47 protein-coding genes (1 of these 47 running past the window's edge) are annotated in these 57,671 nt (G+C 68.6%); 17 read left to right on the top strand and 30 right to left on the bottom strand.

The window, feature by feature from the left end:
- Positions 1-995: the 3' portion of a Rieske 2Fe-2S domain-containing protein gene (locus ENSA7_RS19190; RefSeq protein ID WP_106090759.1), read on the top strand. It extends 4 nt beyond the left edge of the window; only the last 995 of its 999 coding nucleotides appear in the window; the start codon falls outside the window, past its left edge; the stop codon is at positions 993-995.
- 6 nt (positions 996-1,001) lie between these two features.
- Positions 1,002-1,748 carry a 4'-phosphopantetheinyl transferase family protein gene (locus tag ENSA7_RS19185; protein WP_106090758.1) on the top strand — a complete coding sequence of 249 codons (747 nt, stop codon included), beginning with the start codon at positions 1,002-1,004 and terminating at the stop codon, positions 1,746-1,748.
- Here ENSA7_RS19185 and ENSA7_RS19180 read toward each other — a convergent pair.
- The 3 genes from ENSA7_RS19180 to ENSA7_RS19170 form a co-directional block, all read right to left on the bottom strand.
- The gene (locus ENSA7_RS19180; protein ID WP_280524018.1) at positions 1,732-2,721 is read right to left on the bottom strand and encodes a Rieske 2Fe-2S domain-containing protein; all 990 of its coding nucleotides are present in this window, start codon (positions 2,719-2,721) and stop codon (positions 1,732-1,734) included. The genes ENSA7_RS19185 and ENSA7_RS19180 overlap by 17 nt on opposite strands.
- Positions 2,722-3,128: 407 nt before the next feature.
- Positions 3,129-3,374 (bottom strand): peptidase associated/transthyretin-like domain-containing protein, encoded by a 246-nt coding sequence (locus tag ENSA7_RS19175; RefSeq protein WP_106090756.1) that lies wholly within the window; start codon positions 3,372-3,374, stop codon positions 3,129-3,131.
- A 68-nt stretch (positions 3,375-3,442) separates the two neighbouring features.
- A complete protein-coding gene (locus ENSA7_RS19170; RefSeq protein WP_106090755.1) occupies positions 3,443-4,693 on the bottom strand; it encodes a DNA polymerase beta superfamily protein in 1,251 nt (416 codons plus the stop codon).
- Between the two features lie 235 nt (positions 4,694-4,928).
- On the opposite strand from ENSA7_RS19170, the gene ENSA7_RS19165 reads away from it, so the two are divergent.
- Entirely contained in the window at positions 4,929-7,244 is a 2,316-nt protein-coding gene (locus tag ENSA7_RS19165; RefSeq protein WP_181233898.1) for an aminotransferase class III-fold pyridoxal phosphate-dependent enzyme, read from the top strand.
- On the opposite strand, the gene ENSA7_RS19160 is transcribed toward ENSA7_RS19165, so the two are convergent.
- The 11 genes from ENSA7_RS19160 to ENSA7_RS19110 all read right to left on the bottom strand — a co-directional run bounded on the left by ENSA7_RS19160 (position 7,224) and on the right by ENSA7_RS19110 (position 18,208).
- On the bottom strand, positions 7,224-8,618 hold the full coding sequence (locus tag ENSA7_RS19160; RefSeq protein ID WP_106090753.1) for a serpin family protein: 1,395 nt from the start codon (positions 8,616-8,618) through the stop codon (positions 7,224-7,226). The genes ENSA7_RS19165 and ENSA7_RS19160 overlap by 21 nt on opposite strands.
- 77 nt (positions 8,619-8,695) lie before the next feature.
- A complete protein-coding gene (locus ENSA7_RS19155; protein ID WP_106090752.1) occupies positions 8,696-9,469 on the bottom strand; it encodes an alpha/beta hydrolase in 774 nt (257 codons plus the stop codon).
- 144 nt (positions 9,470-9,613) lie between these two features.
- On the bottom strand, positions 9,614-10,525 hold the full coding sequence (locus tag ENSA7_RS19150) for a hypothetical protein (RefSeq protein WP_146157869.1): 912 nt from the start codon (positions 10,523-10,525) through the stop codon (positions 9,614-9,616).
- Complete coding sequence (locus ENSA7_RS19145) at positions 10,525-11,361, bottom strand: tetratricopeptide repeat protein (RefSeq protein WP_181233897.1); 837 nt, start codon at positions 11,359-11,361, stop codon at positions 10,525-10,527. Before ENSA7_RS19145 ends, ENSA7_RS19150 begins: the two co-directional genes overlap by 1 nt.
- A gap of 51 nt (positions 11,362-11,412) precedes the next feature.
- Entirely contained in the window at positions 11,413-12,654 is a 1,242-nt protein-coding gene (locus tag ENSA7_RS19140; protein WP_146157867.1) for a tetratricopeptide repeat protein, read from the bottom strand.
- Between the two features lie 18 nt (positions 12,655-12,672).
- Positions 12,673-13,263: a DUF4331 family protein gene (locus tag ENSA7_RS45800; protein WP_146157866.1), complete on the bottom strand. Its 591-nt coding sequence runs from the start codon at positions 13,261-13,263 to the stop codon at positions 12,673-12,675.
- 2 nt (positions 13,264-13,265) lie between these two features.
- Positions 13,266-13,880, bottom strand: coding sequence for a DUF4331 family protein (locus ENSA7_RS45795; protein WP_181233896.1), 615 nt, complete (start codon positions 13,878-13,880; stop codon positions 13,266-13,268).
- 127 nt (positions 13,881-14,007) lie between these two features.
- Positions 14,008-14,610 (bottom strand): thioredoxin domain-containing protein, encoded by a 603-nt coding sequence (locus ENSA7_RS19125; RefSeq protein WP_146157865.1) that lies wholly within the window; start codon positions 14,608-14,610, stop codon positions 14,008-14,010.
- A gap of 8 nt (positions 14,611-14,618) precedes the next feature.
- Positions 14,619-16,892: an amidohydrolase family protein gene (locus tag ENSA7_RS19120; RefSeq protein ID WP_181233895.1), complete on the bottom strand. Its 2,274-nt coding sequence runs from the start codon at positions 16,890-16,892 to the stop codon at positions 14,619-14,621.
- Positions 16,893-17,023: 131 nt separating this feature from the next.
- Positions 17,024-17,302 (bottom strand): hypothetical protein, encoded by a 279-nt coding sequence (locus ENSA7_RS19115; protein ID WP_106090745.1) that lies wholly within the window; start codon positions 17,300-17,302, stop codon positions 17,024-17,026.
- Positions 17,303-17,353: 51 nt separating this feature from the next.
- Entirely contained in the window at positions 17,354-18,208 is an 855-nt protein-coding gene (locus ENSA7_RS19110; RefSeq protein WP_106090744.1) for a hypothetical protein, read from the bottom strand.
- Positions 18,209-18,372: 164 nt separating this feature from the next.
- Between ENSA7_RS19110 and ENSA7_RS19105 the strand changes: the two genes are divergently transcribed.
- The 4 genes from ENSA7_RS19105 to ENSA7_RS19090 all read left to right on the top strand — a co-directional run bounded on the left by ENSA7_RS19105 (position 18,373) and on the right by ENSA7_RS19090 (position 23,285).
- Entirely contained in the window at positions 18,373-19,569 is a 1,197-nt protein-coding gene (locus ENSA7_RS19105) for an AAA family ATPase (protein ID WP_106090743.1), read from the top strand.
- A gap of 10 nt (positions 19,570-19,579) precedes the next feature.
- Positions 19,580-20,155, top strand: coding sequence for a hypothetical protein (locus ENSA7_RS19100; protein ID WP_106090742.1), 576 nt, complete (start codon positions 19,580-19,582; stop codon positions 20,153-20,155).
- Positions 20,156-20,180: 25 nt separating this feature from the next.
- Positions 20,181-22,364 carry a tetratricopeptide repeat protein gene (locus ENSA7_RS19095; protein ID WP_146157863.1) on the top strand — a complete coding sequence of 728 codons (2,184 nt, stop codon included), beginning with the start codon at positions 20,181-20,183 and terminating at the stop codon, positions 22,362-22,364.
- 123 nt (positions 22,365-22,487) lie between these two features.
- Positions 22,488-23,285 carry a hypothetical protein gene (locus ENSA7_RS19090; protein ID WP_146157862.1) on the top strand — a complete coding sequence of 266 codons (798 nt, stop codon included), beginning with the start codon at positions 22,488-22,490 and terminating at the stop codon, positions 23,283-23,285.
- 10 nt (positions 23,286-23,295) lie between these two features.
- Here ENSA7_RS19090 and ENSA7_RS19085 read toward each other — a convergent pair whose 3' ends face one another.
- Positions 23,296-24,447, bottom strand: a complete 1,152-nt coding sequence (locus tag ENSA7_RS19085) for a Vps62-related protein (RefSeq protein ID WP_106090739.1) — start codon at positions 24,445-24,447, stop codon at positions 23,296-23,298.
- Positions 24,448-25,287: 840 nt separating this feature from the next.
- Between ENSA7_RS19085 and ENSA7_RS19080 the strand changes: the two genes are divergently transcribed.
- A complete protein-coding gene (locus tag ENSA7_RS19080; protein WP_106090738.1) occupies positions 25,288-25,785 on the top strand; it encodes an EXPERA domain-containing protein in 498 nt (165 codons plus the stop codon).
- Here the strand turns inward: ENSA7_RS19080 and ENSA7_RS43880 are convergent.
- The gene (locus tag ENSA7_RS43880) at positions 25,782-27,869 is read right to left on the bottom strand and encodes a hypothetical protein (protein ID WP_181233894.1); all 2,088 of its coding nucleotides are present in this window, start codon (positions 27,867-27,869) and stop codon (positions 25,782-25,784) included. The genes ENSA7_RS19080 and ENSA7_RS43880 overlap by 4 nt on opposite strands.
- Before the next feature lie 378 nt (positions 27,870-28,247).
- On the opposite strand from ENSA7_RS43880, the gene rpe reads away from it, so the two are divergent.
- From rpe to cdd, 5 genes are all read left to right on the top strand, one after another.
- Positions 28,248-28,970 carry a ribulose-phosphate 3-epimerase gene (rpe, locus tag ENSA7_RS19070; RefSeq protein ID WP_106090737.1) on the top strand — a complete coding sequence of 241 codons (723 nt, stop codon included), beginning with the start codon at positions 28,248-28,250 and terminating at the stop codon, positions 28,968-28,970.
- Between the two features lie 109 nt (positions 28,971-29,079).
- Positions 29,080-29,433: a hypothetical protein gene (locus tag ENSA7_RS19065; protein ID WP_146157861.1), complete on the top strand. Its 354-nt coding sequence runs from the start codon at positions 29,080-29,082 to the stop codon at positions 29,431-29,433.
- Between the two features lie 30 nt (positions 29,434-29,463).
- Positions 29,464-30,309, top strand: a complete 846-nt coding sequence (locus ENSA7_RS19060) for a hypothetical protein (protein ID WP_146157860.1) — start codon at positions 29,464-29,466, stop codon at positions 30,307-30,309.
- A 57-nt stretch (positions 30,310-30,366) separates the two neighbouring features.
- Positions 30,367-30,783, top strand: coding sequence for a hypothetical protein (locus ENSA7_RS42325; RefSeq protein ID WP_146157859.1), 417 nt, complete (start codon positions 30,367-30,369; stop codon positions 30,781-30,783).
- A 14-nt stretch (positions 30,784-30,797) separates the two neighbouring features.
- The gene (gene cdd / locus ENSA7_RS19055) at positions 30,798-31,751 is read left to right on the top strand and encodes a cytidine deaminase (protein ID WP_181233893.1); all 954 of its coding nucleotides are present in this window, start codon (positions 30,798-30,800) and stop codon (positions 31,749-31,751) included.
- 7 nt (positions 31,752-31,758) lie between these two features.
- Here the strand turns inward: cdd and ENSA7_RS19050 are convergent, their stop codons facing one another.
- Entirely contained in the window at positions 31,759-33,156 is a 1,398-nt protein-coding gene (locus ENSA7_RS19050; RefSeq protein ID WP_106090839.1) for a sodium-dependent transporter, read from the bottom strand.
- Between the two features lie 94 nt (positions 33,157-33,250).
- On the opposite strand from ENSA7_RS19050, the gene ENSA7_RS19045 reads away from it, so the two are divergent.
- Positions 33,251-35,146, top strand: a complete 1,896-nt coding sequence (locus ENSA7_RS19045) for a hypothetical protein (RefSeq protein WP_146157857.1) — start codon at positions 33,251-33,253, stop codon at positions 35,144-35,146.
- A gap of 4 nt (positions 35,147-35,150) precedes the next feature.
- On the opposite strand, the gene ENSA7_RS19040 is transcribed toward ENSA7_RS19045, so the two are convergent.
- Positions 35,151-37,166 carry a hypothetical protein gene (locus tag ENSA7_RS19040; protein ID WP_146157856.1) on the bottom strand — a complete coding sequence of 672 codons (2,016 nt, stop codon included), beginning with the start codon at positions 37,164-37,166 and terminating at the stop codon, positions 35,151-35,153.
- A 62-nt stretch (positions 37,167-37,228) separates the two neighbouring features.
- Between ENSA7_RS19040 and ENSA7_RS19035 the strand changes: the two genes are divergently transcribed.
- On the top strand, positions 37,229-39,397 hold the full coding sequence (locus ENSA7_RS19035; RefSeq protein WP_244923844.1) for a hypothetical protein: 2,169 nt from the start codon (positions 37,229-37,231) through the stop codon (positions 39,395-39,397).
- A gap of 6 nt (positions 39,398-39,403) precedes the next feature.
- On the opposite strand, the gene ENSA7_RS19030 is transcribed toward ENSA7_RS19035, so the two are convergent.
- Both ENSA7_RS19030 and ENSA7_RS19025 read right to left on the bottom strand, forming a co-directional pair.
- Positions 39,404-39,970, bottom strand: coding sequence for a hypothetical protein (locus tag ENSA7_RS19030; RefSeq protein WP_106090731.1), 567 nt, complete (start codon positions 39,968-39,970; stop codon positions 39,404-39,406).
- Entirely contained in the window at positions 39,967-41,448 is a 1,482-nt protein-coding gene (locus tag ENSA7_RS19025; protein WP_146157855.1) for an aryl-sulfate sulfotransferase, read from the bottom strand. The genes ENSA7_RS19030 and ENSA7_RS19025 overlap by 4 nt, the downstream gene beginning before the upstream one ends.
- 268 nt (positions 41,449-41,716) lie before the next feature.
- Between ENSA7_RS19025 and ENSA7_RS19020 the strand changes: the two genes are divergently transcribed.
- Entirely contained in the window at positions 41,717-42,703 is a 987-nt protein-coding gene (locus tag ENSA7_RS19020; RefSeq protein WP_106090729.1) for a hypothetical protein, read from the top strand.
- 42 nt (positions 42,704-42,745) lie between these two features.
- Here ENSA7_RS19020 and ENSA7_RS19015 read toward each other — a convergent pair whose 3' ends face one another.
- The 8 genes from ENSA7_RS19015 to ENSA7_RS18980 all read right to left on the bottom strand — a co-directional run bounded on the left by ENSA7_RS19015 (position 42,746) and on the right by ENSA7_RS18980 (position 54,226).
- Positions 42,746-43,909: a hypothetical protein gene (locus ENSA7_RS19015; RefSeq protein WP_146157854.1), complete on the bottom strand. Its 1,164-nt coding sequence runs from the start codon at positions 43,907-43,909 to the stop codon at positions 42,746-42,748.
- A 169-nt stretch (positions 43,910-44,078) separates the two neighbouring features.
- A complete protein-coding gene (locus ENSA7_RS19010) occupies positions 44,079-44,981 on the bottom strand; it encodes an ATP-grasp domain-containing protein (RefSeq protein ID WP_106090727.1) in 903 nt (300 codons plus the stop codon).
- An 85-nt stretch (positions 44,982-45,066) separates the two neighbouring features.
- Positions 45,067-45,375: a DUF222 domain-containing protein gene (locus ENSA7_RS19005; RefSeq protein ID WP_219908014.1), complete on the bottom strand. Its 309-nt coding sequence runs from the start codon at positions 45,373-45,375 to the stop codon at positions 45,067-45,069.
- Positions 45,376-45,555: 180 nt separating this feature from the next.
- The gene (locus ENSA7_RS19000) at positions 45,556-46,500 is read right to left on the bottom strand and encodes a sulfotransferase domain-containing protein (protein WP_146157853.1); all 945 of its coding nucleotides are present in this window, start codon (positions 46,498-46,500) and stop codon (positions 45,556-45,558) included.
- A gap of 47 nt (positions 46,501-46,547) precedes the next feature.
- Positions 46,548-48,827, bottom strand: coding sequence for a YfhO family protein (locus tag ENSA7_RS18995; protein WP_106090725.1), 2,280 nt, complete (start codon positions 48,825-48,827; stop codon positions 46,548-46,550).
- Positions 48,824-51,904 carry an efflux RND transporter permease subunit gene (locus tag ENSA7_RS18990; RefSeq protein WP_106090724.1) on the bottom strand — a complete coding sequence of 1,027 codons (3,081 nt, stop codon included), beginning with the start codon at positions 51,902-51,904 and terminating at the stop codon, positions 48,824-48,826. Before ENSA7_RS18990 ends, ENSA7_RS18995 begins: the two co-directional genes overlap by 4 nt.
- A gap of 12 nt (positions 51,905-51,916) precedes the next feature.
- Positions 51,917-53,104 carry an efflux RND transporter periplasmic adaptor subunit gene (locus tag ENSA7_RS18985; protein WP_106090723.1) on the bottom strand — a complete coding sequence of 396 codons (1,188 nt, stop codon included), beginning with the start codon at positions 53,102-53,104 and terminating at the stop codon, positions 51,917-51,919.
- A 66-nt stretch (positions 53,105-53,170) separates the two neighbouring features.
- Positions 53,171-54,226, bottom strand: a complete 1,056-nt coding sequence (locus ENSA7_RS18980) for an ATP-binding protein (RefSeq protein ID WP_106090722.1) — start codon at positions 54,224-54,226, stop codon at positions 53,171-53,173.
- A 163-nt stretch (positions 54,227-54,389) separates the two neighbouring features.
- On the opposite strand from ENSA7_RS18980, the gene ENSA7_RS18975 reads away from it, so the two are divergent.
- Positions 54,390-55,274, top strand: a complete 885-nt coding sequence (locus ENSA7_RS18975) for an SDR family oxidoreductase (RefSeq protein ID WP_106090721.1) — start codon at positions 54,390-54,392, stop codon at positions 55,272-55,274.
- 10 nt (positions 55,275-55,284) lie between these two features.
- Here ENSA7_RS18975 and ENSA7_RS43875 read toward each other — a convergent pair whose 3' ends face one another.
- Positions 55,285-56,103: a hypothetical protein gene (locus ENSA7_RS43875; RefSeq protein ID WP_181233892.1), complete on the bottom strand. Its 819-nt coding sequence runs from the start codon at positions 56,101-56,103 to the stop codon at positions 55,285-55,287.
- A 10-nt stretch (positions 56,104-56,113) separates the two neighbouring features.
- Positions 56,114-57,400: a DUF5777 family beta-barrel protein gene (locus tag ENSA7_RS18960; protein WP_106090718.1), complete on the bottom strand. Its 1,287-nt coding sequence runs from the start codon at positions 57,398-57,400 to the stop codon at positions 56,114-56,116.
- Between the last annotated feature and the right edge of the window lie 271 nt (positions 57,401-57,671).

The following is a 57,671-nucleotide window of genomic DNA, read 5'->3' as shown; positions in this document are numbered from 1 at the left end:
TCCCCAACGAATGGTACGCAGTATTCGAGGCCAACAAGCTCGGCCGCAAGCCGGTCGGCATCAAGCGCCTCGGTGAAGAGCTCGTGCTGTGGCGCGACGCGGCCGGCAACGCGGTCGGAATGGTCAATCGCTGTCCGCACCGCGGCGCCAAGCTCCACCTTGGCACCGTCTCACAAGGGTGCATTCAGTGCCCCTATCACGGGTTCTTGTTCGACTCGCGCGGCGCGTGCCGCTACGTCCCCGCCAATGGTGGGGAGCGGGCGATCCCCAAGGGCCTGCACGCCAAGGCCTGGCCGGTCCGCGAGAAGCACGGTCTGATCTGGCTGTTTTGGGGCGACGCGCGCGAGCACTACCCCGAGATCCCGTGGTTCCCGCAGGCCCCAGAAGACGACGCCAACTCGTCCCAGCAGTCGGCGCTCTACGACTTTCACTACGCCCGGGCGATCGAGAACGCCATGGACGCGCACCACTTCCCCTGCATCCACGGGGCGATCGCCCCCAACTGCGGGTTTGCTGTCGATCCAATGGAGGCCGAGTGGGACGGCGAAGAGATCCGCGTGACCGCGGGGCTCAAGCGCCACATGGACGAGCCCGACGAAGACGCCGTGATGTTTCGGATGAAATTCAAGTTTCCGAACATCTTCTATGTCGATCTCACCGACTCCGTGTGGCTGATCCAGGTCGCCACGCCTGTCGACGAACACACGACCTGGGGCTTCGTTCGCTACTATCAGCGCTTCGTCACGTTGCCCAAGATCGGCCCGCTGATCTCGGGTGCGCTGATGCGCTTCGACGCGGTCCTGGCCCAGAACGTCCAAGACGTGCCGGTGTTCAGCACCCAGACACCCCACAAGCCCGGCCTCGACGCCGGCTACAAGCTGATCAAGGCCGACCGCGGCATCTACTACTATCTCTCGGAGCGCGAGCGTCGGATCAAGGCCGCCAAGGAACAACAGCAAGCCAAGGCCGCGCTCGAGGCCGAGGCCGCGACCTGACCGCGCATGTCGACGCCCGGATCTCATCGGGTGGTCGTCCGCCACATCAACCTCGATCGCGTTGACATCGACGCCGTCCTCGCCCAGCCCGCGCTGAGCGAGGACGAGCGCGCGCGGGTCGATTGTTTCCGCCACCCAGATAGTCGCCGCGGCTACGTCGGGGTTCGATTGCTCGTCCGTTGGCTGCTCTCGCAGCTATCGGGCCAGCTCGGCGGGGTCGATGTCGCGCTGGGAGCGTGGCGCTACGCGCTCAACCCCTGGGGGAAGCCCGCGGTCGCGTGGCCCAAGCTCGAGGTGCCGCTGCACTTCAACCTCAGCAAGACCCGCGGTCGCGCCGTGATCGCCGCGTCGGCCGGCTTCGAGCTCGGCTGTGACATCGAGGCCCCGGATCCGCGCGGCGACGAGCTGGCCCTGGCCGGTCGCTACTTTCACCCCGAGGAGTTTCGCTGGCTCGCGGAGCAACCTGCGGCCGCCCGCGCGCACGCGTTCACCCGGCTGTGGACCCTCAAGGAGGCGTACGCCAAAGCCCGGGGTCGCGGGCTCTCGCTCGGCCTCGATCGCATTTGTGTGGGGGCCAGCGAGACCCCCGTGCGAGTGCGTGAAGCCGGATTCGACAGCTCGGGCTGGCGCTATTGCGAGCGCGAGCTCGCGGGCTGTCAATTCGCGCTCGCCTGCCCAGGCCCAGCGACCGTCGACTGGGCCGAGCTCGATCCCGGGACGCTCCTGGAGCTGAGCGCTAGCCCCTCACGCTGATGACCCGACGCCGCGGCAGCTCGGTGGGCGGCCACTGGCCAGAGGCCGCCTGCTCGACGATCTGACGAACCATGATCGTGCTCCAGTCGGCCTCGACGCTGCGCTCGAATTGGCCGCCGTCGCGATCGTACCAGGGCTGCCCACCCTCGAGCAGCGTGCGATCCTGGGCGAACAGCAGCGGCTCACGCGACTCCCAACGGATCCGGCGCCCGATCGGCAGCGAGCGGGTGCGGACATACTCCAGCCGGCACGAGCTGGGGCCAGTCGGGACAAAGTGCATCACCGCCCGCGTGTGATAGGGCCGGAAGAACTCGACCGAGACCCGGTCGGGTAGCTCGTACGTCAGCTTGATACCAGGCTCGGCCGGAACCGGCGCGTCGTCGGTCTTGGTGGGTGGCGCGAACAGGATCATCCCGCTGGAGGTCGCCCGGGTCTCGTAGCGGCCTTCGCTAAAGCCCTTGACGCGGATCCGGTACGACTGCGGGTGCGTCCAGCGATGCGCAAAGTACGGATGACACCAGTCCAGGTTGATCTCGACCGCACGAAGCGAGGCGCACTGAGCCTCGACCATGCCCTGAACCCAGTAGCGCGAGGAGAAGCCCGCAATGGCGGGGAGCGGCGCCGGTTCACCCTCACCGGTCCAGACCCACACGTAGCCGTCATTCTCGGCGCATGGGAATGAGGGCACGGTGCAGCTCTTGGGGATTCGGCGCTCTTTGGTCAGCGACGGAATGTGAATGCACTCGCCGCTGCGATCGTAGCGCCAGCCGTGATAGCTGCACTCGACCGCGCCCCGAACCACGCGGCCGATCGACAGCGGCGCGCCACGATGCGAGCAGCGATCCAGCAGCGCAGATGGCCGACCTCGGGCATCTCGAAACACGACCATGTCGTGGTCCAGCACCTTGACCTTGACCGGGCTGCCGCGAAGCTTCATTGACGCACACGCGATGTACCAGTAGTCCCTCAGCAAATTCGTAGCATCCCCTCAGAGCCAGGCTAAGCGTCGCACGCACAGACTGTCAACCGTGGCACTCGGGGTCTCATCTCCATTCTAGCGATCGACTGCACGGGTCAGCTCGGGGTGCGAGGGGGCTCCGAAGCCCCGCGCTGGTCGTGCCTGACCCACATCAGCAACAGCAGGCCGAGCGCCAGCGGGACCGCGAGTCGCAACATCACGACCAGGCCCGCGCGACGGTCCCCCAGGATTGCCCGTGTTCGTGGGCCGCGAGCCAATCCTCGCGCTTCGCTCGCGGATCGTCCGCATCACCCACCGTGGCGTAGCCGTCCCGCGACGCTCGAGTCTCGCTAAACTCTCGGTCCTGTGCCCCTGGGCATACCGCCCCGAGACCTCAGCCCCAAAACCTCAGCCCCAAAACCTCAGCGTGGTCGAGCGGAGACCTCGATCTCCCCCGCGTCCTTCGTAGCAGTGGACGACACCTCGAGGGTCACCTGGAGATCGCCGCAGCCACGCGCCCGTGCCCGCGCGGCCCACAAGTACAGCGTGATCTGACCGCTGGGGACCGAGCGCAGCTCGAAGCGCCCGTCGCTGTCGGTGTAGCGCGTGCCCTCGGGGTCGAGCGCCGCCGCGTGGCCGGTCGCGCTCCGGGCCGAGGCGCCACTCACCGTCCTCGGCGAACAGAAACTCCTCGGCGTAGGCGCGGCCGTCCACCGGTGCGACCGAGCACGTCGCGTCAGTGCCACTCGGCCAGCGGTAGCGGACACGCGTCGCGGCCGAACGGCCCGGCTTCACCCGCGTGCCAGCGCCGCGACGCCTCCTCCCGGATCCGCCGAAGCAACTGATCAATCCGACCCACATCGGGCGCGCGCGGCAGCTTGGTCGCCAACCGGGCGTCTTCGAGCTCGGCGGCCAGCTCCTGGGCCCGCTCGATCACCCGCGCCAGCTCGACCTCCTGCCGCTTGATCGCAAGCAGCTCTGTGCGCAGATCCCCGGTCACCTCGAACGTCGCCGTGCCGGTTTTCAGCCAGTTGGTGGCCGTCGCCAGCAGCCGCAGCAGGTTGTAGGCGTTCTTGGGCCGAAGCTCGCGCGGGAGCTCGAAGCGGTGCTGCTCCGACTTTGCAAACCCGACCAGCGCAGCATAGTCACGATCTGCCAGCAGCCCCTGATCGAACATCGAGCTGTAGAGCTGCTTGATATAGTCCTTGGCCCGCCGGACCTTGTCGGCCTCGGTCTGGCCCTCGATCTTGGCCCCGCTCGCGAGCTTCGCCGCCGCCTGGTCGAGCGAGAGCGAAGGATCGGCCGCGAGCCAGGCCAGCAGCAGCCGTCGATGTTCGGCCAGGCGCATCCCCTGCTCGAGCCGAGTCAGCTGCGACAGCGCGTAGCGACCAAATGTCCCGTAGATCTCCGACGACACGAACGCGTCGCGCACCTCGAGTATCCACTCGCCCATCGGATCGGTCGCCGTCGCGCCAGCCAAGAGCAGCATCTCGAGCGTGTTTGGATCCGCCCGAATCGCCTGGCGCAGGGCCTTGCCGACCTCCCACAAATTCTCGCTGCCGTCGGCGCTGACCAGGTCCGTGGGTGGGTCCACGAGCGCGGTCGTCCATGGAAACGGCAGCACGAACACGCCGCGGCGATCCGTGTCCGAGCCTTCCTCTGCCAGGCCCCACGCGCGCGAGCCGACCACGGTCTCCAGGATCACGTTGGGTCGGAGGGCTTGCCACGCGGCCTCGCGACGCACGGCGAACTCCAGCTGGCCGGCCTTGCGCGGGGTCAGCTCCTCGCGGGCGTACCGAACGTTGCCGACGCCGACGACGTGCACGGTGACGGCGGATCCCTCGATCGCCTTGACGCGACCGACCGCGCCCTGGCTCACGACCCGGCCCGCGACCTCGCGGTCGACCCGGGTCGTGACCTCGGTGCCGTGGGGAAGCGGGACCCGCAGCGGGTCGATGTCTTCGAGGCCTTTGATGCGAAGTTTCATGAGTTGCCGATCTTCCTAATTCAAGGGCTCGGTCGCCGCCTCGAACGGCGCCCGCACCGACGCGAGGAACGCCTCATCGTGCTCATCTTCACCACCACGGTGTCCAGCACCCGAGCCAGTCAGCGGCGTAGACATGAACGACAGTGAACGCTGGCGTCCGCCGCCGTGTCAACTCGCACGCCGGGTTCCCGCGCGCGGCAACGATCGTTCATACTCGCCGTCACCGATGCCAGCGGTGCCACCACGACCACAGCTCGACGCTTCACGCATCGCCGCGCTCGCCTACCAGCTCTGGGACCTGGCCGCGAGCGAGGGTGGACTGCAGGATCTTGGCAGCTACGACGACTGCAACTACTTGATCACCTCGCGCTCGCTCGCAGGCGAGCACCAGCACGTGATCAAGGTCAGCGTCGAGCCCCGCGAGATCATCGAGCTGCAGGTCGCGGTGCTCAGGCACCTCGCGGCCCGCCCGTCCGCTGATCTGGTCCCACGGGTGATCCCCAGCCGCAGCGGCGACGCGCTGGTTTCGATCACCGACGCGACCGGCCAGCCCTGCATCATGCGGGTGCTGAGCTTCATACCTGGGCAGCTGTGGTCGGCTTTGCCCGCGCCCACGCCCGCGCTGCGCCGGGCGCTCGGCCTCGCGCTCGCGCAGCTCGACCGTGACCTCGAGGACTTCGAGCACCCGGCCATGTACCGCTCGACGCCCTGGAATTTGACCGAGGCCGACTGGATCGCCGACGAGCTCGGCCCGATCGAGGCCGGGCCCCGGCGCGCGCTGATCGTCGACGCGCTCGCGCAGTTTCGGGCCCGGGTGATCCCCCGCGTGCCCGACCTGTCCTGCCAGCTGATCCACGGCGACGCCAACGACAACAACCTGGTCGTCGCGAGCGACGAGCTGCGGGGCATCTTCGATTTTGGCGACGTGTGCGTGGCCCCGACGATCTGCGATCTGGCGATCGCGCTGGCCTACGCGGGGATGGTCCCGGATCCGATCCAGGCCCTGGCCGAGGTCTGCGTGGGCTATCACGAGCGCCGCCCGCTGACCCCGCTCGAGCTCGACTTGTTGTTTGATCTGATCCGCGCGCGACTGGCCGTGAGCGTGACCAGCTCGACCCTCGCCCGCGCGCGCGAGCCCGACAACGAGCACAGCTTCAGCTCCGAGGCCCAGGCCTGGTCGCTGCTCGGCAAGCTGACCGAGTTCGGCCGCCGGGCGGTGACCAAGTACCTGGCCAGCGCGTGCGGGCTGCCAGCGCCCGTGCGGGTGCCCGGCGCCCGCTCGCGGCCGCGGCTGCTGGCCCAGCGGCGGGTACGACTCGGCGCCTCGCTGAGCCTCGCCTACGACAGCCCGCTGTACATCCGCCGCGGCGAGGGCACCTGGCTGTTCGACGAGCACGACAACGCCTACCTCGACTGCGTCAACAACATCAGCCACGTCGGCCACTGCCATCCGCGCGTGGTCGCGGCGGCGGCCCAGCAGCTCGCCACGCTCAACACCAACACCCGCTACCTGCACGAGGGCATCCTCAACTACGCCGAGTCGCTGTGCGCGACCTTGCCGGCCCCGCTCAGCGTCGTGTTCTTGGTCTGCTCGGGCACCGAGGCCAACGAGCTCGCGCTGCGGATCGCCCGGGCGCACACGGGGGCCAACGAGGTCGTGGTCGTCGGCGGGGCCTACCACGGCAACAGCTCGACGCTCGTCGACATCAGCCCCTACAAGTTCGACGGCCCGGGTGGGCGCGGCCGCCCGGCGTGGGTCCACGTGCTCGATACTCCGGATCCACGGCGTGGTCGCCACGCCGACGACGGCCCCGCCTACGCCCAGGGGATCGCCGTGGCGGACCAGCACGCCCGCGCTCGCGGCGAGCGGCTCGCGGCGTTCATCTGCGAGTCGGTGCTCGGCTGCGCCGGTCAGATCGTGCCCGCGACGGGCTTCTTGGCGGCCGCCTATGAGCAAGCCCGCGCGGCCGGGGCCGTGTGCATCGCCGACGAGGTCCAGGTTGGGTTCGGCCGGGTCGGCGACGCGATGTGGGCGTTCCAGGCCGAGGGCGTGGTCCCGGACATCCTCACGCTCGGCAAGCCGATCGCCAACGGGCACCCGGTCGGCGCGGTCGTGACCACGCCCGCGCTCGCGGCCAGCTTCGCGAGCGGCATGGAGTACTTCAACAGCTTTGGGGGCAACCCGGTGTCGTGCGCGGTCGCCCAGGCGGTGCTGGACGTGATTCGCGAAGAGGGGCTGATCGACAACGCACGCGAGACCGGCGCGTGGCTGCAGGCGGAGCTCGAGCAGCTTGGCGATCCCGGCGTCGCGCAGGTCCGCGGGCGCGGGCTGTTCCTCGGCATCGAGCTGGTGGAACCCGGCGCCGAGCGGCCCGACGCCGCGCGGGCCAAGGCCCTGGTCGAGCACGCGCACAACCGCGGCGTGCTCTTGAGCGTCGACGGGCCCGCGCACAACGTCGTGAAGATCAAGCCGCCGATGTGCTTTGAGCTGATCGAAGCGCAGATCCTGGTTGCGACCGTGGCCGCCGGCCTAGCCGCGACGCGACGCTGACCCCGGTCCGCGAGGATCCAGGACGCGCCCCAGGAACAGCACGCTGCGGGTCGGTCGGTCGTGGATCATCACAATGAAGGGTGCATCAACCCAAAACGCCTGGCTGGGATTGACCCCAGCCGTCGCAACCACACCAGCGCCCACGCCCACGGCAGCCTCGACGCCGTGCTCGTCGACCGTGATCACGCTGTCGTGAAACACATCTTCGAGCACACCAACTCCGTCACTGACGATCCCCGAGAACGCCGCCGGATCGCCGAACGGTGCGGGCATGCCCAGCTCGTCCGCGAGCACCGAGGTCAGCGGCAGGTCAGCGCGCAGCTCGAAGCGGGGCACGTGGGTGTCGACGTGCTCCCAGACCAGGTCGTCGAGCAACGTGGTCACGCGGGCGACGTCGAGCCCCGCCTCGAACTCGCCGAGCTGCCCCTCGGGCACGATCAACACCAGCTCGAGCGAGATCCCTCGCAGCGGGATCGCCAGCGCGGTGTAGTCGGCCCCCTGGCCAAACCGGGCCTCGAGCGCGGGGTGGGTCATCATGTCGACCATGATCTCGTCGCCGCCGCTCAGCTCGAACGGCTCGGTGGCCGTCATCGCGACGTCAAACGGCACCATCCAGGGCGCCTCGAGGTCGAGCGCGCTGGCCAGCACCACCGTGGTCTGGCGACTGAGCGCCTCGCTCGGAAACAGCTGATCGATCCGCGCATGGGTGCGCTCGGAGATCCACGCGTTGATCGCCTGACGCTCGGTGTCGGCCGACTGATCGGTTGAAAAGTCGGCGAGGAACAGACCCACGCCATAATTGACCGCGAGCCGATCCAGGTAGTCGGTCTCGACCGCGCCACCGAGCGCCTGCGCCAGCCAGATCGCGTTGACCGTGGTCAGGACCAGCGGACCCTTGTGTTGGCCGGGCTCGTCGAGCGCCTCGAGGTTGCGCTCTTGCAGCTCGAGCTCCTGCCAGTTCAGCGCAACGTGCTGACGATCATCGGCGAGCGAGAAGTGCAGCGCAGTCTGCATCTGCGCCTTCGCGACGCCAGCGCTGCCCGCATAGAGCATTCCCAGCCCGTGTTGCAGACCATAGGCCGAGACGCAGAAGCTCTGATTCTCGGGGTCCGCTCGCAGCGCATGGTACACGTCGAGCGCCAGGGCCAGCTGGTCACTGGCGAGCGCCGCCGTCTCCTCGCTGGTCGGCATCGGGTGAATGTCGCGTGGCAGCTCGGACTCGACCACGGTCCAGCCCGATGGATCCTCATTGTCGTCGTCGTCATCGACGTCACCGGACGTCTCGCCCGCGGCGTCATCCTCGCCGGTCACACCCGAACAGGCGCTGACGAAGCCGAGGCTCAGCAGCGCGCAGACACACCGAACTCTCCGCATTACCTTCACATGCCACGCAATCGTGGGGACGACCACAATCTCAAAACGGCAGACTCTGCGGGCTGGATGCCGCCCAATTACGCCCCACCCCCACAGCGGGTCACGTCATGCACGAAGCCAGCGACCCGCTCGATGATCTCGTCTGCATTGAACGCGTGGATCGTGTTGTGATTGCCACGCTCGAACAGGTGCAAGCGTGCCCGCGCCCCCGCCCACTTGGCCAGCTGCACGGCATGCTCGGGGCGCACCAGCACGTCGGCCCGCGCGTGCAACACCAACACCGGGCCCGCGAACGCCTGGAGCTTGGCCCGGTGATCCAGCACCGCGTCCACGGCCGCGCGCAGCTGGGCATCATCGACGCCGAGCTCCTCGGCGCGCAGGCGCCGGGCCAGACATTCACCGACGTCCGCGATCCCGCTCTCGATCACCAGCCCCGCGACCGCTCGATGGGCGGCCACGTGCAGCGCGTAGATCGATCCAACCGAGCGGCCATAGACCACCAACGCGCCTGGATCGACGCCCAGCGCGTCGGTGATCGCCAGCGCGTCATCGAGCATCGAGGCCAGCGCGGGGCTGCCGCTCGAGCCCCCATACCCGCGATACTCGCCAAGCACCACGTTGAGCCCCGCGTCGACCAGCCCCGGCGTGAACCCGGGCAGCCAGTCCAGCACGACCTCACCGTTGCCGTGAAAGTGCAGCAACCATGGCCCGCGCTCGTGGGTCGCGCTTCGATAGCAGTGCAGCGCCACGCCATTGTGCAAGACCACGAAGGGATCTGGCAGTCGCGCGCGCCGAGGAAAAAAGTAGCGGGCGGCGACGACCGGGTGATCCAGGATCTCCTTGGGGGTCACCCCTGCACTGTACCGGTCAGGTCAGTGGGGGTTGCGCAGCAAGTTTGCGCCGTCGCGCGGAGCCGTGGGCGTCGAGCGGTGGGCCGGATCGCGATCGCGTTGTCACGTCGTGCACTTCGCCGCGCCGACCGAGCCCCGCGACCGTTATTGGGCGTCGCTGCGCAGGATCATGATCGGCGCCGAGAACACCCGCTCACCCATGTCGTCTTCGTACGTCGTGTGGTCGAACTTCGCGACCACGGCCGTCAGCGAGACCATGCCCGCCGCCGACGCGGGCAACAGCACCGGTCCGAACGCGTCCTCGTCGGACGGCACGACGCCGTTGTAGCCGACCTCGCACATGGGATTCATGATGAGGCAGCCCGGAAACGGTGCGTCGTAGTAGACATGCACGTGCTCGCGCATGGTCTCGGGCGGCCCGATCTCGATCCCGCCCAGCGTGACGACCTCGGCCTCGATCACCTGCGACTCGAGCCCGAACACATCGCCCGGCCACGGCTTGCGCAGCGCGACGTGTTCGCGGCCGTCGTCGACCCACACGATCCGACGCGCGTGCGCGGTCTCGTTGTCGTAGTCGGTGCCGTCGTTGAGCCGGGCCTGCACGCGGATCCGGTGGGCCCCGGGCGTGTCGGGGATGTTGATATTGGCCTGAATCCCGGCGCTGATGTCACCCGTGTCGATTACGGCCACTTCCACCTCGTCGACGAACACGACCAGGTAGCCCTCGCCGGGCACCGGGTCGTTCGACGCCGACTGGCTGCGCAAGATCAGGTTGGCACCCGAGACATTCAGGATGTCCGTGTTCGCGCTGCCGAACGGATATTTTTCTTCGGACTCCGGGTTGAGGATCTGGAGGACCGGCAGCTCGACCGCCTCGCAGACCTTCTGCAGGCACGCCTGGGTCCCGGGGCAGTCGACGTCCTCGACGCAGGCATAGACGCCGCCGAGCTCGGGATCTGGGGTGTTGGTGAGGCAGCCCGCCAACGAGACGCAAGCGAGCAGCGACAAGCCAAGCTCGAGCCCAGCCCTGGAACGAGTATCGTGGTGCGCGCGCATTAGAAGTTTCCCTGCAAGGTGAGGCCGCCGCCCGTCCGCCCCCACATGGGCGAGACCGACAGCCGGGCCGCTGAACCGGCGGCCTTCTTGTTCTTCGACAGGCCGACCGCGAGCAGGGCCACGCCCGTGATCGCCAGCGCCCCGCCCGCGCCGATCATGATCCGCTCGATGGTCTGGTTGCGGCTGGCCCGGATCGCGATCTCGTCGGCCTCGGCGAAGGTCAGGCGGTCGGGGTTGCCGTCTCGCACGTCGCCCAAGCTGGCGTTGTCGCGGCTGACGGGGATCCCAAAGCCCAGTCCGCCACCGAGCCCCACGGCGACGCCGACCCCGAGCAGCGCACCACCCGTGATCACCAGCGCGCGACCAGGGTTCGTGACCGGCTCGGGCGCTTGCTCCGGCTCCGGCTCCGGCTCCGGATCCGGCCGGTTCTTCTCCGCTTCGATGCGGCGCTCGAGATCCTCGACCGTGGACTCCACGACCGCGCGATCCGAGCTGTCGTCGGCCGTGCGCAGGTAGGTCTGGTAGTGACGCACCGCCTCTTCGAGCTTGCCCAGGCGCTCGTAGCACTTGGCGATGTTGAACTGAAAATCGGGCGAGGCGTAGAGCGTGGCGGCCTCTTGGAACGCCTCGAGCGCCGCCTCGAAATTGGCCTCGTTGTAGAGCTCGGTGCCGCGGCGGTAGGCCTCGACGGCGCGCTCGGGCGGGCCGGCCTCGGGCGCTTCGCTCTCGGCGGGCGGCGACGACTTCGCCTTGGCTGGGGCCGCGAGAGCGATCGCGGGCGCCAGGGTGAGGAGTCCACACAAGACGGGGGAGATGATGCGAGCGAGCCTGGTCACGCGAAGCGCCGAGCATAACAGCAACGAGCGCGACTCGCCTAGCGGCTCGCTCTACGGCGGGGCCGACTCGACCGGCTCGTTGGCGAGCTGGGTCAGGCGTGCGAGCTCGGCACTCTCGGCCCCGTTCGCGCGCGCCTGCTCTAGCGCCGCGCGGGCGGCCTCGGGCTGGCCCACGGTCAACAGCAATTCGGCGAGCCGGCACAGGTTGTCTTCGTTAGGGGCGACCTGCGCGACTCGACGGGCCAGCTCGAGCGTGCGCGGCTCGTGAGGCGCGAATTGAATCAGGTGATCGAGCGCGTGGGCCCCCGCGCCCTCGGGCAGCGCCGCGAGTCGTCGCTCGTGCTCGCGACGGGCCGCCGCGATCCACGTCTGGGCCTCGTCGTCATGGCCCGAGCTCGCCAGGAGCTCGGCCAGCGCGTCCATGAACTCCGGGTGACCGGTCCGCTCGATCACGTCGCGGTACAGCAGCTCCGCCTCGGCGGTGCGACCAAGTGCCGCCAGCGCTTCAGCGCGGTGCTCCGCGACCAACCACCAGCCGGGGAACGCCTGCTCGGCCGCGGCGTAGTTGCGGAGCGCGGCCTCGGGTCGCTCCCGCGTCCACTCGACCAGGCCAGCTTGTAGCAGCAGCCACGCCGCCCCCTGCCCCTCGCTGGCCTCGACCCGGGCGGCCTCGAAGCTCGCCTCGAAGCTCGACAGCGCCGCGTCGTACTCACCCCGGCGTCGGGCCAGCAGCGCCATTCGGCCGGCCGTCACCCCTGGATCTGCGCCCAGCTCGCGCGCGCGCTCGAAGGCTCGCCGCGCGGCCTCGAGATCACCGCGCTGGGCCGCCAGCTCGCCGCGCGCCGTCTCGAGCTGGATCTTGGTGGCCCCGGTCTGAAGCGGCGCGGCCTCGACCTGGGCGATGCGGAGCTCGGCCTGAGCCAGGCGATGGAGCGACAGATCCAGCTCGAGCCGAGTGAGCACCGGCCCGCCGCCAGCGGGCGCGACCGCGAAGCCGGCGGTCAAGGCCTGGTCCGCCGCGACCCAGTCGTCGATCGATCCGGTCAGCCGCGCGCGGCGAACCAGCAGCTGGGCGACCAGCTCGTGGTCCGCCCAGCCGTCGCGCGCCGCCGCCAGCTCGCGGGCGTCGGCGAGCTGACGATCGATCGCGGCCAGGGCCCCGGCGTAGGTCCCCTGCTCCGCCGCGACCGCGACCGCTGGCTTCGCCTCGGCGCTCGGCGTTGGCTTGGCTCCGCGCTCACAGCCCGAGATCGCCAGCAGCACGACCCAAGCCCAACCCAGGCGACCCTGCATGCTTGCTTGTACCGCCGGTCACCCGCCCTGATACGGCGCGAGGTACGGGAACGAGGTTTCGAACGGCAGGTCGTTCGCCGTCGGGTTGAGCACGCCGACCAAGCTGGTCGCGTCCTGCCCGGTCGCCGTGAGATCCAGCAGCACCACCGCCAAGGTCACGTCGATCACCGGGTCGGTCAGCTTCCGCCCGTTGGGGAACCCCGCGCCCGTCGCAAAATCGATCTTGAGCGTGTCGGGGACGACCAGCGGCGCCGCCTGGCTCACGCAGTCGGCCGGCGCACACGCGACCAGGCCCGCGGTCATCAGGTCGTCGTCGAGCGCGGCGTGCAGCCCCTCGACCGACATCGTGATTTGATCGACGAACGCCCCGCTTGCGTCGGCGGCTGGATCGGCCTCGTTGTAGGCCTGCTTGTCCATGATCACCGCGGTCCCGATCGCCGGCATGCCGATCCGGTCGACCCGGGTGTAGTCGGCGGGCGCGTCCTCGGCGAACGCATATGGATCCGCGTCGTCGGGCGGCGCGTCGTCGCCCCCGCACGCGGGCGCGAGCATCACCAAGGTCACGAGCCCAGCGACGGGCAACCAGATGTTGTGGTTTGACATGGTCATGATCAGCGCCTCCCCGTCGTCGCCCACACGGCGACCGATTCACTGCTCAGCGCGGCCCGGTCGAACTCGACCACGATCGCCCCGGTGTTCTTGGCCGCCACGAAGTCGCGGGTCGGATCAAAGCCCAAGGTCCCCGTCATCAGGGTGTCTTTGAAGCCCTGCAGATCGAAGAAGAAGGGGTCGTCGCGGAACCCACCGAAGACCTGCACCGCGGCCTCGTCGTCACTCACGACCTCGTCGACCGGACCGACCAGCGCGCCCTCGAAGCCGGGGATCCCCTGGATCTGGACGCCCCACTCGCCCGCCGCGTTCTCGCCAAACCGGGCCCAGATCTCGTGATCGGCCACGTTGTCAGCGTTGGTGTCGATGTGAAAGCCGTACAGCACGTCGGGGTCGTAGCTCGGCGTCTCGGACTTCAGCTTGTAGCCGTCGAAGGTCAGGATCAGCGTGAGCCGCTCGCCTTCGTGAAACGCGTAGAGATCGCCAATGTCTGCCGCCGCGTCACTGAACGAGGCCGTGTCGGCCTCGTCGTGATCGGCCGCGACGACGACCGTCGACGCGACCGCGGCGCCCATTAGCGCGGCCGCCCAAATCATGTGCTTTGTCGTGACTGGCATATAGGTCTCGCTAAATAGCACATCTTCTGTCGGCGCAACCTGGGTTGGCGCAACCCGACCGACCGACTGGCGCGCCCCGGCGCCGAGTGACCGATGTTCCCGCTCAGCCCACATTGTCCCGACGCGATCAGAGGGGCGGAAGCGGGCATCCGACTGGCTCGGCGAAGGCCACCGAAGGGGGGCGCCCGGCGAGCACCGCCTCGATCGCGTCGAGCAGCTCGTCGGAGCTCGCCTGGACCCGCGCCTGGCCGTAATCGACGTACCAGTCGTCGATGCGCCCGTGGTAGCGACGGACCCCGCCCGCGTCGAACACCGCGACGCTGGGGGTGACCGTCGCGCCCGCGCGCGCGACCAGGCCACGCGCGGGATCACGCAGCGCCACGCCGGGCAGCGCGTAGGTCTGCATGTGCTCACGGATCACGCTGGGGGTCTCGTCGGGGTCGACGTAGATCAGCCAGACATCCAGCGGCGCGTCCGCGAACTGGGCGGCGATCCGACCGAGCTTGGGCGCATAGCGGTTGGAGATCGGGCAGTCGGTTCGCAGGAACACGAACACGTCGGCGCGATCGTCTGGCACCAGGGGATCTCGCGGGTGCCCGTCGAGGTCCAGCAGCTCGAGCGGCGCCTGCTCGCGCGGCGCCTGCTCGCGCGCGGCCTCGCGCTCGCACCCGCTCGTCAGCGCGAGCACCAACGCGGGCACGAGCCAGGACGCGCGCGCAGCCAACCGCATGCTCGACACTACCCGCCGAGCACGTCGCCGTTGAGGGCGGCCGCCCGCTGCTCGGACAGCTCCCACATGCGGATGTAGCCCTCGGCCGAGCGGAACAGCGGCTCGATGTCCGCCTCGGAGACCGCGTCGCGGCGGGCGTCCTCGATGAGCTCGGGCAGCAGGCCGATATGGACCAGCCCCTCGGTGTTGAAGTCGAGCTCGCGGTTGCCGATCACCGGCTGCGTGAACTGGATGTCGCCCGCGTACGAGCTGAACGGATAGGTGATCGGATCCATCTGCTCGGTCGGGCACACGCCGTCACCAAAGCGCGGGCCCCGGGCGCCCGCGAACCCGTTGAGATCAAAGCCGAAGCCCTCGGCCGGGTAGCCGCCGAGGTCGGTGATCTGCTGGATCTTGGAGATGAAGCCCTGGACGGTCGAGCCGGGGTTGTCCGCGTCGCGGCAGCGCCCGAACCCTGTCTTGGACACGCCGCCGAGCTGGTAGAGCCGACCGTTGAAGTTGCGCCCGTGGGTGCCGGCCGCCGGGTAGTTGGCGGCCTCGAGCAGCTCGAAGGTGCGCTTGTAGGCCTGCTGCGAGAAGTGGTCGACCTCGATGATCATGCCGCGCGACATCATCTCGGCGATCAGCGTCTCGCCGAGCGGGGTCAACGTCGCGTTCTGGCAGTACTCCCCCTCCAGCGGCGGCTCGAGGATCTCTTGCAGGTACAGCGACGTGACGTTCAGCGGCATGTCCGGGAACCCGCTGAGGTTGTTGGGCGCGGGTGAAGCGTACACGTCGCGCGGCTGGTTCAAGCCGCCAAAGTTGACGTCGCCCTTGTCGAAGCCGTCGGTGACCTCGGCCGGGCAGTCCAGCGTGAAGTTGGACCAGTGCCCGCTATTGAGGAAGTTGCCCAGCTCGATGAACGCCCGATCCCCGTCGCCGGGTGAGAACGCGTTGTCGTACTTGTGGACCGGGAACATCGCCCGAATCCCCAGGGCGTAGTAGTAGTCGAGCTGCTCTTTGATGTAGGCCTCGTCGCAGACCGGGTCGCCATCTTTGGGGGTCAGCGCGCAGTCGAACAGATCCGAGGTCTCGATGCCCAGGATCACCGCCATCTTGCCGCTGCCGATCACCTCGCGGGCCTGCGCGGGGGTCTGGACCACCCGAAACCAGCCCATGCCGGGGCCACCCGACTGCGCGTCGATGTAGCGCTCCATCGCGTAGGTCTCGTCAATGATGCGGTCGACACCGACCATGTCGTTGCACTCGTAGCGGGACTGCTGCAGGCCCTGGCCGATCGTGAAATTACAGATCACCGAATTCGTGGTCGCGTGCTGGACGACCAGCCGCAGGCCCGCGAGGTGGGCCCGCTCGAGCCACTTGAAGTACTGGGTCTGGTGGGTGGAGCGGGTCGGTGCATTCGGCCACCCCGTGAATTCGGGGTAGCCGGGGGTCATGTGATTGTCCTCGGCCAGCTCGCCCGCGACCAGGTCCGGGATCAGGCCGGTCAGGTCTGCGCTGTCTGCCCCCGCGGTGTCGAACGCGTAGCCAAAGATGTCCTTGCGCCCGTTCTCGCCGTGATACAGCGCGCAGTCGGGCAGCGCGTGCTCGACCCCGAGCCGGTGAAATGCGCCGCCGTGGAACACACCACCGCCGCCAAACCCAAAGTTGGAGAGGATGTGCGAGTGGGTGTCGACGATCCCGTAGAGGTCACCGTCGGCGAAGGTGGTGCGCTCGACCGTGCCGGTCGCGTCGAGGGTGAGCTCCGGGTGCTCGGTGCAGCCCGTGGCCGGCTCGAAGGTCACCGGCACCCCCTCCTCCGCGAGCCCCGTCTGCCCGAGTAGCTGGTCGTTACGACGATTGCGCAGCTGATACTGGTCCCAGTCGACCAGCGAGGTCTCGGGCAGCCACTCGGCGCCCGAGATGTACGTGTCGTCGATCAGCAGCACGTCGGACTGCAGCGCGGTCTGGCGCAGCAGCGGCCCGTCATCCGAGACCAGGTAGCCGCCGCCTTCGTCGTAGAGCAGATAGGCGCCGAGATCCGACGCCTTCATGAAGAACCGCGCGGCCGCGTCCTCGCTGGCGTTGAACTCGTAGGCCTGGCCCGAGGCGTTGGCCGTCAAGAAGGTGTCGCCGCTGCGGACCAGATAGCAGCCGTTCGCGAACCCGTGAGTGTCGAGCTGCGGGGGCTCACCGGTCTCGCCGGACTCCGTCGAGCTCTCGGTGTCCGATGACCCGGCGGTCTCCGTGCCAGCGTTCGTGGACGAGTCGGCACCACCAGCGTTACAGCCGGCAAGGGCCACCACAGCAACCATCAAGGGTAAGCGCATCGCCTCGATGGTATCCGAGCGTCGCGCGCGGAGAAAGGCCGCCGACCCCACGAAAATGAGCTAGCGAGCGTGGACTGGGTTCAAGTTGGGCACATCGCGCGAGATCAGCCCGCGATCCCACCCGCGACGATGCTCAGCGCGTTGCCGGTCATGTCCGAGTAGGTGTACGCGCCATTGAGGCCGTTGTAGACCTCGTAGGTCTCGAGCTCGGGGTCGATCTTGAACGCGCGGCTGCCGACCTCGATGAACCACACGTAGCCCTCGATATCCACGCTCACACCGCGCGACGAGCTGACCGGGATGTCGATCTCCTTGACGATCTGCAGGGTCTCGATGTCCCACCCGCGCACGCCGTTTTGGTTCGAGAACATCGCCTGCCACATGACCCCAAATCATACAAGGCTCGGCGCCAGCTAGGCAGGCTCGCGCGCCGACTACCGAGTCAGCTTGGGTAGCCCGTGGATCGGCTCGGGCGTCCGCTTGCCCCGGGCGGCCAGGCGCATCTGATAGGCCGCGACCGCGTGCTGAAGCTTGGTCAAGCGCGGGAGCAGCTGTTGATTGGTGTCGTTGAGGGTCCGCAGCAGCGCGGTCGAGAAGCCCTTGCCCGCGGCGACCGCTGCGTACAGATCATCGAACACCCGCGCGAGCGCAGGCTCGACCGTGTCCGACGTGCCCGAGTCGACCTGGGTGCGATTCTCCGGCTTGACCGCCGCGATCGCCCTGTCGACGTCGCCAAGCCCGATCCAGCCGAGCACCGAGCTCACGACCTGCTCGGGCCGGGTGATCACGCTGTCGTAGGTCTGCATTCGAAACGGCAGCTTGCGCAGGCTGATGTCGCGGACCAGCGCGAAGTTCTCCATCCACCACTCGAGCGCGGCCGGAAATCGCACCGGTCGCTCGGCGTCGTCATCCAGCTCGCGGCCCTGATCCTCGAGCGCGAACAGCCGCTCGATCGAGGTCTCGTACTCGCGCCAGGCCCGGACGTTGGCGACCAGGTGAGTGATGAACGCCCGCTCCGATCGGATCACCCCGGGGACAAACACCTTGACCGCATACCCGTGCACGTCTTCGGGCATGAAGTAGATCCCGGTGACCGGGTGCGGGTTGGTGGCAAAGTAGACGCCCTGGCGCAGCAGGCTCTCGTAGAAGCCGTCGGGGTTGGCGTCGCGCAGGGGGCCCTGGTCCCACTTGCGCGGGAACGCCTCGCCGAGCACGGGGATCCCGGCGGCGCGGAGCACCTGCATCCACATCGAGGTGCCGCTGCGTTTGGTGCCGGAGACGAAGATCATGGCGACGGTCCAGGCTACTCGAAGCCCGTCGGCTCGAACACCGCGAGCTCGGCCGCCCCGGCCAGCCCGCGAACAACGCGCACGCTGGCCCGCAGCAGGCGGCTGCGATCCATCGCGTGGTGAGGCCGCCCCGCGCCTGCTAGCCTGGGCCGGTCAGAACCATCGTGACTATCCAAGATCAGCCCCCAGGTTCGTCCTCTGACCGCGGCGACGCCCCTGGTCCCGGTCGCCAGCCGGTCGACCCGACGGCGGCTCCACCTGCGGCCTCTGCAGCTGTCTCTCCGGCGGGGGCTCCCGATGCGGACGACGTCGCCACCGCGGTCCGCAGCGACTTCGAGCAGAGCAAGCACATCACGCACACGCTCGCGCCGCCGATCACCAACCTCGAGGAGGCCTACGGCGTGGTCCAGCGCGTGCGCGATCGCCTGCGCGTGGCGATCCGCGGCCGCGACGACGAGATCGAGCTGATCATCATCGCGCTGCTCGCCGACGGTCACGTGCTGCTCGAGGACTACCCAGGCTCGGGCAAGACCACGCTGGCCAAGGCGCTCGGCGACTGCATCATCGACGATCAGCCCCACGACGACATCGTCACGATCCGCCGGATCCAGTTCACCCCGGATCTGCTGCCCAGCGACGTCACGGGCACCACGATCTTCGATCCCAACACCAACCGCTTCTTCTTCCGCCCCGGCCCGATCTTCGCGCACGTCGTGCTCGCCGACGAGATCAACCGGACCTCGCCCAAGGTCCAGTCGGCGCTGCTCGAGGCCATGGCCGAGAAGCAGACCACCGTCGACAACCGCACCCGCCAGCTCGACGAGCTGTTCTTCGTGCTCGCGACCCAAAACCCGCTCGATCTCGCCGGGACCTTTCCGCTGCCCAGCGCCCAGCTCGACCGGTTCTTGTTCAAGATCATCATGAAGCACATCGACCGCGCGTCGGAGCTCGAGGTGCTCGCCAGCATCAAGAGCCGACGCCACGGGGCCGGCCGCGAGCTGCCCCGCGTGACCCGAACCGAGGTCATCGACGCCCGCCGGGTCGTCGAAGATCAGGTCTACGTCGCCGCGGAGGTCCGCGAGGCCCTGGTCGACATCGCCAACGCGACCCGCCAGCACGAGCAGGTCCTGCAGGGGGTCTCGACCCGCGCGCTGGTCCTGATGATCCCCGCGCTGCAGGCCCGCGCCGTCACGGCCCAGCGCAACTACGTCAGCGCCGACGACATCGAGGCGCTCAGCTACCTGGTGTTCGGTCACCGCCTCGAGCTCGCCCCGGGCGCCGACAGCCTCGACGGCGTGATCAAAGAGTGCAGCGCGCAAGCGCTCGAGCGCCTCGCTCGCGTCACCCTCCACAAGAATTAGATGCGCGCCCGTGCCCACCCCCTCGAACGATCAGCAGCGGCTCCGCGCGGGTCGGCTCAGCGTCGGCGTGGCGGCGGTGCTGGTCACGATCGGGGCCCTGCGGTTCGCCACGGACACGCTCTACGAGTTCAACCCCCACTACTGGCGGGCGCTGACCGACACGCCGCTCGGCCTGCTCCGCTACGTCGTTCGGGCCCCCAGCGACGGCACCTGGCTCGGCGATCTCAACGCGCAGTTCTTCAAGCTGCTGTCGATCCCCGCCGGCCTGGCGCTGGTCTGGCTCGGGCACCGATTCGGCTCGGGCACGCTCGAGACCAAGGCTCAAAACTTTCGGGATCCAGTCATTCGCGCGGTCTGGATCGCCAGCTTCCTGGCCGGGTTCACGCTGATCGAGCTCGACAAGCAGCTGAGCCTGTTCGGCATGGGCAGCGTGATGGTCGCTGGCGAGTCTGCGTGGCTCAACCACCTCGCGCACCTGGCCAGCGCGGCGGCGGCGTGGGTGCTGACAGGCGCGCTGCGCTTCGAACCACTGACCCAGGCCGAGATCGACCTGCAGCGCGAGCTCGACGAGCTCGAGCCAGCGTGAACCCACGAGCTTGCGAGGCACCAGCATGAGCGTCAGCAATGAGACCCCACGCAAGCGCCTGCTGGCCGTCTCCCTGTCCGTGTTGACGATCGGCACGATCGGTATCATCGGGGCCACCGCGACGGCCGTGTTCGCCCAGGATCCCACCGACCCCACGGATCCGCGCAGCATCCCGACCAGCGCCGGGCTCCCGGCCGCCAAGGACTTCGCGCGGACCCCCGCCGAAGACGAGGTCTGGCTGCTCTACCAGGACGACAAGCTGCTCACCGCCCGCCGCAAGGTCGAGCAGCTGCTCGAAGACGACGACGACAGCATCGTCGGCCACTATGTGTTCGCCCAGATCCTGCGCCGCGCGGAGGGCAACCTGCCCAAGGCCATGAAGCAGATGGGCAAGGCCCGCGAGCTGTACGAGCGCAAATACAAGCCCACGGTCGTGAACCTCGACAGCACCCCGTGGCTGCTGCACCGCGAGATCTTGTACGCGGCCCAGACGATCGCCGGCGAGCTCGAGCGCCACGAGTACCAGCTGCAATTGCTCGACTACCACGACTCGCTCTACGATCCCCGGCTCACGGCCGAGCATGCGTGGCCCTTGATGCTGCTGGGCCGCTACGACGAAGCCCGCAAGTACGCACAAAAGGCCGCCGAGAGCAGCGACGAATTCCAGCGCTCGCTCGGCCGCAACGCCATGTGTGCGATCGAGGGCGAGGCCGGCACCCGTGAGCAGCGGTTCGCCGCGTGCCTGTCGGCCTACGACGACGCGGCCGATCGAGCCCGCGGCGACGATCCATTCGCCCGACCCGACGAGGTCACCAGCGTCACCGTCCACGCCTACAACGCCGCGCTCGCGGCCATGACCGCGCTGCGCCCCGACGAGGCCGAGCGCCTGGCCCAAGCTGGCGCGACCCGGGTCGAGTTCACGCCTGCCAACCCCTGGCGCCTGCTCGTGCGCCTGTACACGGATCAAGGCCGGATGGACGAGGCCGTGCAGGCGCTCCGCGAGATGCAGGCGTGGCGACGCAAGATGCCCCCGCACCTGCGCGAGCAGGTCCGCGCCGAGACCGACGTCGCGTTTGCGACCGTGCTGCTCGTCGCTGGCGAGACCGAGACCGGGCTCGAGGTCGTCGATCGGGCGATCGCCAACCCCGACCGACGCGGCCTGACCTCCTCGTCCAAGGACCAGGCCCTGGGTGCCCACGCGCTGCTGCGTCGGGCCCTGCGCCAGACCCACGCCGAGGTCGAGGCCGAGCGCGCGGTCTGGTCGGGGACCGCCGAGTCCGCTCGGATCACCCGCGACGCGGTCGAGCGCTCGCTGCAAGATTGGGCCGACGCCGAGCGCATTCGCGGGGTCCTCCACGACGATGATCGGCTCGTCGCCAGCTTTCGCATGTATGTCGCGGGTGGGCTCGAGCCCGTGCCCAGCTGGCTGATCGGCGACCTGGTCCCGATCCTCGGCGCTGGCGTCAGCGCGGTGGTGCTCGACATGGTCCGCGACGCCGAGGACGACGCCGCGTTGGATCCCTACTACGACGCGTTCGAGGCCGAGATCGCGATTCATCGGGGCCGCCGCAAAGACGCGCTGAAGCTGGCCAATCAGGCCCTCGATACGCTGCCCGAATTCGAGGCGCTGCTGCGGGCCCGGGTCGCCGCGATCGCCGGCGAGGCCGCGCTGGGGCTCGGGCAGGAGCAGGCCGCGCTCGAGTTCTGGGCCACGGCCATGCAGCGCGACGCTGGCGTGATCCGTCGCCGCGGCCTCGCGCTGCCGGCCAAGATCGACAGTGACGCGAGCGGGGCGGTCGCCACGCGCGTGCTCGAGCTGCTCGACGACTCGCCTCGGTTTGACCTCGACGCCAGCGGCGGCGGGTTCACGATCACCTTGCAAGGCAGCGGCCGACAGCTCGAGCTGTGCCTGCTAGAGCCGGGCGGCGGCGTGCTCGGCTGCGCGTCCACGCCCCCAGAGCCCGACCCCGAGGACCCGGCCGACAAGCCGGCGAGCACACCCAGCGCGATCACCAGCGAGCTCGACGACGACGACTACGCAGCGATGACCGCCGAGGCATTTCACGCCCGCGCGTTTGCGATGCCGGTCGGCCTGTCGAACATCGACCTGGGCTCACTCGACGGCACCGCGACGATCTCCGACGAGGCCAACCGCGAGCGCATGCAGGGCCTGCTCGATCGGGTCAAGTCCGAGTCCACGTCCGAGTGACGCGCGGCGCTCGGCGGCTGCCACGGTTGAGCAATGTTGGGACCGACGATTCGGGCCAATCCACCAATCGACATATCTTCGCGGACACAAATCGACCGACGTCTCGCTTCGTTGGACAGCCGGATGTCACGTGAAAACTCCGCTCTGATCGCGCTTGGTGAGCTCAAGAACCTGGAGGCCCAGCGGGTCCAGACCGTTCAAGACGCGGCCCGAGCCAAGCGAGCGGCCGAGCAGCAGGCCCGCGAGGCGGCCGAGCGCGCCGAGCGAGAGCACCGGGAGCGAGTCCGGGCCGAGGCCGAGCAGCGCGTCCGCCTGGCCCAAGCGGAGAGCGAGCGCAAGCAACGGGAAGAACGGATTCGCATCGCCGAGGCCGAGGCCCGCTCCCGCGCCGAGGCCGAGGGCCGGCTGCGCGAAGAGCAGATGCGGCTCGACGCGCAGGTCAAGATGGCGGTGAACAAGCAGACACCGTACTGGCTGTACGCGACCGCGGCCGTGCTCACCGTCGGCCTGCTCGGGGGTGGCGCCTACTCCTACCAGGCCCGCCAGGCCGACGCGGCCGAGAACCAGCGCATCGCCCAGCAGCTGGCGGAGAAGCAGCAAGCGCTCGAGGCGCTCGACGCGAAGGCCCGAGAGCTGCAGGCCGACATGGACCTCAACACCGCCAAGCAGGCCGAGCTGCAGGCCGCGATCGACAGCGCCAAGAACGAGCAAGATCGGGCCACGCTCGCCGCCGAGCTGCAAGCCAAGCAGCGCGAGAACGCCGAGCTCGCGTCCAAGCTCGCAAGCACGAATGGGCGCCGGGGCAGTGGCCGCAATGGCAATAGCGGCGGCAACAACAGTGGCAACAACAGCGCGAGTGGAAAGACCGGACGCGACAACCCACTGGTCCTCGACAACGACGACGGCGGGCCGCTTCGCTAGCACGTGTCCGCTACTGCAGCTCCGCGCCCCACACACCTTTGGACACCGGCCCCGTCGGCCCGTCCTCGAGCCGACACACGCCGATCAAGTCGGTGATGTCGAACGGGATCCCGAGCACCGAGCAGTCCTCCTGGTTGCCCCAGCGAAAGATCGGCCCCTCGCCCGGGACCGCCGGATCGCCAGGCCCGGCGTCGGTGAACGCGTTGCTCATCCACACCGGCCACGCGGCCCCGCCGATCCCGACCCCTTCGGCATAGTCGAGCGCGACCATGTTCTCCCAGGTATCCCACGCCACGCCAGCGCTGGTCTGATCGGTCAAGTCCGCGCAGATCAGCGTGACGCACACGTTGAACACGGTCTCGCCGATGCTCTGGTACACGTGGTCACCGGGGCTCGACCACATCCCGTGCGAGCCCCAGGCCGAGTACACGATCGGGTGGGTGCCCTCGAGCAGCTCGACCTCACCGCTGTTCCAGTCGTAGGCGCCGCCGAAGCTGTGCGCCGACAGGTAGACCTGACTGGGCGCGTAGCCATCGACGTCGTTGCCGAGCAGGCGCACGGTGATGTGCTCCCAGTCGCCCACGTGGTTGCCCCAGATCGTGTCGGCGACCGACTTGCCGCGGTTGTAGGGGAAGTAGAAGAAGTACACGAGGTCGACGACGTCGCCGCCCTTGTCAGCCCAGTACGCGTAGACCGGCGCCGTCTCGAGCTCCCCCGCAAAGAACGGCAGCGTGTCCGACGGGCTGTCGAGCGAGTCGAGCGTGCGCACCCAGTACTTGCCCTCACCGTCGGCGAAGCGCTCGAGCTCGGGGTACGCCCACTCGACCGACGATGGCCAGTAGGTCTCGTTGGCCGGAAACCACACCCGCGGTGCGTAGGTCTCGAGCTCGATCTGGCGTGGATCAGGGTCGGCATCTCCGTCTCCGTCTCCATCTCCGCTGGGGTCGCCGTCGCCGTCGCCATCGCCGTCCCCGGTCCCCGGATCCCCGTCGCCGTCGCCCGAATCGCCATCGCCGTCCCCGTCGATGTCACTGGACTCCTGGTCTCCGTCGCCGCTCTCACCAGTCTCGGTCGCGTCCATGTCGCCACCCGCGTCCGGCGACTCACCACACCCGAACGGCAACACGACCATGAGGGGGATGGCGCGGTGGATCTTCCTCATCGCCAACGACGCTACTACGGCGACTCGGCGTACTGGGGCATTGGTCCTCAGCGACGAGGGTGCGCAGGTCGCACGATCGGGCATTTTCGACCATGATCCACGCGTCATGGGGCGTAGTGCAACACACACGGATTTCTAGATGTAGGATCGGATACACAATATATGTAGTCTTCTCGATTACATATAGTAACCTGTAGTCATGGTTCCTTGATTCTGTACATGTCAGAGGATGTACTTAAGTACGAAAAACCTCGAAAATGGCTATCTCCGGGCACGAATTGAGCGAAATCGAGCATATTGATCGCACTTTACTGCGTTCCGTGCACAATCGGATTGGGCTTAAGTACATGTCCTTTGGTACAGTTTGGGGGCCGCGGACAGCTCACGCATGAGCGAGCCGCGCACCCAGGACCAACGAAATGAACCTTCGCGAAAACCAGCTCTCGGCCCGGAGTGTGATCCCCGTGGCGCTCGCGCTACCTATCAATCGAGGCCCTGTCGACCTCCGCGTTCAGGAAGAACGGGAGCGGCGCCGCCGCGAGGCCGAGTACGAGGCCTGTTTTCAGCCCGGGCAAGGCGCCTGAGCTGGTTTCAGCTCGGTCGAAAGAGCGGCCGCGACGTGCCTGAGGCCCCCCAGCTCCAGGCACGTCGCGACCGAGTGTCACACCGATCGGAAAAACAGTGATTCCGAGGTCGAGAGACCCGCTCGAGTAATCTCCGCCGAGCGGCGTTGCCTTCACCTACGCCCCCGCACCGTGCAGTGAGCAATCTCCGGCTTGGGCTCGACCGCGTGGATCCACATCACGCGCACAGGTCGCCAAGCCGGGATACTCGGCCTCGATGACCGCACCCGAGCCCCTCCCGTCGAGCCAGCATGGACGCGATCGCTGGCTGGCGCTCGCGCTGTTGGGCTTCGCGGCCACCAGCTTTGGCGTGGACCGCCTCGCCGCCCTCGACGTCGACTTCTGCACGGAGCAGTCGATGTGGGGCGCGCTGTGCTGGTACGGGCGCAACCTGGACCCGCTGTTCCTCGCCAATCCCCAGTGGCTCCGGGTGATGTCGGGGATCTCGGCGTTCGTGTTCGGGCCGGCGTACCTGGTCCTGGCCTGGGGGATCTGGCGCGGCGTCGAAGCGGCGCGGTGGCCAACGATCGCGTGGGCGGTCGCGCTCCTGTACTCGATGGTCGTGCACCTGTGGATGGAGTTCTTTGGCGACTATCCGCCACCTCGACCGGGGCTGCTGCTCGCCATCTACCTGCCCTACGCGGTGGTGCCGATCCTCGCGCTGTGGCGGTTCTCCAGGCCCCCACCAAGTCCAAGTCCAGACCGGGCGCGCTAAGGGAGCTCGTCCGGCGCGGACTCGTCGGGAACGGACTCGAGCTCGTCGCTCGCTGGATGCTCGGCCTTGGGCACCGCCCGGCGCAGCTGCTCGAACAGGGAGACGACGGGGTCGACCGCTCGGCGCACACCGCTGCTGCCCCGCTCGGGTCCCTCGCCGCTCCCGCTGCCGCCGTCTTCAAACTCCGCGTCGCCGGCCCCGGCGAGCAGATCATCACCCGGCTGAAGCTCCCCGTGCATGATGCCGCCGACGCGACCCGCACCCGCGCGACTGGTCAGGCCCGCGCGAGCGGACGGCGGCTGGCTCGACGTGGGCTCGTCGTCCTCGACCTCGGGCGGCTCTGCGGCCGGCGGGGCGTCGCCGTCCTCGACTTCGGCGTCTGCGTCTGCGTCCGTTCCCGCTTCGGGGTCGAGATCACCGGAGGTGTCGACTTCGGCCTCCTCACCGCTGGCCTCGACGTCCTGGTCCGACACATGCCACGCACCCATGCTCGCCCGGACCAGCGCGTGCAAGTCGGGCCGAAGCAGCTGCGGATCGGTGACGCGCGCGCTCAGCTCGTCCCAGCTGCTCGTCAGCGAGTCGCTCAGCTTGGCCACGCCCAGGACCTCCGACTCGAGCGCCAGCGCCTCGGACAACATCGGCAGATCGACCAGCGGCAGCATGTAGCGCTCGACGAGCAGCTCGATCTCGGCGGGCGCGAGCTCGAAGCGACGCCCGAGCTCTCGATCGATGCTGGTCCCGACCGCGTTGCGGTAGTCGTAGCGGCTCCACTGGGCCTGCACGGCCTGCAGCATGCGCGCGCGCAGCAAGGTCCCGACCGTGTTGCGATAGGTCGGGTTGGGGTGCTCGCTCAGGCCGCGGTCCAGGCGGTTGTAGAGCGAGGCCATCAGCTGGTCCGCGTGCCACTCCCACGGCGACGTCAGCGAGTAAGGCCCGACCATGCCCCAGGTGACCGCCGGGCTGTCGCGCAGGAACTCGCTGCCCGACTCGCGCTCGACGCTCTCGAACCAGGTGGCCCACTCGTTGGCGGCCGATCCTCGATATAGATACCGCGGGCTGGTCGCGTAAAAGTGTGGCCAATACAGGCGATGATAGTAGCCCTCGCCCAGGGTGTTCTCGTCGACCTCCCACCCGAACCGCTCGAGGCTCGCGGTGAAGTTGCCCGGCGGGAAGTGCATCTTCTTGTTCTCGCCGAGCAGGTCAGCCTGATCGAAGTCCTGCGCGAGCTGCCACGCGTGGTCGACCTCGTGAACCAGCAGCCCGAGCAACACCAGCGGTGGCGCGCCCTCGAGGCTCTTGGTGTAGATCGTCAGCGTCTGGGTCTGGGCCAGCATGAAGCCGTTGTCACCGAGATCGGGGCTGATCAGCAGCTGGTCTTCGACCGCGACGGTGCGCAGCGTGGGCAGCCGCTCGTGGAACACCAGGCGCAACGTGTCGTCGATCGCGTGGACCATCTCGGGCGTGAACCGAGCGCTGCGCTCGACGAGGATCACGTCGAAGTCGCGAAACAGCCCGGTCTGAAGCTCGGCGAGCAGATCGCCCTTGCGCCGCGACCAGTCCAGGTGATCGGGGATCCCGTCGCCGTCGCGATCGGCGAAGCTGCCGGGCTTGTCGGGCACACCGTCGCCGTTGGTGTCGACCCCGCCGACCCGCCGATCATAGGGCGCCGAGTCGTACACGTTGCGGATCCCGTCGCCGTCGAGGTCGATGTCGCCCTCAAAAAATTTTCCGCGGTACTCGCTGATGCGGTAGTCCAGGACACCGTCGGCGTCGGTGTCACGCGTCGCAAACGCGAGCAGCTCGACGTCATTGCCAAACAGGTCATGCAGCTCACGAACCTCGACGGGCGGAGCCTCGGCGAGGTCATGCTCGAGGCGCCGAAGCTCGCGTGGGCTCGGGGTCGGGGGCATCTCGTTGTTGCGGTAGAACACGTGGCGGAGGCTGCGGCGCTGCTCCTCCGCGCGCTCGCTGGGCCCGAGCTCGAGCCCGGTCGCGGGGATCACCGGCCCGCGCTGATAGCCGATCCCGCTGGTGCAGCTGAACACCACCAGCAGCAGCAACAGCAGCCCGAGGCCGCGAGGCATCCCAAACAGACGCGAGCTTCGGACGAACTCCCAGCTGCGGCGGGCTGCGGGCGAGCGGGGACCTTTCGTCCCCTCGCCTCCGCGTGCCTCGAGCCGTGCTGGGTGCATCAATCGCAAGCTACCACTGTCCCGCGTTACCGCACGAGAATCGTCTGCATTGCGCAGGCCACAGCGTGCCCGTGCAGCGGTCGACGCACCCGCGCCGCTCCCCCCACGATCGGCGGCTCTCGGTGGCCGTTCGCGACGATCGGCAGGGCGTGGGGCGGCGCGCCCCATGACACGCGCGCCTCGCTCGGCCGCGTATGGATACCACACACGCCAGCCAGCGCGACCGCGCGACCGGGTCCGAATTGATCCGGACATGAGGTAGATCGCCGCATGCACGCACCCGCGATCGCACCGTCAATTTTGAGCGCCGACTTCAGCCGCCTCGGCGACGAGGTCCGAGCGATCGATGAGGCAGGCGCCGACTGGATCCACGTCGACGTGATGGACGGCCGGTTCGTGCCCAACTTGACGATCGGTCCGATGGTCGTGAAGGCCCTGCGGCCGGTCACCGCCAAGTACATGGACTGCCACTTGATGATCGTCGAGCCCGAGAAGTACGTGGACGAGTTCGCGGCCGCGGGCGCTGACGGGATCACCGTCCACGTCGAAGCCTGCCCGCACCTGCACCGCAACCTCCAACAGATCCACGCGCTCTCGCACCACGGCGGCGATCGGGTCCGCGCGGGCGTCAGCCTCAACCCGCACACCCCGATCGAGGCGGTGCTGCACGTGCTCGAGCTGTGTGACCTGGTGCTGCTGATGACGGTCAACCCAGGCTTCGGCGGTCAGCGCTTCATCCCCCAGGTCCGACCCAAGATCCGGGCCCTGCGGGCGGCGATCCGCGAGCGCGGGCTCACCACGCGCGTGCAGGTCGACGGGGGGGTGACCGCGGACAACATCCACGAGAGCGCCAGCGACGGCGCTGACGCGTTCGTGGCTGGCTCGGCAGTGTTTCGCAGCGAGCGACACCCGGGGGACTACGCAGGCGCGATTGCGGCCCTTCGCAGCAACGCGAGCGCCGCGATCAGCGAACTCGCCCCGCTCGAGGGGTGAGCCCACTCACCTGCTCGCGCCGACGTGGCGACCGTGTAAATCTTGCCCCCTCATGTCCGACGAACATCCCACGCTCTCAGGTTTTCGGTCACTCGGCGAAACGCAGTTCATGCGTGTGTACGAGAGCCAAGAGCTGCGCGTGATCCTGGCCGAGCGCAAGCAAGGCGCGCCGATGGGAGCCGACGACGTCGAGTCCGCGCATCGAGAGCTCACCACGATCGGCGACGACACCAAGGGTTGGGGGCTGATCATCGACACGCGCCTGGTCACCGGCAACAGCGACGCGCGCTTCGAAGCGGCGGTCAGCCGGTCCAACGCCATCTTGCTCGCGCACTTTATCCGCGCGGTCGTCCTGGTCCGCTCGGCGATCGGCAAGCTTCAGGCCTCGCGGATCACTGACAACAACGAAGACATCCTGGTCACGACCGAGATCGCGGACGCGCTCGAGTTTCTGGCGCAGTGATCGATTCGGCGGCGCACGCTACACCCTGGCATGCGAACCACTCTTTTCACCATCTCGCTGCTGTGCGTTGCGGCTCTGCCCGCATGCGTGACCACCACCGGTGATGATGACGGGGCCGTCGACGGCACGACCGGCGATGGCGACCCCGGCGATGGTGACCCCGGCGATGGTGACCCCGGCGATGGTGACCCCGGCGATGGCGATGGTGACCCCGGCGATGGCGATGGTGACCCCGGCGATGGCGATGGTGACCCCGACCCGATGACGTACCCCGACTGTGGCGTCGGGGGCGACGCCAACGCCAGCAGCTCGTTCGTCAACTACGACATTCATGACGACAAGTACCACGCGGTCTGCACAGTGGCGTCGATCGACGTCGCAGGTGATCAGACCTCGATCACGCTCGACTGTCCCGACGACTATCACCCTGGGCTGTTGATCACGACGGAGCCCGCGTGGGTCCCCAGTATTTCAATGGGCGCCGAGCTCGATGTTCATCTGGGGTGGATGGGCCAGTGGGGCGGCGAGGATCTCTATGGAACCTCGTGGCGGCTGGCCAGCACCGTGGACGACAGCATCGTCGCAGCCTACTTCGACGTCTACACCAGCTACATCCATCAGCCACTCGGCATGCAGGCGGTCCTCGGTCTGTGCGAGCCCGACGGTTGGTGTGAGACCGATGAAGGGCAGACTCCCAGGTCGCAAGACGTCGGGCTCGAGTTCACTGTCGGTGACGAGACCACCACGTTGTTCGCGGGCAACTGGGCGCAGCTCGTCGACTACGAGATCTGGGTGCGAGCGGCGAAGCGCGATCAATGCAACGCATGGCTCGACGCCCCGTCCGGACTCTACCAGGTGTTCATGGCGCGTCAGTAGCGACTTCGCTCGACGACTCGGTGAGCGAACATGTGCCCAAAGTGGCACGATGCGACGATGACCAAGGCTGACTACCGACCCGGCCGCCGCCGCAAGCCGATGATCTCGGTCGTGTTGGACTGGGCGGCGGGTGTGCTTGTCGGAATCTTGGCGTTGATGCTCGGCGCGGGCGTGGTCGCGCTGGTGGTCCCGGCGGGGCTCGAGCGGATCGACGCGCTGATGCGCATGACCATGATCGTGTGGCCGATCGGCGCGGGCGTGGGCGTGTGGCTGTCGTTCGGTCAGCCATTCACTGCCCGCGCGCTGGTCGGCGGGCTTGCTCTGGCGTTCGCGGGCGCGGGCGCGCTGATGTTGCCGGTCTGGCTCGACGTGGAGTCGGACCTGCTGCGGGGGCTCGCCCAGGTCGCGGCGCTGGTGTCCGCGCCAGGCTTCGCGCGGCTCGCCGTCGCGCTCGCGCGTGGGCGCGACGATTGAGCTACCATCGCAGCGTGCCGATCCACCCAGGGCTGCCCCGCACGCCGACCGTCGAGCGCCTCGACGCGCGACTGGTTGGCCCGGGTAGCGCGGCGGTGGTCGAGGCGGCCGAGCTCGCGGCGCTCGAGATCGAGACAGGACTCGATCAAAACGCGCTGATCCTCGCGTGCCTCGAGTGGGCTCGTCGCTGGGCTCGGGCGCCGCTGTCGAGCTTCGAGGTCGGCGCGGCCGCGCTCGGCGAGTCGGGGCGGCTGTACCTGGGCGCCAACATCGAATTTCGAGGGCTGCCGCTGTCGCAGACGATCCACGCCGAGCAGTCGGCGATCGCCCACGCGTGGGCCCACGAGGAGACAGGGCTGCGGCTGATCGCGACCTCGGCCGCGCCGTGTGGGTTCTGCCGACAGTTCATGTTCGAGCTGCCCGAGCCGCGTCCGCAGCTGTTGCTCGCAAGCGAGGCCGACCACCCGCCGACGCCGATCGAGTCGCTGCTGCCCTCGGCGTTTGGGCCCACCCAGCTCGGCAGGGCGCCGCAGCTGCTGCGGTCGGGGCCCCATGGGTTGCAGCTGGTCGAACCGGTCGAGCACAGCGAGCACGCCGAGCTCACGGCGCTGGCGCTGGCCGCCGCGAATCGCAGCAGCGCGCCCTACACTGGCGCTCGCTCGGGCGTGGCGCTCGAGACCGTGGGTGGTCAGCGGTTTGTGGGCGCGGTCGCGGAGTCGGTTGCGTACAACCCCACGCTCGCGCCGATGCAGGCGGCGCTGATCTCTGCGCATCATGGTGGTCGGGGTGGTCGGGGTGGTCAGGGTGGTCGGGGCAGCGACATGTTGGGGTCGATTGTTCGCGCGGTGCTCGTCGAGGTCGAGGGGAGTCCGCTCTCGCAGCTCGACGGGGCCCGGCAGATCTTGGCGAGCGTGGCCCCGGCCGCGACGTGCAGCGTCGCGCTCGCTCGCGCGGTGGTGGTGGCCTAGCGCGCTACTAGGTAGCCCCAGTCAGCCCGAGCAGCTCGAACACCTTCAGGGCGTGCAGCATGATCAACACAATCGCAATCGGCACGACAAACCGCAGCACCTGCAGCCACGCGACATACAGCCCCTCGATCTTCCCAAGCGTCGACCCAGCCGCGAACTGCACACGCCGAGCCTGCTCGCCGACCCGCCAGGCCGCGAACAGCGAGATCCCCAGCCCACACAGCGGCAGCATCCAGTTGCTCGACACATAGTCGAACAGATCAAACCAGTTCATGCCGATCGCCGCCTCCATGCCCGCGCCAAAGGTATGACTCGAGGCCGCGAGCGCGGACGGGATCCCCAGCAAGATGATCGCACCACCAGTAACCGGCACCGCGACGCTGCGCGACCAGCCTAGCTCGTCGATGAAGTACGACGCGGTGACCTCGAGCAGCGAGATCGCCGAGGTCAACGCCGCGAACACCAACAACAAGAAGAAGGTGACCGCCCAGATCGTGCTGCCGGGCAGCTGGGCGAGGGCGATCGGGATGTTCTGGAACACCAGGCTGGGACCTGCCGCGGGCTCCATGCCGTAGGTGAAGGTGATCGGGAACAACACCAGGCAGGCCATCAGCGCGACGAGGGTGTCGATCACGGTGATCGCAACCGAGGCGACCACGATGTCGTCGTCCTTCTTGAGGTACGAGCCGTAGGTCAGCATCGCGCCCATGCCGACGCTGAGCGTGAAGAAGCTGTGGCCCAGGGCCTCGAGCACGCTGCCGGGGCCGAAGTTGTCGGTGTGCAGACCAAACACGAACGACGCCCCCTCGCCAAAGCCTTCGAGCTGGCTGGCGAAGATCAGCAGCGCGATGAACATGAGCAGCAGCAGCGGCATCAGCACGCGCGCGGCGATCTCGACGCCCTTTTGCACGCCGCCGATCACGATCGCAATGGTGATGGCCATGAACGCGACGTGCCACAAGATCGCGCCGCTCCCGTTGCCCGCGACCTGGCCAAACCGCTGCGTGAGCGCGGCCGGGTCCGCGCCCTCGATCGCGCCCGAGGCCGAGAACACGGTGTACTCGAGGGCCCAGCCGGCGACGACGCTGTAGTAGGACAGGATCACGAAGCCGGCGAGGACGCCGATCCAGCCGACCCCTCGCCACAGCGACTTGTCACCGGCGAGCTGCTTGAACGCGCTGACCGGCGAGCGCTGGCTCATGCGCCCGAGCATGACCTCGGCGATCATGATCGGCAGCCCGACGGCCAAGATGCAGACCAGATAGATCAGCACGAACAGGCCGCCGCCGTTCTCCCCGGTGATGTAGGGGAACTTCCATACATTGCCGAGCCCGACCGCCGAGCCCGCGGCCGCGAGGATGAACCCAACCCGAGAGCCCCACTCACCGCGTCGTTCGTCCGCCATCTCTTGGGTGTCGCCGGCCACTTCGCGGCTGTCAAGCAGGTCCGCGCGCAGCGGAACTTGAAGGTCGGACCCGGGCGGGCGAAGCTCCTCGCTCGTGCATGCAGATCCTCGCTGGACCGGCGGCTGGCGCTGGTTGACGGTCCTGATCGGGATCGGCTTGCTGGCGGCGCTCGCTCGTCATCAGGCCCTCGATGTCGGGCTCATGAGCGACGACTTTGCGCAGCACGGCATGCTCGTCGGGCTGTATCCGGGTCAGGGTTACGTGCCCTTTGATCTGTATGCGTTCTTTCGTGACGACCCGCAGCTGCTCGCGGCCCACGTCGAGGCGGGGACGGTGCCATGGTGGACCGAGCCGGGCCTGCACGGCACCGTGCTGCGTCCGCTGTCGAGCGCGCTGCTGAGCTTGGACCACGCGCTGGTGCCCTTCGATCGGCCGAACGCGGCGTGGGCATGGCACCTGCATTCGCTGGCGTGGCTGGTGGCGCTGGTGGTCGCGGCGGGCCTGGCTCTGGGTCGGATCTTGCCGGCTTGGATCGCCGTGCTCGCGCTGGTGTTGCTGGGCTGCGAGGCTGGGGTCGCCACGCCGGTCGCGTGGCTCGCCAACCGCTGCGTGTTGGTCAGCGCGACGTTTGGGTGCCTGGCGGTGTGGGTCCACGTCGGCTGGCGAACGCTCGAGCGCTCGCCGCTGCGACGACGCGGCTCGATCGCGGCCGAGGTCGCGCTGGTCTGTCTGAGCCTGGCGGCCGGCGAGTACGGGCTGGCCTGCGTGGCCTACTTGCTGGCTTACGAGCTGCTCGGCGCGCCCGCGGCTTCGGTTCGCGCGCGCGCGCTGGCGTGCCTGCCCGCGCTGGCGCCGACGCTGGTGTGGCTGATCTCGCACCGGGCGCTCGGCTACGGCAGCTCGGGGTCGGCGGTCTACGTCGATCCCTTCACCGCACCGATCGCCTGGCTGGAGCTCGCGACGACGCGCGTGCCGAGGCTGCTGACCGCCGCGTTCTGGTCGCTCCCCGCGGACACGGGGGATCTGGTTCGCCGATTCGGAACCAGCTGGTTCGTGTGGGATCTGCTCGGGGATCCGGGCGCGACGGCGAACCACGCCGGGTACGAGCGCGCCCACTTGATCGTGTGTGGAGTCTTGCTCGTGCTCGCCGCGCTGGTGGTCTGGCTGCTGCGTCACCACCTGCACGACGACGAGCGGCGGGCGCTGCGATGGTTGACGGCTGGCGCCGTGCTGGGGCTGGTGCCGCTGAGTGTCGCGCCCGCGCACTCGCGGCTGCTGATCCCCGCGCAGCTGGGCGCGTGTGCCTTGGTCGCCGCGATGGGTGTGGCAACGATCCGCGCGCTCACGGGTGCCCGTCCGTACCGCGTCGCCAGCATCTGCTGTGTCCCGCTGACGGCGGCGCTGGTGTACGGGCACACCGTCTCCGAGCTGCAGTGGAGTCGGGTCTACCTGGCCGGGCTCACCAACATGAACCGCACGATCGAGGCCGCGTTCGATCGTGGCGACGTTCCGGCGGCCGAGTTTGGCGGGCGCGACGTGATCGTGCTCAATGCGATCAGCCAGACCGTCGCGCTGCATGGTCACTACCTGCTCAACGCCCGCGGTCAGCCAACCCCACGCAGCTGGCGGTCGCTGGCGATGGCCGAGTTTCCGATCATCGCGCGGCGGACTGGCAAGCGCAGCCTCGAGCTCTCGGCGGTGCAAGGTGGCTGGTTGCGAAGCGGCGCCGAGCTGTTCTTTCGCCGTGATGGGCGGACGCTGCCCGCTGGGACCGCGTTCGAGATCCCCGGGTTGTCGGTCCAGATCAACGCAGACGTCGAGGGTTATCCGACTCGGGTGACGTTTGGGTTCCCCGCCTCGCTCGACGATCCTCGCTACCTATTCTTGATCTCGACACCCCAGGGGCTGCGACGCTGGCAGGTGCCCAAGCGCGGTGATCGAGCGGTGGTCCCGATCCCTGCGCTGCCGCTGGTGTACCCGCACGAGTGATCGCTCAGTAGCGGGGTCGCGCCAAGAACAGGCCCACACGGACGGTGTCCGCCTCGATCGGGTGCCACGGTTGGCTGCTGATCGCCGGGAGCTCGCGCTCGAGCAGCGCTTCGTCGCCGAGCTGCAGCCGCGACTCGAGGGCGCGGCAGGCCTCGCGACCTGCGGCGCTGCACAGGGAAGATCGGTAGTAGAGCACTGGCTCGCCCAGGTAGAACGCCGCGACGTCCTCGCCGCGCATGCCCGTGCCGACCACCGCGTCGCGAGCGTGAAGCGGCAGCGCGACCGCGCTGGTGCCCGCCTCGCCAATGTAGATGACCCGCGAGACCTCCCAGTCGCGCGCGCGCCAGTCGAGCGCCCAGGTCGACTCGCGGGCATCCGTCGCGGGGCTGACTCGATCGGCCGCCGTCGCGATTGACCCGATCACCGCGACGCCGAGCACGAGCGCGGCCGCGATCCGCTGGCGACGGCGGCCGGGGGCCACGCGCGCGATCAAGCTGGCGAGACCCAGCCCAAACACCGGGGCGAAGCACATGAAGTAGCCGGCCTGGTAGCGGGAAGCGTCGACGGCGACCGGGTTGAGGCGCACGGCGAACACCAGCATCGCGCCGAGCAGCCCCGCGATCAGCAGCGCTCGTGCCCGCGCCGTCGGCCGGCGCAGGATCATGACCACCGCGACCGCGACCGCGACCACGCCGACCCCGAGTGTCCACACCAGCTGCTCGAAGTCCACGGCGCCGCGGCCCAGCGGGGTGTTCAACGGTCGCAGGAGCTCGGCCAGCGAGGTCCCCGCGACGACCGCTGCGATCACCGTCGTCGCCAGCATGGTCTGGCCAACGCGGGTCCGGGTGTGGCCGGGGACGAACATGATCACAGTTGGCAGAACCGACGCCGCGAGCCAGCCGACTGGGTGCACGCGCGCAGCCTGGGCGATCAGCAGTCCGGCCCCGAATGTCGCGATCACGAACACGGGCGCCCGCACACCGCGTCGCCGAGCCGCGAGCACGAGCAACGCCGCCGCGATCGCCTGCAGCGAGATGATCGGAACGTGATAGCTGGCGCTGCGGATCAGCCGAACGAGGGTCGGATCGAGCGCGACGATCACCAGCAGCGCCAGGGCGAGCTCGATTCGAGCGCCGATCCCCCGCGCGGCAACGTAGACCGAGAGCGACACCACCACCCCAAGTCCGAGGTACGCCCACGCGAGCACCCACTCGGGATCGCCAGGCCCAAGCCGGACCACAGCCGCGAGCAGCTCGGGATACCCAGGTCCGTACTCGGCCAGGCCCTCGTGGCCTCGCAGCGCGTACTCGACCCACTGCGGCCCGTGCCCATTCTGCAGAAAGAACGACCACGGCAGCAGCGACTGCAGCCCGGCGCAGCCCAACGCCACGACCACCGCCAGCGCGCCCTCTTTCGCCCGAACCGGCAGCCCAGCCCGCCACGCGACGCCGACGAACACCAACAGCCCCGCCAGCCCCAGCCACGCGATCGGAGTCGTCGGGGGCTCGGCGACGGTCGCCTGAACGTCACGCGCATGAGCAGCGTTGGCGTCAACCTGCGAGCGAACAGCGGGCGCCACCGGGGCATGCCGGGGTCGCGGAGGCCCGCTCGCCAACGTCGGCACCGGGCTCGAGCGCGCGCACTCGACAACGGCCGCGAACGCAGCTTGCAGCTCGGGTGGGGTCTCGGCCCAGCGCGGAAATTCGCCGATCGGCGAGAGCCCGAGGTCGTCGATCGTGACCATCGCGCGACCTGCAGGTCTGCGCACCTCCACGCGTAGCTCGGTCGCGTCGCCGGATGCCGCGCTGACGATCAGCATGCCGGGCGGGCAGCTGAGCGGCGACATCGGATGGCCCGTGGACTCGGCGCAGCCTCGCACCCATTGCTCGACCGCCGCCGAGCAGCTGGGATCTCCGGCCCGCGCGAGCCTCGGAGCGAGCGCCAGCATGACCGCGAGCACGACCAACCACCCCAACGAGGGGCGCGAAGACCGAGGCTGCGCGAGCGCGAGAACCTGCACGACCGCGCCAGTGTAACGCCAGATCAGCCCAGTTTCGCCGCGAACACTTGTATGCTCCGCGCGTGCGCCCTCGCCCGCACCCCTCGCCACGTCGCCTCTGGGGCTTGTTGGCGCTTGCGATCGCGCTTTCGTGCGTGCTGTTCCCCCGCGTCTCGGCGGCTGCGCCCGCGGGCTCGTCCGCCGACACCCGCCCGGTGATCGTGCCCGGCCGCGAGGCAGAGATCACCGCGCTGTTCCAGCCCCACACGGCCGGTGACGAGCTGACCCCGGGGTGGCGACTGCACTCGTTCAGCATCAACGTCGGGACGATCAGCGTGTGGATCGAGGGCCCCGAGCTCGAGTCCCAGCGCAGCTACGCGCTGTTGACCCTCGACCACCTCGACCACGCGCCGCCAAATTCTCGGGCGCTGACCGGCTTCGCCCTGAAAGTCCTCGATCAGCCGCCGGGCAGCGAGGCGGCCGTGGCCAAGCTCGTCGAGGCGATCGCGGCCAACGACGACGGCTCGTTCTGGGGCACCAACGTGGTCTACGCGGGCGAGCCACGCGAGTACCCGTTTGGGTTCGAGATCGATCACATGCGCTTCACGTCGACGGTCGAGCTGTGGCTGCGCGACGGGCTGGTGTTCTTCATGTTCGTGGCCGTCGTGTTGATCGTGATGGCGATCGACACCCTGCGCGGGGCCCCGAGCTGGCACCGCTGGGCGCTGCCCGGGATCATCTTGCTCGGCGCCGGGCTGCGGGTGCTGCTGTCGCCCGCGGTCGCGCTCGCGCCGTGGCCGTACACGCGGCTGTTGGTCGCGGCCGGAAAGGTCTTCCATGGGCCCGGGCTGGCCGTGCTGCACCCGGATCCGGTCTGGCTCAGCGACGCGATCACCGGGACCGAGCTCGCGTTCTCGCTGCTCGCTCCGCTGGCGATCTTCGCCCACGTCCGCTACCTGCTCGACGATCACCGCGCCGCGATCGTGGCCGCGCTCGTGGTCGCGATCTTGCCCCTGCACCTGCGCTTCTCTCACGCCGACGCCGGGTTCATCGCGTCGATCACGATCAGCTCGACGGCCTTCGCCCTGGTCCATCAGGCCACCCGCGGCAAGTCGAAGCTCGGCGGCTGGATCGCGATCGCGCTGGTCGGGTTCCCGATCGCGGTGGTCTACCAGCTGCGGCCGCTCAACATCTTGTACTGCCCGCTGCTGCTGGCCACGGTGTTCGTCGACCAGGGCGTGCGTACCGACAAGCAAAAGGCCACGCCAGCCCGCACCGTCGCGACGTTCTTGGTGATCCTGCTCGTGACCTTTGGGCTCGGGGTCCCGCAGCTGCTCGAGGGTTTCGGCGACCAGGTCAACGAAGGGATGAGCCTGCGCACCGTGAGCTCGGCGTTCGACGTGCTCGTCAACCCGCGGCTCAACGCCCTGCTCAACCCGGTGTTCTCGCCGCCGGGGCTGACGCTGCTGGCCGCCTGGGGGGCGATCGATCTGTGGCGACGGGGCCGGCGACGGCTGTTTGCGTTCGTGGTCGGCTGGCTGCTGGCCTTCTTGTTCGCGCACGCCTACGTGATCCCCGACTCGATGTACATGCAGGCCCGCTACCACCTGCACCTGATCGTGCCCTACATGTTGCTGGTCGCGTGCGGGGCCGATGCCGGGCTGCGCTGGCTGGACGGGGCGCGGGAGCGCAAGTCGTGGCTGTCGGGCCGTCGCTATCAGCTGGTCCGAGGCGCTGCGCTGGCTTATGTGCTGGCGTCGCCGCTGATCCACCTTCACGGTATTCGCAACGTCGCGCTCAACGATGTCCAGGAGTGGATATTCGTGCACTCGGTCCGCGAGCAGATCCCGGACCAATGCACGGTCATCGAATATACGGGGATCAGCGCCGGGCCGCGCTTTGCTCGGGTTGGGACCTGGATCGAGAATGGGGTTCAGCGCGAGCGCTACGACGTCGTCGAGATCCTGCAGCCGAAGCCAGGCGAGCCAGAGCTGCCCGAGCACGTTCGGGCGCTGCTCGAGGATCCGCCGGAGTGTTTGTATTGGTACGAGGGGCTCCCGTGCTTTGCGTACAAGGACGTCGGCGAAGACAAAGCGCCGATCTGTCACGCGATCGAGGGCTTCGTCGTGCTCGAGGAGGTCGCGGCGACTCGCTTCGAGTCTCGGCCGTATGACGAGAACCTCGCCGCGGGCCTGGGTGAGATCGACCAGATCGAGCTGCGGCTGTTTCGGGCCTACCGCAAGCCTGACTGAGGCCGATCACTCGATCATGGCGTCGGCGACGGCGTGCCAGCACGACGGGCCGCAGGGGTCGGGCTTCATCGCATCACCTGGGACGACCGTAACTTGGGCTTCGAACAGCACCTCCTCGCCTCGCTCGACGCTGACGGTGATGGCGTCGAAGGGCGTGGCCTCGGGGTTGTTCTCGGTGTCGAAAAATGGGTTGGTCAGCGATACGGTGACCAGCTCGGAGGTCCAGCTCAGGTCGGCGAACGCGAACCCGAAGCAGGACTTGTCGCCCTCTAATTTAGCTTCGACGCTGCACACCAGCTCGTAGGCGGGGGTCTCGATCCGAAACCGATGCGGCCCGTCGAGCAGGGGCAGCGCGTGGGCGAAGCGCAAGGTCAGGGTCGAGCTGCAGGTCTCGCCCGTGCACGGCTCGCCCGTCTCTGTGTCCGTGTCCGTCGTGGTCGTGTCGGTGGTCTCGGACCCGCCCGTGGACTCGGACGCGGCGGTGCCTGTGTCCGCGACCTCCGTGGCGGGGCAGCCGAGCAAGATCAGCGCTGCCACGGTTGCCTGCTTGATTGGGTGAGTCGGGTTCGTCATGGCGTGAGCTCCTTCGCGGCGCCGACCAGACGATCGATCGGCACCGCGCGATAGGCAAACTGCCCGACCGGCCCCGTCAGCGACCACACCTGCATGGGTGACGCGGCCGGATTTAGCTCACGGATCCGCATGTACGCCCCCGCGAGCGGATCTTGGGGATCCACGGCGATCAACGAGTCGAGCGCGAGCACGGTCGCGCTCGAGGTGCGATCAGCATCACCCGCGACCGTCGACAAGAACGGCTCGGCGTCGTCTTCCCACACCTGCGTCGCCGTCATGCTGCTGGTGTCGAGGGTGTAGCGGACCGCGCGTGACGTCGCCTGCTCGACCGGCAGCGCGGGGTCACCGATGCCGTTGTCGTACAGCAACAAGCTGCCGTCGGGCTGCCACTGCGGCGAGTGTTGATGCCAAAACCAAGTGCCCTCGGTCAGGTTGAAGTCGCCCTCGGGGCCGAGCCGCCAGCGGATCTCGCTGGACTCACGATCGATCGCCAGCACCCAGTCCTGGTGGCGCAGCGAGACCAGCAGCTCGTCGCGGGTTGGCTCGTAGACCAGACCGTTGGCGTGGGTCCAGTCGTGGTGCTCAATCCCCGTGGCCGGGTCGACGATCACGAAGGACCCCCAGAAGTCTTCGACGCGGCGATCGGTGTCGATGTGATCGAAGCTGTCCCACGTCCACACCGGCTCGCCGGCGGGGGTGAACTCCACGATGAGATCGCCCGCGACCGGCAGCACGCCCTCAGGGCCATAGTCGATGTCACGAAAGCTGAAGCTGAGCGCCACGAAGTTGCCATTCGGGAGCTCGAGGATGTCGTGGTGAAAGCCCGGCACGCCCAGGGTGTCGGCTTCGATCCGCAGCTGCTCGACGCCGAGCTCGTCGACGATCAGGGCCGCGTCGTCACGCACGAGCAGGAGCTCGCCGTTCTCGCGCAGGCTCAGCCCGGTCCACAGGGCGGCCAGACCAGGGGTCGCTGGGGGGGCGCCGAGGTACCAACGCGTCACGCCTTGGGGGTCGACGGCGAACACGCCGAGCGGCTCTTCGGAGAACAGCACCGAGAGATCGAACAGCCGGTAGTCGCCGGCGACCGCGGGGGAGTCGGTGGGGGTGATCGTGAATGAGTCCAAGTAGCCAGGTAGTGGGGCGAGGGTCGTGAAGGATACGGGGTGTGTCTCTCCGGCGGTGCCGAGTTGGAGCTCGAGATCGTGCTCGACGCCCGGCTCGAGCCCGCGGACACGCACGCACTCGCGGCCATCTTCGAGCGGTGAGAGCGGGGCGCTGATCACCCCGGGGTCGTCGAGGTCGATCGCGGTTGCTGTGTCTTCATTGGGATCGGACAGCTCGAAGCAGAGATCCACGACCATCGGCTGGGTCGCGTAGCTGATCACCTCGATCTCGCCTGCGAGCAGGGGTTGCTCTGGCTCGGGCGCGCAGGCTGCCACGCAGGCGAGCATGGCGATGGGGCGAAGACCTGGTCGCACGCTGCAACGATAACCGAACGGCGAGGGTCGGAGCGTCAATCATCACGGTGGATGCGCATTCGAGTTGGTGCAGCAGCTTTGCGTACAGCACGCGCGGCGGTTGGCGGGCTAGCACGTTCGGGCTGTCGTCGAGATCGTACCGGGGTCAGCGTGGAGGAGATCCGCAAAAGCCCAGATGCATGGCGAGCGCTTCTCTGTAGTCGAGTCGGCGTGCGATCTCCTATCATCCCGAGATGAGCCACGTTGAGCCACGGAGCCCTCGCGCGCGATGACGATGCCCGGAGCCCGACGGATCGTCGTGGACGGCGAGGCCTATCGCTGGCGAGTCTCGCCGGGCGCAGTGGTGATCGAGCACGCCGCGTCGAGCCGCAGCGTGATTCGGGAAGCCCTCGAGCGGAACGAGGCGGTCGGCCCCGGCCGCGTCGCCGAGCTGGTCCGACACGCTCGTGGGTGCGGGTGGCGGCCGGATCAGCCCAAGGCCCACGTGGTCCCGCGCGGCGACCCCTTCGCCGATCCACGGGGCCGCGACGACTACGTCTGGCGCAAGACACTGCGTCGCTGCCTGGGCTGGTTCGAGGCCAGCGTGGGCACGCGCGTGGAGGTGGGTGCCTACTGGTGGGAGGGCCCATGCAGCCACGCGAGCGCGGGGCTGGGCGTGCGCCTGCGCTGGGGTCGTTGCCGGGCCCTCCCCGAGGCCGAGTGCTGGGAAGGCGTGCTCGTGGTGGGGGGCAATCCCGACAGCCCCGGCAGCTCGGTCACAGGCTTCCCCTTCGCGGGAGATCGTCTCGTGCGAGCGGACGAAGAGGTCGTGTACTCGTTCGGCCTCGAGCCCCAGGGCGAGGGCGGTCGCTACCAGGAACGTGGCTGGCGGTTCTGGGACGGCCCCGGCGAGTGGGCGGGGGTGGAGCGTGTGGGCGATCTGTTCGGCATGGGGCGATGCGCGGCACGAGCACGCGGCAGCAAGCTACGGCTCACGCTCGACGAGCGCCTGCTACCCACGCCTTCGGGCCGGCTGGGCGTGGCCCTGCACTCGGTCATCGACGAGCACGGACAAACACATCTCGACCCCCTCGGAGCGCCGTGGCTACGCGGCCCGTCGCTCTTCGTCGAGGACCACCACGCCTGGCTCGACCTGACGAACCTGGGATCGAAGTGGAGCCCCGCCTGCTGCCAGGTCGTCGTTCGGGTCAGCGGCCTGGCATTCGGCGAAGGCGAGCAGAGCGTGCTCAGCGAGCCGACTCGGATCACGTGGTAACCAGATCGCGAACAGCTGAGGCCTCACTGATCTAGCTTCGAGTCATGACAGCGCTGCGCCGCTCGCTTCGAGGGTTACCCGCGCAGCCACCTGCAGCTCGGCCAAGACCTCCTCGCGCAGCCGCGACGCGATCGCGGGCGTCGCCAGCCCGTAGGCCTCACGCTCGTCCCCATCTGCGGGCGGCGGCCCCGGGCGCGGCGCGAAGGCGTCGGCGAACACATCGACGACCTCGCCACGCAGCCCGGGCTGAACGTCCAGCAGCCACTCGAGCGTGCGCCAGGCCAGCGCCGCGTGCTCGGCCTCGTCGTTGGCGACGGTCCGCCAGTAGCCGAGCAGCTCGGCGCGCTGCGTGAGCTCGGGTTGAGCGGCCGCCCAGATCGCCTCGCGGGCGGCGAGCAGCTCACCGACGCAGCCGTCGCGGGCGAGGTCGCGGACAAACGCCACCAGCTCGAAGCTCGCGCCCGCGGCCGGCAGATCACCAAGTCGCGCCCGGCGACCGTCGACGGCCTCGGCGGCCGCGAGAGCGAGGCGTGCGTGCGTCGCCTCCTGCCGCGCGGCCTCGTGGTGCGCCGCGATCAACTCCGCGGGCGCGCCGAGCCCCTCGAGCAGGATCGCCGCATGAAGGAAGGCATCGACGGAGGCGCGCTCGTAGCGAGCGAACTCGCGGTAGGTCGCGGCCGCCTGGGCCGCGCCAGGCTCGACTTCGTGTGCGGTCGGGTGATCGTCGAGCAGCTCGAGCGCGGGCAGCAGCGCCGCTCCGTCGTCGCGGAGCGGTCGACCCGGGATCCCGCCGAAGTGATCGGCCGTGACCAGGTGGCAGCACTCATCACCGAGCGGCTCAGAGCACAACAGCTGGTGGCCGACGCACCCCTCGATGCACGAGACGTCTTGCGGACTGCAGCTCGCGTCGGAGCAGCAATCGTCAATGGGGCAATCCCACAAGATCGCCTCCATGCACGCCTGATCACACGCCAGGCAGGTCCCGTCGTCCTCGACGGGTACGCAGCCGAGCTCCATGAACTGGCCGCGATCGGGGTGGGTCTCGAAGTTGTCGAGCGTGCACATCGCGACGGCGGGGCCGGTGTCGGACTCGCCTGCGGACTCCGAGGTCGAGTCGCCGTCCCCGTCGCCGGCGCCGCCCTCTTCGTCGTCGTGGACCGTGGGCTTGCGCGGCCCACAGGCCGCGAGCACGACGAGAGCAGTCACCACGGTGATGGGCACAGGCGAGCGCATGCGCCAAGGGTATCGCGTTCTCGCGCGCGAGACATCGGGTGCAGCCGACAATAGCGGGACGATGATCGGCACCTGTTACCTGCGTAATTCTGGCGCGCTGAGCTACTGCGAAAGCTCGCCCGCGACGTCGGCTAGCCCGGCCTCACCCAAGTCGGCGCAGCAGCGCGTGGGTGAGCCGCTCCGCGGCCGTCGGCCCGTGCCGCAGGAACAGCGAGGGCTCGACGATCTCGAGCTCGTTCAGCACCCAGCGACCGTCATCATCCCGCAACAAGTCCACGCGGGCGTAGAGCAACGGCAGCTGCAGGCTCCAACCATGCGCCACGACACACGACCCAAGCGCGGCGAGGGTCTGACCACAGATCTCGAGCTGCTCGCGGTCGAGCTCGATCGCCTCATCGCGGGCGCCGTAATCATCCTGGACCCGGAAGTCGCCAGCGACCGGCACCTTGCGCACCGCATGGCTCAGCACGTCATCAATGTAGATCGCCGAGACCTCACCCTGCCGCTCCACGCTGCCCAGGTACGGCTGCAACATCATTCCGGTGGTCGCGGTCACCCGCGTCAGGTGAGCCTGCGCGGCCGCGAGTTCGGCCTCGCTGTGGGCGTCGAACCGCAGCGTATCGCGGGCGTTGGCGCCGAGCGTCGGCTTGAGAAACCCACGGGTCATGCTCCGCGCGCGGACGATCGCGCGCAGGTCGTGGGGCTGGCCAGCGTCGAGCCAGGCGGTCTCGGCCAGCGGCACCCCGCGCTGCTCGAGCTCGCGCAGGTACAGCTTTTGGGTGTTCCACGCGACGACGGGCGCCGGGTTGAACAGCGGCACGCTGGCGCCCACCCGCTCGGCCCAGGCGACGAACGCCGCGTGCTTGTGATGGTAGTCCCAGGTCGTCCGGATCAGCACCGCGTCGAACGCCGACCAGTCGACGCCGGGGTCGTCCCAGATCGGCTGCTCGACCGTCACGCCCCGGCCGCGCAGCGCCGCATGCAGCGGCCGGTCATCGTGCTCGTGGCTGGGAAGGGTCGAGCAGGTCGCAAGGGCGATGCGCATGTCGGCGGAGCTTGGCAGCTTGTCCGCGGCGACGCGATGGGCTCACGCGTTCGAGCGCGCAGACGCGGCTGGTATATCAACCGCGTCATGGGCTGGTACACAGCCCGACGCTGCGCTCGTAGGACCCAGTCAACCGCTCGAGCTGAGCGGCGGTAGCGTGGGCAGCGACGTCGAGGAAGTGTTGCTCGGTCTCGGGGGTCGCGACGCGAGTGATCGCCCGAACCTTCGAGTAGCTGAGCTCACCGCGACCAAACAACGCGTCGACGTTGGTCAGCAGCTCCAGCGCCCGCGCGACCCGGACCTTCTCACGCGCGGCCTCGATACCAACGCCGATACGCCAGCTGAGCCAGTGCGCACACGAGAGAACCCATTGGCCCCCAAGCTTCGTGGGCATCAAACAGGCGAAGCCGGGTGAGCAGCGCGTGTTCGGCGATGTCAATGCGCGCGGCGAATGTGGCGATCTCCTCGCCCAGGGCCTCCAGCTGATCGGCGGTCATGGAGCGACGAAATGTGGCGACATCGGACATCGCTACATTATACTTGCGCAGCTGTTCAGGTCGAGAAAATACCCGCTTTAGAACATCTCGTCGTAGGGAAAGTCCGACCCAATCTTCCGCAGCTGCGCACGGCTGAATTCATCAATCCGAGCCCGCTGCTCCGCATCAATCAACTCACTCGACCCCCCAACCGCGCCCCGCCGGATCATCTGCGGGGCCTGGTCCGGCCGGGACAGGGGGATCGGCGGCGGCCCAAACTGCGACTCGTGTGCCTTCATATACGCAAAGCTCCCCCGCTCGCCCACGGCCGCCCGCTCGCTCGCGCTCAGATCCACGCCCATCAGTTCGGCCACAGCATCAATCGTACCGCCGAGATCGGCCTTGACCTGATTGAAGCTACGCACGACCACGTTCGGCCGGTCGCGCATACCCCAATACCCATTCGTGTGCTCGGCCCACGCGCCGCCGAGGAAGCTCTCGTCGCACCACCAGTCCACCCATTGCGCGGGCGTGACGAGGTGGCGAATCCCCATGAGCCCCAGCAAGAACAGATATGATGACACCGTCACTTCTTTGGGATCACGAATGATCGTGAAGTACTTGGCGTCGGCGGTGTAGGGCACCACCCCCGCGCGAAGGTGGGTCTTGATCACCCGCAGGCCCGTGGGCGACGCCTTCAACGGACCCGGATCATCAAATTTCACCAGATCAGGCATGGGCGCCTCGGGCCAGCACACGACCTCGTGAATGTGGTCGAATTCGGCGGCTCCGCGGTGGGCGATCTGTTGGCAGATCTGCATGCCCCAGTTGGTGCCGCTCTTCGGAAAGGTCGCAACGAACACGTCGGCGCGGGTCGGCGTGTAGCCGCGAAACACCTTGCTGTCGGGAGGCATCATCGCGTTGTTCACGATGAAGCGCAGCGCTTGCTTGCCGCGACCTAGCTTCGCGGCCGTGCGCACCAGCAGCACCATCGGCGTCATCGGGCTCAGGAGCGTCGGCTTACCAGATACGAGCTTGGACACCCGATCATGCTGCCGCGCCGCCGCGACTGGGTCAATTGGTCAATCGATCAATCGATCGCAGCTCGACGGGGCCGGCTGATCCAGGCGGCGCCCAGGGCGAGGAAGGCCAGCATCCCAAGTGTCAAACGCCAGCCGATCGCGTAGCTGCGCGGGCGAAACACCAGCTCGACGACGTGGGCGCCAGGATCGAGCGGGACGCCGCGAAACATGTGGTTGACCGGGACAATGTCGGTCTCGACGCCGTCCACGCTGGCTCGCCAGCCGGGGTAGTAGCTGTCGGTGATGACCAGCAGCGCCGGATGCTCGGTCTCGCACTCGAGGATCAGGTGCTCGGGGCGCGGCCGGGTGAGCGCGACGGGCTCGATGCTGGCCGGGCCATCGAGTGCCAAGCTGCCGTGTTCGACGACCGTCTCGCGGTTGGGGTCGAACCGGCGCAGCGCGGCCGCCCGCTCGTCGAGGGTCGCGGCGACGATCGTCTTGGTGCTCAGGTACGCCCGCGGCACCGCGTGACGGTTGAACGACACCCGCTCGGCCTTGTGATCGGTATACAGACGACGAAGAAACTTGTAGCGGACGGTATTGAGCGCGGTGTGGCTGACGATGTAGGGCGCCCCCAACATGTCGATGCGCGCGTCGAATTCCCGCGGCTTGAGGGCGGTCTCGTCCCGATATAAGCCCGTGCGCGGGTAGAAGCTGCCAGTCTCGATCAGGTGCATCACGTCCAAGAAGCGCAGCAAGCTGGTGCCGTTGTAGCCGGACACGCCGTCGAGGCCGCGCAGGATCGTGTGGTTGTAGCTGCCGTACCCAAAGCCCTCGGCGATCATGACGCGCCCGTTGATCGGGTCGCCCTCGCGCTCGGCGATGTAGTCCAGGCTCTGCAGCACCCGACCGTCGAGCTCGCGCTCGCTCGGCGGATCATCGCGGCTGAGCAGGGCAAACGGGCTGCGCGGGGCGGCGAGGCAGACCAGATCGATGACGGTCACCGCCGCGATCACCCAGCCCGCCCGCTCGCGGCCGAACCCGAGGGCCGCGAGGCCAACCGCGACGAGCAGCGCGGCGAGCAGGCCCCACGCGTCGCCGCCGTATGTGTCATGGGTGAGCACCGCGAGCGTGGGCGCGAGCACGACGACGCTGGCGACGCCGACCAGCAGCCGGGTGCTGACGTGGCCCCGCGTCCACATCTCGAGGCCCAGGCCGCACCCGTACGCGAGCGCGAGGCTGGCGATCCCAATCAAGCGCGAGGGCGCCCGGAAGTAGCCAAACCCGGGGACGAGCTCGACCAAATAGCCAAACACTGGCGTGTTGGGGCCGAGCGAGGCCAGCGTGGTCAAAATAGCGACGGCGGTCAGGGCCACCGCGACGCCAGCGTCGCGGCGGCGATGCTCCCGACCCAGCGCCGTGATGACCCCGACAATCGCCAGCACCACGCTCAGGGTCCCGGCGTAGAGCTCGAGCGGGTCGACCTCGTCACCGGCCGGACGCGGCAAGGTTGGACTGACCAGAAAGCGCCACAGCGAGTGCGGAGCCAGGTGTAGCTCCGAGGCAAACCCGAGCTCGAGGCCCAGTGACCGCTGCGACAGCGGGACGAACTCGAGCTGGGGCAGCAACGCAATCCCGCCCACGCACGCGCCAACCACCACCGTCGCGGCGACCAGACCCGCGCGCTCGACCAGCCCGCGCCCACGCCAGTCGTGGCGGTGCTGGACGAACAACCCAACGCAGTAGCACGCGGTCAGCAACGCCGCCGCCGCGAGCATCTGCGGCCCACCAGCCAGGATCAGCGCCCCAAGCACGAGCCCGGCGATCGCGACCGAAGCAAACCCGGGGACCCGCGTGACGCGGTGCAGCGCGGCCAGCCAGGCAGGGACCCAGGCGAGCACGGAGAACAGCCCCAGGTGCTCCGCGAGGCTCAAAAATGGACCCGAAAACGCGAAACACAGCGCACCGGTCAGCTGCGCTGGCAGCCCAAACCCGTGACCGCGCAACCACGCGACCATGCCGATCGCCGCGATGACGACGTGCAGCACGATGAACGCCGTGAACGCGTCGGGGTCACCCCACCAGCGCACCAACCAGGTCGGCGGATAGTACTGAGCCGCCTGCGAGTCCGCGAAGATCGGATACCCGTTGAAGATGTGGTCGCTCCACAGCGGCCAGCGACCGTCACGCCGAGCCCCGGCCTGGATCAGCGGATGATGGGTATAGCGAATGTCACCAAAGAACGGGCTGAGCTTGCCGGACACGAAGTCGCGCAGGCCAACGACAGCACACACCACGCTGAGCGCGACGACGGCGGCCCACCCCCTGAGACCGCCGCTGGCGTTCACTCGGGGACCTCGTCCTGCGCGTGCTGCTTGGCGATCAGCATGTACACCGAAGGCACCACGAACAGCGTGAACAGGGTCCCGATCGTCATCCCGCCAACCAGCACGATCCCGATCGAGTTGCGCGCGACCGCCCCCGCGCCGGTCACCAGCGTCAGCGGAAAGTGGCCGACCACCGTGGCGACCGTCGTCATCAACACCGGTCGCAGCCGCGTCGAGGCGGCGAGCTTGATCGCGTCGAGCTTGCTGGCCCCGAGCTCCTGCTGCGCGTTGGCGAACTCCACGATCAAGATCCCGTTCTTGGCGACCAGCCCGACGAGGGTGACGAGGCCAACCTGCGAGTAGATGTTGAGCGTGGTGGTCCAGCCCTCGGTGAGCCCAAACGACAGACCAGGCGGCCCCGAGAACTTCAAGAAGGTGAACGCGAGCGCGCCGAACATGGCCAGCGGGACCGATCCGGCCAGGATCACGAAGGGGTCGCGAAACGAGTTGAACTGGGCGGCGAGCACCAGGAAGATCAGCACGATCGACAGGCCCATGGCCGGCAGGAATTTGCCGCTCTCCTGCCGCAGCTGGCGGGACTCACCCGTGTAGTTGAGCTGGTAGGCGGGCGGCATGACCTCGGCGGCGGCGTCCTCGAGCACCTTCAGGCCGCCGTCGAGCGAGCGCGAGGCGACCCCGGAGATCTTGACCGCGTTGAGCTGCTGGAACCGGTTGAGGGTCCGCGGCACCACGCGGTCGCGCAGGCTGGCCACGGCCGAGAGCGGGATCAGGCGGCCACCGGGGCCGGTGATGTAGATCTGCTCGAGCTGCTCGGGGACCAGGCGATCGCTGCGCTGGATCTGCGGGATCACCTTGTAGGCGCGCCCGTCGATGTCGAAGCGATTGACGAAGTTGCCGCCCAGCATCGTGGCCAGATCGGCGCCGACCTGTGCGACGGTGAGGCCCATCGCGGCCACCTTGTCACGATCGATCACGATCTCGGTCTCGAGCTGGTCGATCTGCACGTCGACGAACGGCGGGAACGCGAACTGACCGCTGTCGACGGCGGCCTGCACGAGCTGCTCGGCGACCCGCAGGATCTGCTCGTGACTGTCGGTCGAGGCGATCACGACCTCGATCGGCAAGAACCCCGAGCTCGGCAGCGCGGACGGCAAGAACACGGGCGCGCGCACGCCCGTGATGTTGCCGAGCTCGGCGTTGACCTCGTTTTGGACCTCGAACACGGTGCGCTCGCGCTCGTCCCACGGCTTCAGCATCATGCCGCCGAACCCACCGCTGGCGAAGGTCAGCTGAAAGCTGTGGTCGAACTCGGGCGAGGACTGGAAAATCTCGCCGACCTGCTCGGTGTAGAAGGTGATCTGCTCGAGCGAGGCGTTGGCGGGCGCGTCGATCGCCCCGAACACGGTGCCCTGATCCTCGTTGGGGGCCAGCTCGGCGGGCGAGAACAGATACATGGGGATCGTGAGCAGCGACAGGACGATCCACACGACGTAGACCGCCGGACGGGTCCGCAGCGTGACGGCCAACATCCGCTCGTAGGTCCGCTGGATCAGGTCGAAGCCGGCGTCGACCGCCCGGCCCAGCCAGCCGCGCTGCTGATCGGCGGTGAGCAGACGCGAGGCCATCATCGGCGACAGCGTGAGCGCGACGATCCCCGAGATGAACACCGCCCCGGCCAGGGTGAACGCGAACTCGCGGAACAGCGCGCCGGTCAGCCCACCCTGCAGGCCGATCGGCGCGTAGACGGCGGCCAGCGTGATCGTCATCGCGATGATCGGCCCGACCAGCTCGCGCGCGCCCAGCAGCGCGGCCTGCTTGGGGGTCTTGCCCGCGCGGATGTGCCGCTCGACGTTCTCGACCATGACGATCGCGTCGTCGACGACCAGCCCGACCGAGAGCACGATCGCCAGCAGCGTGAGCAGGTTGACGGTGAACCCGAGCACCTGCATCAAGAACACGGCGCCGATCAGCGACACCGGGATCGCGACGAGCGGCACCAGCACGGTCCGCAGCGAGCCCAGGAACAAGAAGATCACCACGATGACGATGAGCACGGTCTCGCTCAGCGTCTTGGCGACCTCGCTGATCGCGTCGTCGATGTACGTGGTCGAGTCGAACGCGACGTCGCCCCGCATCCCGGTCGGGAGCTCGGCCTGGATGATCGCCATCTCGTCGCGCACGCGCGCGATCACGTCGAGCGAGTTGGCGTTGGGCAGCACCCACACGCCCATGAACACGGCCTTCTCGCCCGAGAAGCGGACCTCTTGCTCGTAGTCGTCGGCGCCGAGGACGACGTCGGCCACGTCTTCGAGGCGGACCAGCGCGTCGCTCGACTCGCGCACGACCAGGCGCCGGAACTGCTCGACGGTCTCGAGCCCGGTGTCGGCCGTGAGGTTGATCTGCACGAGCGCGCCCTTGGTCTGGCCGATCGCCGCGAGGGTGTTGTTGGCGGCGAGGGCGTCGCGGACCTGCGAGGGGCTCACGCCCTTGGCCGCCATGCGCTCGGGGTCGAGCCAGGCCCGCAGCGCGAAGGTGCGACCGCCGAGGATGTCGGCCCGCTGCACGCCGGGCAGCGCGGACAGCCGCGGCTGAACCACGCGCAGGAGGTAGTCGGTGACCTGGTTCTCGTCGAGGACGGTCGAGCCGAAGCTCAGGTACATCGACGCGATCTGGGCGTCCGAGGGCTCGATGTTGATCGCCGGAACCTGGGCCTCGGGGGGCAGGTCGGCGCGGACCTGGTCGACCCGCGCGCTGATGTCGGCGAGCGCGTCGGAGGCGTCGTAGTCGAGGGTCAGCCGCACGCTGATCGTCGACATGCCCTGCACGCTCTGTGACTCGATGAAGTCGATCCCGTCGGCCGCCGCGATCGCGCGCTCGAGCGGGGCGGTGATGAACCCCCGCACGAGCTCGGCGTCGGCGCCCACGTAGACCGTGCGGACCACGACGCTGGCGCTCTCGAGCTTGGGGTACTGGCGAACGTTGAGCGAGCTGAGCGCCTGCAGCCCGGCGATGATGATCACCAGGTTGACGACCAGCGCCAGCACCGGGCGCCGAATGAAGGTGTCGGTGAACGCCATGACTGCTGCCCACTAGCGGTTGCTCGGGGTCGGCTCGAGCTCGGCCTCGATCACGGGGGTGTTGTTCACGAACACGGGGGCGTTGTTGCGGAGCTTGAAGGCGCCGCCAATCACGATCTCCTGACCGGCCTCGACCCCGTCGAGCACGGCCACGAAGTCACCGCGCCGCTCACCGAGCTGGACGAACTGCTGGCGGGCCAGCTTGACGGGCGCACCCGTGGGCGTGGTCGGGGTCGGCAGCGGCTCGACGGGATCTTCGACCACGAACACGGAGTCGCCGTAGGGCGCGTAGACGATCGCGGTCAACGGCACGCTCACGACCTCGCGCTGGCCGGCGAGCACGACCTCGACGTGGACGAACATGCCGGGCTTGAGCGCGCCCTGCTCGTTGGCCGCGAGCGCCCGAACCGAGACCATGCGGGTCGAGGGATCCACGCTCGGCTCGATCGCGACGATGGTCCCTTCGCTCTCGCCCTCACGCTCGCCCTCGCTCGTGCCCTCACGCGTGCCCTCGCCCGCGCCCTCGATCGACAGGCGAACGGTCAGGCCTGTGCTGAGGTCGCGCTGGTCGTGCTGGGGCAGGTCGAAGTCGACGTACGCACCATCGACCGCCTCGAGCGTGGTGATCGGCACCCCCGCGCCGAGGTACTGACCGAGGTTGACGTCACGAATTCCCAGGCGGCCGCTGAACGGCGCGCGGATCGTCTTGCGGGCGATCTGGGCGCGCAACACCTCGATCTGCGCGCTCGCCTGGCGAACCGCGGACTCGTCGGCGTCGAGCTGGGCCTTGGTCTCGACTCCCGCCGCGTCGAGCTCACGGGACCGTCGCGCGGTGGTCAGCGCGAGGTCGCGGGTGACCTGAGCCGCGGTCAGCTGGGCCCGCTCGACGCGGCTGTCGAGCTCGACGAGCACGTCGCCCTCGGACACCAGTTCGCCCGACTCGAACGCGATGCGCACGACGACCCCGGGCACCTCGCCGCTGATCTCGACCCCGCGGACCGAGGCCACCGTGCCGACCGTGTGGAGGCTGGACGCCCAGGTCTCGACCGTTGCGGGGGCCGTGCTCACGGCCTCGGGCGGCGGCCCGGCCTGGGCCATCGTCTCGCCCAAGCCCATCAGCATCGAGATCTGTGACGCCTTCACGAGCGCCAGGCCGCCGACGAGCAGCAACAGACCAACGATGGCGATGATGTAGCGCATGGCGGCGAGCTCCGGCGGCGACGCCGTCTTAGCAGGGTTGCGCCCGAGTGCGAGGGGTCCGTCGGCTCAGTGTGTGAGCGAGAGCTCGCCCTCGTAGGCGGCGATTCGGTCGGAGCCGGCCTCGCGGCGCAGCGTGACCGTGCTGCCGAGCGTGGCCGCGTGAGCGAGCGCCGGGCTGGAGGTCGCCAGCACCCACTGGGCCTTGGGCAGCACCCGGCGCAAGCTCGCGATCAGCTCGAGCTGCACGGAGGTCGAGAGGTTGATCTCGACATCGTCGATCAGCACGGTGCCCTCGGCGTGGCGGGGATCGGCGCCGCGATTGGCGACCCACAGCTGGTGGACCGGGAGCGTGGCGAAGCAGACCAGCTGGCGGACCTGAGCGGGCAGCGCGTCGAACGGCACGATCTCGCCGCCCGGGGTCTCGAACCGCGGCTCGAAGGTCCGCGGTGACAGGCCGCGGTAGTGAAACCCGACCAACCCGAGCAGCTCGTCGAGGGCCTCGCGCATGGCCACGCCCAGGCAGCGAGGATCCGCGCCGCTCTCCCCCCGTGAGTCCCCCGCCAGCGCGGTCGACAGCCCCGCGTACCCGAGCAGCAGCTTGATCGGCCGCGTGAGTTCAACACCGTTTTGATCTTGAAAGCCGGGCGCCCCACGCGTATCGGCGCGGAGGACCGTGCGCGCGGGATCACCGATCACCAGCGACCCACGTGGAAACCGACGCGAGCCAGGGATCCCCACGAACGCAAACCCGCCCTTCTCGGCCAGCTGGCGATCAAAGTGCACGAGCTCGCGCCGACGCAGCTGCTCGGACTGGTCGTCCCCCTCGATCGTCACGCCGGGCGTCGAGACCCGCAGCGGGTGCGGGCGCTCGGGATCTTCGGCCCCGAGCCGCCAGTCGCAGACCACGTGCGGCGTCGTCCCTGGCCGTCGCCACACCGAGGTCTGGACCACATGATTGGCGGGGCGCGTGGCCGAGATCGCCGACAGCAGCGCGGTCTTGCCCGTCCCGCCGTCGCCGTGGATGACGGTGAGCAGCCGGGGCTCGCCGGGCCGATCGCAGAACTCGACCTCGATATGATCAAAAGGTCCGAGCCCGACGACGCGAGTCCGTTCGAGGTACATGCGTGCGCGCAGGCTAACAGCCCCACGTGCCCGCGCCCAGGCCGGCCTGCGCGCGGTCACTGATCCACAGATCATTCGGCTGGTCATCCGAGCCACGCCGCGGCGCGCGACCCGGTCGCTGATCCGTCGACCAGCGCCCCACTGAGGACTATGCTCGCGGTCCATGGCTGACGTCGACATGAGCGGGAAGACCGTGCTGATCACCGGGGGAAATTCTGGGATCGGTAGGTACACCGCGATCGGCCTGGCCCGCATGGGCGCGAAGGTGTTGTTCACCAGTCGCAACCTTCGCAAAGGTGACGTCGCTCGCGCAGAACTTCGCGAGACCGTCAGTAAGCAACAGATCGACTGCATGGAGTTGGACCTCGCCAGCTTCCGCTCGATCGAGCAGTTCGCCAGGCAGTTCATCGCCAAGTACCCGCGGCTCGACGTGCTGGTGCTCAATGCTGGCAGCGTGCTCGACACCCGGCAGGTCACCAAAGAAGGGTTCGAGATGACCTTCGGTGCCAATCATCTTGGGCACTTTTTTCTGACTCAGCTGCTGCGCGAGCGACTCGAGGAGTCGTCGGCGCGGGTCGTCGTGGTCGCGTCGGACGCCCACCGCGGCGCGCGGGCGGGGCTGAACTTCGACGACCTGATGTTCGAGCGCGACTACAAGGGCTGGGCGGCCTACTGCGCGTCCAAGCTGGCCAACATCTTGTTCGCCAACGAGCTCGGCCGACGGTTCGACGGCGTGACCGCTCACTCCCTGCACCCGGGGGTCGTGCGCACCGGGTTCGGCCGCGACGGCGATCTGGCCGGCCCGATCGCCCGCGCGGCGATCAGCCTCGTGCGACCGTTCCTGATCGGCCCGGAGAAGGGCGCCCAAACCTCGATCTACGTGGCCAGCGCGCCCGAGCTCGAGGGCAAGACCGGCGGCTACTACGACAAGTGTCGGCCCGGCAAGCGAAGCGCCGCGGCCCAGGACGACGACGCGGCCAAGCGCCTGTGGGAAGTCAGCGAGGCGCTGGTCGAGCAGGCCCAGGCGATGCGCAAGACCAAGTCCTGAGCCCCCAGTATCAGAGCTCGGCGCCGGAGTTGATCCAGGCGTAGATCGCCTGGATCTCGATCGGACACATCGCGCCGGTCAGCGGCATCGCCGAGCCCCCGCCCATCACGCTGGTCTGGGTGCCCATGAGCTTGTGCCACATGTAGCTGTCGTCGGCCGACATCGGCTCGATCAGGTTGAGCGCGGCCCCGCCCGCGGCCACGCTGACCAGGTTGTCGTAGGTGGTCATCGCGTCGGGCATCAACGGGCTGCTGAGGTTGGCGTGGCAGCCCATGACCCCGCAGCGGTTCTCGATGATCGGCCAGATGTCGGCGTCGAAGCTGGGCATCGCGGGCACGGGCGCCTCGATGTAACAGGTCGGCGTGGGGTCGCCGTCACCGTCGCCAGGATCGCCGTCGCCGTCGCCGGAGTCGCCGTCACCGTCGCCACCACCGTCCTCGATCGGGACGCCCGCGATCCAACCAATGATGATCGCCCGGTTGAGCGAGTCGTTGGGGCTCTGAGGCGAGGGCGGCATCGGCCCGCCCGTGATGTTGGGCCCGCCAAGGATCTTCTGGGCGATGTACGAGGACTCGAGGTCGCCCAGGGTCACGAACGGACCCCCGCCAGCGCTGGAGCTCGACATCAAAATCTGGCCGCTCTCGGGGGCCGCGAGCACGACTTGCGCGGCCCCTGCCGAGTGGCAGCCCGTGCTCGTGGCGCAGCTCTCGTCGAAGGCCTGCTGGACCGCGGGCGGGATCGCGTCTTCACCACCAGCGTCGCCGATCGGCTCGAGGCCGCAGCCCGAGCCGAGCAGCAGCAACCCACAGATTCCGTAGCTTCGGTTCATCATGTGCATATCAGAGCTTCCACTTGCGGGTGATGTTGAAGCCGAAGAAGAAGTCACCGAAGGGCGAGAAGGGGTTGGCCGTGTCGCCGCCCGCAGCGACCAAGTTGGTGTGTATGTTTCGCGTGTTGGTCACGAACACCTGGAACACATGCAAGCCCGTGCGCGCTGACCAGCCCAGGCCCCACGAGCCGATCTTGGTGCCGCCGGGATCGACGTCACCGCCGCGATAGTAAAACGCGTTGACCGGGATCGGCAGCTGGTACTCGAGGTCGATCCCGTGCTTCTTCTTCTTGCCCAGCCATATCGTGCTGGCGATGCCCGCGTTGAGCGTGCCGCGGTTGTCGGTCACGGGCTCGGGGCCGCTGCCCTCGCCAAAGTCGTAGAGCACCGTCGGCGAGTGGTTGGTCAGCAGCGAGTAATTGACGGTCAGCTGGGTGCTCCAGCGCTCGAGCCACAGGCGGCTGAGCATGACCTGAAAGTTGCCCGTGAGCCGGTTGGCCGAGTTACTCGGGAAGTCGGTCAGCGCCTCGAAGCTGGCGTACATGCCGAACGACACCGGCTTGCCCGCCTCCTGCCGGATCGGCACATACTTGGCGCCGAGCTCCCAGTCGAGCCGTGAGCTGGTCCAGCGCAGCAGCAGGTCGAGCCCATCGATCACGCCGTACTCGATACCCATGCTGATCGTCGCGCCGCCAGCGAGACCCAGATAGGTGCGATCGCCGACCCCGCCGACCCGCCCGAGCCGGTGATGAATGCGATACGCGATGACCTTCTTGCCCAGCGTGGTCGTGGTCAGCAGGTTGATCTGGTGGGTGCCGAAGAACGGCTCCTTGGGCTTGCGCTTGGGGGTGGGCGGATCGATCGGCGGACGCGGCTCGCTGACGTCGCCGGGGTCACCCTCGCCGGTGTCACCCTCGCCGGTGTCACCCGGACCCGCAGGATCTTTCGCGGCGTCGCCCGCGGGCGGCAGCGAGGCCATCCATGCCTGGACCACGGCCAGCTGGTCGACCGGCAGCGGATCGTCGCCCATCGGCATCGACTCGCCCTCGATGCCCTCGGCGCCGACCATCTTCATGTAGATGTAGCTGCCGTTGGGGTTGCCGGGGTCGACGTAGGGCTTGCCGGTCGACGAGCGCTTGCCGACCAGCGCGCTGACATCCTCGAGGTTGAGCAGGTCGTCGCTGGAGTCGTGGCAGAGCGTGCACGACTCGTCGAAGATCGCCTGGGCAGCCGCGAGATCGCCACCGGCTTCGGGTGGCGCAAACGCGAGCGGGAGCAGCAAGGTCGCGAACAGCATGGGCGGCCACAGCTTACTTCACACTCGGGCCCCCGTGGACATGAGTTGCCGCGAACCGCCGAGGTGTCTGAAGGGGGTAAAAAGGCTATCCTCTGGCCATGCAGCGACTCTCCAGCGGTCTCGTGGCTGTCCTCTCGATCATCACCGCGATCTCGGTGCCGGCTTGCAAGAGCGAAACCGACACGGGCCAGACGACCAGCGCGGCCGCCAAGTCTGATCCAGCGGCAGACTCGGGCGCCGCAGCGGCTGGCGCAGAGGCGGGGGCGGGGGC

Origin of the sequence: Enhygromyxa salina, assembly GCF_002994635.1 — a bacterium.
Lineage (GTDB): Bacteria > Myxococcota_A > Polyangia > Nannocystales > Nannocystaceae > Plesiocystis > Plesiocystis salina_B.
This window is presented reverse-complemented; position numbering and strand designations above follow the sequence as displayed.

What these genes read in the sequence shown, in the direction of transcription:
- ENSA7_RS19185 (WP_106090758.1), top strand. Translation starts at nt 1,002, where the DNA reads ATGTCGACGCCCGGATCTCATCGGGTGGTCGTCCGCCACATCAACCTC.
- ENSA7_RS19170 (WP_106090755.1), bottom strand. Translation starts at nt 4,693, where the DNA reads ATGAAACTTCGCATCAAAGGCCTCGAAGACATCGACCCGCTGCGGGTC.
- ENSA7_RS19160 (WP_106090753.1), bottom strand. Translation starts at nt 8,618, where the DNA reads ATGCGGAGAGTTCGGTGTGTCTGCGCGCTGCTGAGCCTCGGCTTCGTC.
- ENSA7_RS19150 (WP_146157869.1), bottom strand. Translation starts at nt 10,525, where the DNA reads ATGCGCGCGCACCACGATACTCGTTCCAGGGCTGGGCTCGAGCTTGGC.
- ENSA7_RS19140 (WP_146157867.1), bottom strand. Translation starts at nt 12,654, where the DNA reads ATGCAGGGTCGCCTGGGTTGGGCTTGGGTCGTGCTGCTGGCGATCTCG.
- ENSA7_RS45800 (WP_146157866.1), bottom strand. Translation starts at nt 13,263, where the DNA reads ATGACCATGTCAAACCACAACATCTGGTTGCCCGTCGCTGGGCTCGTG.
- ENSA7_RS45795 (WP_181233896.1), bottom strand. Translation starts at nt 13,880, where the DNA reads ATGCCAGTCACGACAAAGCACATGATTTGGGCGGCCGCGCTAATGGGC.
- ENSA7_RS19125 (WP_146157865.1), bottom strand. Translation starts at nt 14,610, where the DNA reads ATGCGGTTGGCTGCGCGCGCGTCCTGGCTCGTGCCCGCGTTGGTGCTC.
- ENSA7_RS19115 (WP_106090745.1), bottom strand. Translation starts at nt 17,302, where the DNA reads ATGTGGCAGGCGATGTTCTCGAACCAAAACGGCGTGCGCGGGTGGGAC.
- ENSA7_RS19110 (WP_106090744.1), bottom strand. Translation starts at nt 18,208, where the DNA reads ATGATCTTCGTCTCCGGCACCAAACGCAGCGGCACCTCGATGTGGATG.
- ENSA7_RS19095 (WP_146157863.1), top strand. Translation starts at nt 20,181, where the DNA reads ATGAGCGTCAGCAATGAGACCCCACGCAAGCGCCTGCTGGCCGTCTCC.
- ENSA7_RS19090 (WP_146157862.1), top strand. Translation starts at nt 22,488, where the DNA reads ATGTCACGTGAAAACTCCGCTCTGATCGCGCTTGGTGAGCTCAAGAAC.
- ENSA7_RS19085 (WP_106090739.1), bottom strand. Translation starts at nt 24,447, where the DNA reads ATGAGGAAGATCCACCGCGCCATCCCCCTCATGGTCGTGTTGCCGTTC.
- ENSA7_RS19080 (WP_106090738.1), top strand. Translation starts at nt 25,288, where the DNA reads ATGACCGCACCCGAGCCCCTCCCGTCGAGCCAGCATGGACGCGATCGC.
- ENSA7_RS43880 (WP_181233894.1), bottom strand. Translation starts at nt 27,869, where the DNA reads ATGCCTCGCGGCCTCGGGCTGCTGTTGCTGCTGCTGGTGGTGTTCAGC.
- rpe (WP_106090737.1), top strand. Translation starts at nt 28,248, where the DNA reads ATGCACGCACCCGCGATCGCACCGTCAATTTTGAGCGCCGACTTCAGC.
- ENSA7_RS19065 (WP_146157861.1), top strand. Translation starts at nt 29,080, where the DNA reads ATGCGTGTGTACGAGAGCCAAGAGCTGCGCGTGATCCTGGCCGAGCGC.
- ENSA7_RS19060 (WP_146157860.1), top strand. Translation starts at nt 29,464, where the DNA reads ATGCGAACCACTCTTTTCACCATCTCGCTGCTGTGCGTTGCGGCTCTG.
- ENSA7_RS42325 (WP_146157859.1), top strand. Translation starts at nt 30,367, where the DNA reads ATGACCAAGGCTGACTACCGACCCGGCCGCCGCCGCAAGCCGATGATC.
- ENSA7_RS19050 (WP_106090839.1), bottom strand. Translation starts at nt 33,156, where the DNA reads ATGGCGGACGAACGACGCGGTGAGTGGGGCTCTCGGGTTGGGTTCATC.
- ENSA7_RS19030 (WP_106090731.1), bottom strand. Translation starts at nt 39,970, where the DNA reads ATGACGAACCCGACTCACCCAATCAAGCAGGCAACCGTGGCAGCGCTG.
- ENSA7_RS19020 (WP_106090729.1), top strand. Translation starts at nt 41,717, where the DNA reads ATGACGATGCCCGGAGCCCGACGGATCGTCGTGGACGGCGAGGCCTAT.
- ENSA7_RS19010 (WP_106090727.1), bottom strand. Translation starts at nt 44,981, where the DNA reads ATGCGCATCGCCCTTGCGACCTGCTCGACCCTTCCCAGCCACGAGCAC.
- ENSA7_RS19005 (WP_219908014.1), bottom strand. Translation starts at nt 45,375, where the DNA reads ATGCCCACGAAGCTTGGGGGCCAATGGGTTCTCTCGTGTGCGCACTGG.
- ENSA7_RS18990 (WP_106090724.1), bottom strand. Translation starts at nt 51,904, where the DNA reads ATGGCGTTCACCGACACCTTCATTCGGCGCCCGGTGCTGGCGCTGGTC.
- ENSA7_RS18985 (WP_106090723.1), bottom strand. Translation starts at nt 53,104, where the DNA reads ATGCGCTACATCATCGCCATCGTTGGTCTGTTGCTGCTCGTCGGCGGC.
- ENSA7_RS18980 (WP_106090722.1), bottom strand. Translation starts at nt 54,226, where the DNA reads ATGTACCTCGAACGGACTCGCGTCGTCGGGCTCGGACCTTTTGATCAT.
- ENSA7_RS18975 (WP_106090721.1), top strand. Translation starts at nt 54,390, where the DNA reads ATGGCTGACGTCGACATGAGCGGGAAGACCGTGCTGATCACCGGGGGA.
- ENSA7_RS43875 (WP_181233892.1), bottom strand. Translation starts at nt 56,103, where the DNA reads ATGAACCGAAGCTACGGAATCTGTGGGTTGCTGCTGCTCGGCTCGGGC.
- ENSA7_RS18960 (WP_106090718.1), bottom strand. Translation starts at nt 57,400, where the DNA reads ATGCTGTTCGCGACCTTGCTGCTCCCGCTCGCGTTTGCGCCACCCGAA.